Here is a 56,693-nt window from a genome sequence, read left to right on the forward strand (position 1 = left end):
AGGCGTCGATCGCCGCCGGTGTGGTGCCCCAGTCCTCGTGCAGCTTGAAACCGCCCGCGCCGGCCCGCAACTGTTCCCACAGCGCCTCGCTGGAGACGGTGTTGCCCTTGCCGAGCAGCAGCACGTTGACCGGCATGGTGTCCAGTGCCTCGTGCATTCGGGCCAGGTGCCAGGCGTTCGGTGTGACGGTTGTCGCGCGGGTCCCCTCGGCCGGCCCGGTGCCACCGCCGACCATCGTGGTGATGCCACTGGCCAGCGCCTCGGTGACGATCTGCGGGCAGATGAAGTGCACGTGGGTGTCGACAGCTCCGGCGGTGAGGATCCGACCGTTGCCCGCGATTACCTCGGTCGACGGGCCGATGACCAGGTCGGGGTGGACACCGGGCATGGTGTCCGGGTTGCCGGAGCGGCCGAGCGCCACGATGCGCCCGTCGCGCAGCCCCACGTCGGCCTTGACCACACCCCAGTGGTCGAGCACCACGGCGCCGGTGATGACGGTGTCCAGCGCCCCCTCGGCGCGGGTGGCACGGGACTGCCCCATCGACTCGCGGATCACCTTCCCGCCGCCGAAGACCGCCTCGTCGCCGCCCACGCAGTGGTCGGTCTCCACCTCGATAAGCAGGTTGGTGTCGGCCAGTCGGATCCGGTCACCGGTCGTCGGTCCGTACAGGTCGATGTAGCGGTCCCGCCGCACGGCGCTCACCGCGGCGACCCGTCGGCCGTGACCTCGTGCGGCGGCGGATCCAACGGTCCGGCGCTCTCTGCGCGCAGCCCCGGCACGACGCGTGCGCCGCCAAGGGGCACGAGGTCGACGCTGCGGTTGATGCCCGGCTCGAACCGGACCGAGGTGCCGGCCGGAACGGCGAGCCGCTGTCCCCAGGCCGCGCCCCGGTCGAACGACAGCGCCGGGTTGGCCTCGGCGAAGTGGTAGTGCGAGCCGACCTGCACCGGGCGATCGGCGGTGTTGACCACGAGCACCGTGGTCACCGGACGCCCCACGTTGATCTCGACCGGGTCCGCCGCCGGCAGGATCTCCCCGGGGATCACGGGATCGGGTGGTGCACAGTCACGAGCTTGGTGCCGTCCGGGAAGGTCGCCTCCACCTGCACCTCCCTCAGCAGCTCGGGGATGCCGTCCTGGACGTCGTCGCGGCCGAGCACCGCCCGGCCGGCCGACATCAGGTCGACCACCGACCGCCCGTCGCGGGCCCCTTCGAGGAGGAACGCGGTGATCACCGCGACGGCTTCGGGGTAGTTGAGGCGCAGGCCGCGGTCGCGGCGGGCGCGGGCGACATCTGCCGCGACGTGGACGAGCAGGCGGTCCTGCTCGTGCGGGCTGAGGAACACGGGGCTCTCCCGGTGGGTCGGCGTGCCCCGGCTCGCCGTCGGCTCCACACGGAGCCACCCGGGCAACAGGACCCGAGGGGACGAGCTGGGAGTCACACGACCGCCGGGCCACCGCCGACGGGGCGACCCGGGATTCCACCATCCCGGCCCGCACGACGGGCAACCGGCGGTGTCGGGTCGGATGCGGACCGCACCGCCCACCGCTGAGCAGACCGTAGAGGATCACCACCGACCGAGGCAACAGTCCATCAGGGATGCCGGTGCGTATTTCCGCGTGGCACCGGGCAGGGCATGATCGCCGGATGACGGCGACGAGGGGTACCCGCGCACTGCTCGGTGTTCTGTTCCTGGCGGCGGCCACGGTCGGGGTGTGGATCCTCTGGTTGGGCTGGGACACCGAGTACACGGTCGACGCGCAGACCGGCGCGAGCAGCGGCCCGTACGAGGCGTGGCAGGTGATCGGCTGCGTGCTGACGCTCGTGGCGCTGGCCGCGTTCGCCGGGACGCGGCTCAGCCCGTGGCTGGTGGCGCCGGTGATGACAGTGGCGTTCACGGCGGCCTGGTCGTGGCGGGCGGCGTCGACCGACGAGAGCGGGCTGTGGGTGGTCGGGGGGATTCTGGTGCTGGTCGGGATGGCCGCCGGCAGCGCCCTGGTGAGCCTCGTCGGGCGGCGGATCGGCCAGCGGTTCGCCGGCCGATCCGCCTAGGGACACCCCATCGCCCCCGTGGGCGCCGAAATGCTACGAAGGGGAGGTGCCTGACCCGACAAGCTCCCCTGATGCCACCCCCTGGAAACTCCGCGGCTGCTGTTGCGGCGCTGGCGTAGCGATGATCTGGACGGCTTCGCCGCGGTCAACGCGCAGCCCGAGGTGATGCGCTACATCCATGACGGCCGCACCCTGGACCGGGCCGCGTCCGCGGAGCGCCTTGCCCACTATCAGCGGCACTGGGACGAGCACGGCTTCGGCCTGTACGCGGTGGAGATCAGGGAGACCGGTGAGCTGGCCGGTTTCGCCGGGCTGGGGGTTCCGACCTTCCTGCCGGAGATCATGCCGGCCGTGGAGATCGGCTGGCGGCTGGGCCGCGCGTACTGGGGTCGGGGCCTGGCCACCGAGGCGGCCCGGGCCGTTGTCGCCCACACTCGTGCCGAGCTCGGCCTGCGACGGCTGGTCAGCATCCACGTCGTCGGCAACGAGGCGTCCGCGCGGGTCATGGTCAAGCTGGGCATGTCGCTGGAGCGCGAGACCGTGCAGCCGGACACCGGCCGCCAGGTCCGGGTCTACGCGATGGACCTGTGAGCGGCCGTGCCGTCGGCTGCCGCGGGTCGGCCGGTCAGCGGGCCACCACGGGCTGCGGCGCCGGCGCCCGGGTGAAGGGGATGTCGACGTGGTCGGCGGTCCCCGGCTGGCCGTCGGGGTGCTGCCACAGCCCGCGGTCGCGCAGGATCGGCAACACGCCCTCGCCGAACCAGTACGCCTCCTCCAGGTGCGGGTAGCCGGAGAGGATGAACTCGTCGATGCCGAGCGCGTGGTATTCGGCGATCCGGTCGGCTACCTCGGCGTGGCTGCCCACCAGCGCGGTGCCGGCCCCGCCACGGACCAGCCCGACCCCCGCCCACAGGTTGGGCGCGACCTCCAGCCCGTCGCGGGAGCCGCCGTGCAGGTCGAGCATCCGGCGCTGCCCCTCGGACTCGCTGCGGCGCAGCCCCTCCTGCACCGCCCGGATGTCGGCCTCGGCGACCCCGTCGAGCAGGCGCTGGGCCTGCGCCCAGGCCTGCTCGGCGGTGTCGCGCGCGATGACGTGCAGCCGGATGCCGAAGCGCAGCTGCCGTCCGGCGCGGGAGGCCAGCGCCCGGACCCGCTCCAGTTTGTCGGCGACCAGGGCCGGCGGCTCGCCCCAGGTGAGGTAGACGTCGCTGTGCCGCACCGCCACCGGGAGGGCGGCCGCGGAGGACCCACCGAAGTAGACCGGCGGCACCGGGTCGGGCAGCCGGTGCAGCCGCGCCTGTTCGACGCGGACGTGGGTGCCGTCGTGGTCGACTGTCTCGCCGCGCCACAGCGCGCGCACCACGTCCAGGAACTCGTCGGCCCGCGCGTACCGGGCGTCCTTGTCCAGGAAGTCGCCATAGGCCCGTTGTTCCTGCGACTCGCCGCCGGTGACGACGTTGAGCAGCAGCCGGCCCCGGGACAGCCGCTGGAAGGTCGAGGCCATCTGGGCGGCGAGGGTGGGGGCCAGCAGGCCGGGTCGGAAGGCGACCAGGAACTTGAGTCGCTCGGTGGCCTCGGTGAGCATCGCGGTGCTGAGCCAGGCGTCCTCGCACCAGGCGCCGGTGGGGGTGAGCGCGCCGACGAAACCGAGTTGCTCGGCGCTGCGGGCGATCTGCCCGAGGTACGCCACGCTGGCCGGCCGGGCGCCTCCGGCGGCGCCTGTCGGTACGCCGTGGCCGCCGCCGACGATGTCCCGGCTGTCGCCGTTGGTGGGCAGGAACCAGTGGAAGGTGAGGGTCATCGGGGCTCTTTCCGTCGGCGGGGCGGTCGGCGCACGCGGTGACGCGGGCACCTCCTGAGGGGTGGGACGATCCCGTCGACAGCCTACCCATAAAACCTATCGGGTTAGTAGGCTACTACAGGCGCCGACACCCGTCGATGCGTCGCAACCCCGCCTGCCCGACCCGAGGAGTCGCCATGCCCACCCCGCCGACGAGCCGTCCACCGCAACGCCGCCTGCTGACGGCCGCGCTCACCACCGTGGCGGTGCTCGCCACGGTCGCGGTGAGCGCATGCGGCGGGTCCGCCGATGCGGGCGGCACCGATGCCAAACTCCGGATCGGCTACCAGCGCTTCGGCGGGCTGAGCCTGGTCAAGGCGCGCGGCGCCGCACCGGATGTGGAGTGGTCGCTGTTCGAGAGCGGCCCCGCGCTCACCGAGGCGCTCAAGGCCGGCTCGATCGACATCGGACAGGTCGGTGAGGCGCCACCCGTCTTCGCCGCCGCCGGGAGGATTCCGTTCTCCGTCATCGGCACCTCGGCGCCGATTCCGCAGGGTGAGGCCGTGCTGGTCAAGGCCGACCGGGGCTACCGCAGCTTCGCCGACCTCAAGGGCAGAACGGTGGCCCTCAACAAGGGGTCCAACGTGCACTGGCTGCTGGTCCGGCTGCTGGCGGCGAACCACATGACTCTGAAGGACATCCAGGTCAAGTACCTCAAGCCCGCCGAGGGACGGCCCGCTTTCGACGGCGGGCAGATCGACGCTTGGGTGATCTGGGACCCGTACTTCGCGCTGGCCGAGCAACCGGGGGTCCAGGTGCTCGCCGACGCGACCGGTCTGGCCAGCAACCGCGAGTACGTCCTGGCCGCACCCCGGGCGCTCGACAAGCGGACGAACGAGATCCGTGCCTTCCTCCAGCGCTACCGCGAGGTGACCGACTGGGGCATCGCCCACCCCGGGGAGCGAGCCAGCACCCTCGCACCGGAGCTGAAGATCCCGCAGGACGTCACCAGCCGCGCGCTGGCCCGCAGCGCCAAGCCTCTCGCCCCGGTCACCCCGGCCATCGGCGACGAACTTCAGGCGATCACCGACAGCTTCATCGCCCTGGAACTCATCCCCGGGCCGGTCGACCTCCGATCCCGGGTGGACGGCCGGTTCAACGAGGTGTTCCAGTGAGTCGTACCAGCCTCGTCGAGGCGCCCGACGAGGTCACGGCGGCCGCACCGGTCGTACCCCGCCGTCAGCGGCCGGCCCGGCGCTGGCGGCGGGTGGTGAGCCCGGCGGCGCTGGTCCTGGGCTGGGAGTTGGCCGCACGGACCGGGCTGCTGGCGGCCGAGAAGCTGCCCGCGCCCAGCGACGTCCTGGCCACCGGCTGGCGACTGAGCCGGGACGGCACGCTCGGCGTCCACCTGCTGGACTCCCTCACCCGCGCCGGGGCGGGCCTGCTGATCGGCGGTCTCCTGGCCCTGGCCCTGGGCACCGTGGCCGGGCTGCTGTGGCTCGGTGACGACCTGGTCGACCCGCCGGTGCAGATGGCCCGGATGCTGCCGCACCTCGGGCTGGTGCCGCTGCTGATCATCTGGGTCGGCATCGGCGAATCACTGAAGATCAGCCTGGTGGCGCTGGGCGCGTTCTTCCCCATCTATTTCAACACCTACGCCGGCATCCGGGACATCGACGAACGGCTGGTGGAGGCGGCCCGTACCTGTGGTCTGGGCCAGGCCGCCCGACTGCGGCACGTGGTGCTGCCCGGCGCGCTGCCGTCGCTCTTCCTCGGCCTGCGGCTGGCGATCGGGGCGGCCTGGCTCAGCCTGGTCGTCGGCGAGCAGGTCAACGCCCAGACCGGGATCGGCTTTCTGATGATGGAGGCGCGGGAGTTCAGCCAGACCGACGTGGTGGTGCTCGGCCTGCTCGTCTACGCCCTGCTCGGGCTGATATCCGACAGTGCGTTGCGCGTCCTGGAGAGGAGGATGTTGACATGGCGTCGCGGACTGCGGGCCACCTGACCGGCGCGGAGCCGGTGCTGACCGCGCACGCGGTGCGCCGAGCGTTCGGGCCGACGGTCGTGCTGGCCGGGGTCGACCTGAGCATCGCCCGCGGTGAGGTGGTGGCCCTGCTGGGCGGCAGTGGTTCCGGCAAGAGCACGCTGCTGCGGATTCTCGCCGGGTTGGACGGTGAGGCCGGCGGGACGAGCGTCGTGCACGGCACCGCCGCCGTGGTGTTCCAGGAACACCGGTTGTTGCCGTGGAAACGAGTGGCGGAGAACGTGGGGCTCGGGCTGTCCGGCGTGGACGGCCCGGGGCGGATCCGGCGGGCGCTGGCCGAGGTCGGTCTCGCCGAGCGGCACCGCGCCTGGCCGGCCGAGTTGTCCGGCGGGCAGGCGCAGCGGGTGGCAGTGGCGCGGGCTCTGGTCCGCGAACCGGACCTGCTGCTGCTCGACGAGCCGTTCGGCGCGTTGGACGCGCTGACCCGACTGCGGATGCAGATCCTGCTGCGCCGGCTGCGCGCCGAGCACGGCTTCGCCGCCCTGCTGGTCACCCACGACGTGGAGGAGGCGCTGCTGCTCGCCGACCGGATCCTGCTCCTCGGCGACTGCCGCATCGCCGCGGAACTGCCCGTCGACCTCGGCCCCACCCGCACCCCGGACGACCCGGCCTTCGGCGCGCTGCGCCGCCACCTGCTCGACCGACTTGGCGTCCCCACCACCTGACGAGCGGAGCTGTGATGACCCGCTGGACTCCCGATCCCACGTTCTACCCCTCGCCCCGCGAGGCGGTGACCGCACCGGCGGAGAAGCTCGCCTACGTGGCGGCCTTCGACCGGACGGCCAGCCGTCCGGACGCCATAGTGGTGCTGGACACCGACCCCGACTCCGCCGACTACGGCCGGGTCGTCGGCTGGACCGACCTCCCGTACGTCGGTGACGAGCTGCACCACTTCGGCTGGAACGCGTGCAGCAGCGCGCTCTGCCCGACCGCCCCGCACCCGCACGTCGAGCGGCGCTACCTGATCGTTCCCGGCCTGCGGTCGTCACGCATCCACGTGCTCGACACTCAGCCCGATCCGCGCCAGCCGCAGATCGTCAAGGTGATCGGGGCCGAGGAGTTGGCGAAGCGGGCCGGCTACTCCCGGCCGCACACTGTGCACTGTGGGCCGGACGGCATCTACCTGTCCGCTCTCGGCGGCGCGGACGGTGAGGAGGGTCCCGGTGGCATCGCCATCCTCGATCACACCACGTTCGAGGTACGCGGGGCGTGGGAGGCCGACCGGGGGCCGCAGTTCCTGGCGTACGACGTGTGGTGGCACCTGACCCAGGACGTGCTGGTCACCAGCGAGTGGGGCACCCCGTCGATGATCGAGGACGGCATCATCGGTGAGTTGCTGCTGGGCCGTCGTTACGGGCACGCCATCCACTTCTGGGATCTGGCGAAACGCCGGCACGTGCAACGGGTCGATCTCGGCGACCAGTACCAGATGCCGCTGGAGCTGCGGCCGGCGCACGACCCGACGAAGTCGTACGGGTTCGTCGGGGTGGTGATCAGCGTCGAGGACCTGTCCGCCTCGATCTGGTTGTGGCACCGCGACGGGGACGCCTGGGCGGTCACCAAGGTCATCGACATCCCGGCCGAGCCGGCCGACCCGGCGAACCTGCCCGACCTGCTCAAGCCGTTCGGGGCGGTGCCGCCACTGGTGACCGACATCGACCTGTCGGTGGACGACGGGTTCCTCTACGTCTCCTGCTGGGGCACCGGTGAGCTACGCCAGTACGACGTCAGCGACCCCCTGCACCCGGTGCAGACGGGTTCGGTGCACCTCGGCGGGATCGTCCGCCGGACCGCGCACCCGTCCGCGCCGGACGAGGCGTTGGCCGGTGGCCCGCAGATGGTGGAGGTGAGCCGGGACGGCCGGCGGGTCTACGTCAGCAACTCGCTCTACGGCGCGTGGGACGACCAGTTCTACCCCGACGGGGTGGGCGCCTGGCTGGCGAAGCTCGACGTCGACGTGGACGCCGGTGGGCTGACCCCGGATGCGCGGTTCTTCCCGCACGGGGAGGAGTTCCGCGGTCTGCGGGTGCACCAGACCCGGTTGCAGGGCGGCGACGCGTCCTCCGACTCGTACTGCTTTCCATGACCGTCACCACACTGGCGACGCTCGCCGCGCTCGGCGCGTTCCATGGTCTGAACCCGGCGATGGGGTGGCTGTTCGCGGTGGCCCGGGGTCTCCAGGAGCGCAACCGGCTGGCGCTGCTGCGCGCGCTGCCGCCGATCGCGGCGGGGCATCTCGCCTCGGTGGCCATCGTCGCGGCGTTGGTCGCCGCCACCCGGTCGGTGACGGCAAGCACCACTCTCGCGGTGGTCGGCGGTGTGCTGCTGGTCGCCTTCGGGCTGTGGCGGCTGCTCTCCGAGCGGCACTTCCGCTGGGCGGGGATGCGGCTGTCCGCGGCGCAGCTCGCCGGCTGGTCGTTCCTGATGTCGTCGGCGCACGGCGCGGGGCTGATGCTGTTGCCGGTGCTGGTGGCCGAGCCGGTGTCCGGGGGTCACTCCGGGCACCTGGCCGCCGCGCCGGTGGGTGCGCTGTCCGGCCTCGCGGCGGCCGGGGTGCACACGGTGGCCATGCTCGGCGTCGCCCTGGCGGTGGCGCTGCTGGTCTACCAGGTGTTCGGGGTCGGTGTGCTGCGTAGGGCCTGGTTCAACGTGGACCGACTCTGGGCCGGGGTGCTGGTTGCCGCGGGGTTGGTGACGCTGATCCGGGCGTGACCATCCATCGTGGAAACGTGTGATGTGTGATCTCATGTCCTGGTGATCACCCCGACTCCCCTCATGCGTCTGGTGGCCGGCGTGTGGGGGTTCAAGACCCTCGCGGTCGGCGTTGAACTCGGCCTGTTCACCCGGCTGGCCGGCGGGCGGACGATGACCGTCGAGCAGGCCGCCGCCGAGTTCGGGCTGCCGGACCGGCCCGCGGACCTGCTGCTGGCCGCCAGTGCGTCGCTCGGCCTGTTGGAGAAGGCCGGCGACGGTTACCGCAACTCGGAGTTGGCCGAGCAGTTCCTGGTCGAGGGTCGCCCGTACTACTTCGGGGCGCAGGTTCGCTACTCGGACCTGCGCACCTACCTGCCCTGGCACCGCATCGGCGAGGCTTTGCGCACGGATCGGCCGTTGACCTGGGACCCGGAGTCCCAACAGTCGATGTTCGACACCGAGGACCCGCAGATGCTGGCGCAGTTCTGGGACGCGATGTTCTCCACGTCCAGCTTCACCGCCAGCGCGTTGGCCGACGCCTACGACTTCTCCGCACACCGCCGGCTGCTCGACGTGGGCGGCGGGGCGGGCGCGTTCCCGATCGAGTTCTGCCGCCGCCTGCCCGAGCTGCGGGCGACCGTCCTGGATCTGCCGCATGTCTGCGTCCGGGCCCGGGAGCGGATCGCGGAGGCCGGCCTGACCGGGCGGATCGACGCCGTGGCCGGTGACTTCCTCGCCGACCCGGCGCTGCCGGACGGGCACGACGTCATCCTGCTCAGCATGATCCTGCACGACTGGGACGAGCCGACGAACCGGGCGTTGCTGGCCCGGTGCCACGCGGCGTTGCCACCCGGCGGAGTGATCGTCGTCTGTGAACTGTTGCTCAACGACGAGCGCACCGGGCCGCCCGAGGCGGCTCTGATGGGGATGAACATGCTGGTCGAGACCGAGGGCGGCCGGAACTACTCGGGCGCCGAGTACGCGGCCTGGCTCACCGACGCCGGCTTCGTCGACGTGCGTACCGTGCCGTTCGACGCGCCCGGCGCCAACGGCGCTGTGGTGGCCCGCCGGGCCTGACCGACGACGACACCCGGCCCCGGTGCGAACCGTGGGCCGGGTGTCGCGGCGCCTCACGGCGCTGGCGTCCGATCGGCTACCGGTACGGGTCAGGCGCGAGCCTTCGCCGGCTGCTTCATGAAGTCCATGATCGCCTTGTTGACCTCGTCGGCGTGGGTCCACGGGATGCCGTGCGGCGCGCCCTTGAGCGTGACGAGCGTGCCGGTCGGCATCATCGGCCCGAGGCGCTGACCGGTCACCGGGTAGGGCAGCACCCGGTCCTGGTCACCCTGCACGATCAACACCGGAATGTTGATCTTCGGCAGGTCCGGACGGAAGTCCTCCTGCCAGGCGTCCACGCTGTCGTGGGTGGCCTTACCGGAGGCCATCGCGCCGATCTGCCAGTGCGCCCGGTACGCCTCCTCGCTGACCCGCTTGCCCATGTTCTGGTCCGGGTTGAAGAACGCGTCACAGAAGGACGTCAGGTAGGCGAAGCGGTCCTTGATGATGGCGTCCTGGAAACCCTTGAACAGGCTCCGGTCGACACCCTCCGGGTTGTCGCTCGCCTTGGCCAGCATCGGTTGCAACGGGCTGAGCAGCACGGCCCGGCTGACCCGCTGCGAGCCGTAGTTACCGAGGTAGCGGACCACCTCACCGGTGCCCATCGAGTGACCGATCAGGGTCACCTCGTTCAGGTCCAGCTCGGTCATCAACACGTCAAGGTCCGCGGCGAACGTGTTGTAGTCGTACCCGAACGCCGGCTGGGCGGAATTACCGAAACCGCGTCGGTCGATGGTGATCGTCCGGTATCCGGCGTTGAGCAGCGCCGTGGTCTCCTTCTCCCAGGTCGCGCCGTTGAACGGGAAGCCGTGGATCAGCACCACCGGCTTACCGGAACCGTGGTCCTCGTAGTACAGGTCGATGGGCGCGGAGTTTTCCGTACCCACGGTGATGAAAGGCATGTTTTACTCCTGCTCCGGTCTCGGGCTGTCGGACGCCCCGCGCTTTCCCGTCGGGTCGCCGGATATGCGGGCGGGCCGTCGGATCGGCCCGAACGGCAGGCGCAGAGGTTCCACGAGCACCCTCTGCCGTCCTAACCTCGGGAGGTGAACCTTCCGCCCCGGCTGCGGGCCGTCAGCGACCTGCACGTCGGGCACCCGCAGAACCGCGCGTTCGTGCAGGAGCTGCGCCCGGACAACGCCGGGGACTGGCTGCTCGTCGCCGGTGACGTCGCCGACCGGTTCGCCGACATCGAGTGGGCGCTCGGGCTGCTGAGCAGCCGGTTCGCGCGGGTCGTCTGGGCGCCGGGCAACCACGAGCTGTGGACGCCGCCGCGCGACCCGGTCACGTTGCGCGGTGAGGAGCGCTACCGCGAGCTGGTGCGGATGTGCCGGCGGTTGGGGGTGCTCACCCCGGAGGACCCGTACCCGGTGTGGGACGGCGACGGCGGCCCGGCCACCATCGCGCCGCTCTTCGTGCTCTACGACTACACGTTCCGGGTGCCGCAGGCGCGCACCCAGCAGGAGTCGCTGGCCCTGGCGTACAGGGCCGGGGTGGTGTGCACCGACGAGGCGCTGCTGCACCCCGACCCGTACCCGAGCCGGGAGGCGTGGTGCGCGGCCCGGGTCACCGAGACCGAACGCCGGCTGGCCGAACGCGACCCGGCGCTGCCGACGGTGCTGGTCAACCACTACCCGCTGGTGCGCGAACCCACCGACGTCCTGCGGTACCCGCTGTTCGCCCAGTGGTGCGGCACCGTTCGCACCAGCGACTGGCACCTGCGCTTCGACGCGGCCACAGTGGTGTACGGGCACCTGCACATCCCCCGCACCACGTTCCACGACGGGGTCCGGTTCGAGGAGGTTTCCCTCGGCTACCCGCGCGAGTGGCAGCGCCGAGGGCCGGTGCCCGACCCGGTACGCACTATCAACCCGGCCGACGACGTGCGTCGGCGCGCGTCCGTCAGCGGCTGAGACCGAGACCGATCAATCGGTCGACGGACAGGCGCTAGCTCGGCCCGGCTGCGCCGTACCGCACCGCGTCGAGATGGGCGGGCAGGTTGCGCGCAGCCAATGACACGGCCTCCTCCGCTGTGGCGGTCTCGCCGAGTTCCTGTCCCGTGAAGCCCATCGTGACGATGTAGTCCTTGCCTCGCCTGGGATGCAGGCACACCAGGACATCGCGGGAGAGGCTGGGCCGGGTGCTGGTGGAGAATCGCAGAGACCAGTGGCTCGTGAAGGGGTAGAGCCGCCGCAACTTCGGCTCGGCGTACGCGGCCTCGACGAGTGCGTGGTACTCCGGCCAGTCCACCTCCGCTGCCTCCGTACGCAGGTGCCGCCACTCCGATTCGACCAGCCCCGCCGGGTCACGGTCCGGGACCTCGAACCGTCCGGTCAGTTTCACGAACGACGCAGCCTTGGGGATCTCGGTCAGGGGCGCTCCGTCATGCCACGTCTGCGCGACTCGCGCCACCTGAGCGAGGTCCACCGTGTCCCCCTCGATCAGGGCCAGACCCTGGTCACGCTCGCAACCGCGGACGTACCACCGGCGCTCCACGTGGCTGGCGGACACCCTCAACTCCTCTCGGTGCGGGAGGGTGGTCGGAACGACGGCGGCATGCCACGAACCGGACGTTGGAGCCGACGCGGGGATGGAGAGCCCTTCTCGAACGGCGACGGCTCGCAACGCCGCCGCAAGGCTGCCCTCGGCGGCAACCTCCGGATACAGGGCAACCGGATCGGGGTAGGTCGGCACGGCTCACGATTCTGCCCGAAGAGCGGCGGGCAGCGAATCGGCAGCCGTCGGCCATCGAAACCGATCCCTCTGGGCGCGATCGATCAGCGGAGGAGCACCTCGACGGCCTCGGACACCGAGTCCACGATGACGTCCGGCGCAGGCCCGACGAATGTCCACGAGTCGGGCCGATGTTTCGGCTGCAACCAGATCGTGCGCAGCCCCGCCGCATGGCCACCGGCAATGTCGAGGACGAGGTTGTCACCGATCATCCATCCGCTCGGACCACAGCCGCTTCCGCAGCGTTCAGCGGCGAGACGGAAGATCTCAGGGTCCGGCTTCCGAATACCGACGTCATCAGAGATGCACCACGCGTCGACAAGCCTGTCCAACCCGGTGTTGCGGATCTTGCCCAGCTGGTTGTCTGTCATCCCGTTGGTGACGACGCCGATCCGCCAGCCTGCACGACGGAGCCGCTTCAACGCATCGTGGTCGTCCGGGTGACACGACGCCAGCTCAGGCAGCCGGCGGCGGTACTGCCCCCACAACTGCTCCGGCGGCGCGGACAGGTCGAACGTCTGACAGACGGTCGCGAAGAAGCTGTCCATCGGTCCCGAGTGGTGCGCGTCGGCCATGAGCAGGAAGGTCAGCGAGTCCTCATCGAGCCCGTGGGCGACGACGAACTCCTCCGCCCACGCCAGAAATGCCCTGTCGCGATCCACGAGTGTGCCGTCCAGGTCGAACAGGGCCAGCGGCTGCACACCTCGCACGATAGCCATGTGTTCAAACCTACGGATCGCCCCTCGGCGGGTCAGCGAAGGTCGTGGGGATCCCGAGCGGCCAGCGCCTCGGCCTCCGGCAGCCCGAGGCGGCTGGCGACCCGCCGCCGCACCCGGACCTGTGCGCTCGTTCGTGGCCGGAACTTCGGCTCCCGCGAACACCCGCACATCTCGAAACCCTCGTAGCGCAGCCCTGCCCCGAGAACTGCCGCAACCGCGGCCCACCCGGAGTCGTTCCGCCGACGGGGTGCGGCGAAGTCGTGCCCAGCAAGAACCATCGGCTGCCGACAGGACGTACATGTGTGCTTCTTGCCATCCCACGCGTCCTTGCGGCTACGACGGCACGGCACGCACACGTAGTGGACCTTGTAAATGGTCTCGAAGTACCGGCACACGAACGCATGCTAGCGACACCACGGTCGGCTGTGACAACACCAATTCGCGGCAGGCGGGTGACTGAACTCCGAGGGCCGACGCCCGACTCGGTACGCACCAACCCGGCGCTCGTCAGTCAGCGGGTGAGCCGTCAGGATTTCCGCAGTGGCCGGAACGCGGCCCGCACCTCGGCGGAGAAGAGTTCCGGCTCCTCCCAGGCCGCGAAGTGCCCGCCGCGGTCAGCCTCGTTGAAGTACGCGATGCCGGGGTAGACCGCCTCGGCCCAGCTACGCGGAGCGGGCCAGATCTCGCCGGGGAACGTGGTGAAGCCGACCGGCACCGTGACCGGCGGCGGGGCCTGACCGGCCGCCTGGGCCGCCGCCTGAAACCGCCCCTGCTCCCAGTACCACCGGGCGGACGAGGCACCGGTACCCGTCAACCAGTACAGCGTGATGTTGTCGAGGATGCTGTCGCGGGTGAGACCGCCGGCCGGCTCGCCGTCGAGGAACGCCCGGGAGATCTTGTAGTAGCTGTCCGTGTCGTGGTCGAGCATCCAGGCCGCCAACCCGACAGGTGAGTCCAGCAGCGAGTAGCCGATCGTCTGCGGCCGGGTGGACTGCTCCAGGAAGTAGCCGAAGCCGTCCTTGGCGAACAGGTTCAGCGCGTCGAGCGCGGCGCGTTCCTGCTCGGAGTTCGCCGGCAACTTGTCCTTGATGCCGACCGCCCCGGCGAGCAGGTTGACGTGGATGCCGAGCAGCCCTTGGGGTCCCTGGCGTCCCATGGCGTCCGTGACGGCGGCACCGACGTCGCCGCCCTGTGCGACGTAGCGCTGGTACCCGAGCCGGTCCATGAGTTTCGCCCACGCCTGCGCCATCCGCGCCGAATTCCAGCCAGGCTCGGTCGGCTCACCGGAGAAGCCGTAGCCCGGCAACGACGGCAGCACCAGGTGGAACGCGTCCTCGGGCGTGCCGCCGTGCGCCGTCGGGTCGGTCAACGGGCCGACGGCTCCGAGCAGCTCGACAACGGAACCCGGCCAGCCGTGCGTCATGATCAACGGCATCGCGTTCTCATGCTGCGACCGCACGTGGATGAAGTGAATCTCGACGCCGTCGATGGTCGTCGTGTACTGCGGCAACGAATTCAGCTTCGTCTCGCACGGACGCCAGTCGTAATCGGACATCCAGTACCGAGCCAACTCCTGGATCGTCGCCAACTGCACCCCCTGCGAGCGATCGGTGACCAACTCGCTAGTGGGCCAGCGGGTAGCCGCGATCCGGCTACGCAGGTCGGCGACCGTGTCCTCCGGTATGTCCAGCCGGAAGGGACGAATCTCGTTGTCGTTGGGCATCTTCCCACCTCGCCACGTCGAGTCGGACAGTGCCGATGCGCCGACGGAGTCGGCACTCGCCCAGTCTCACAGCGGGCCGGCACCACCCGGGCCGAAACGCGAATCGCCGACGGGTCTCCGCACCACACCCGTGGGATGATCAACCGGTGAACCAACCGGACGAACTCGACGACAACTGGCTAAACGGCGAGGAAATCACCTGTCCGGAGTGCCACGAACGGCTCTACCGCCTCGACCACTCGCCGATGCTGGACTGCCATTTCCTCTACTGCGACGGCTGCCCGATGCGGGTAGATGTCAGTTACTACGACAAGACGTTCAGGAGCATCGCCGACGCGCTCCCTTCCGAGGACAGGACCTACCCCACGCTGATGGCGGCACTTGAGGCACGGCTACGGCGATGCGACTGCGGCGGGCGGTTCCGGGACTCGGCGCCCCGGCGCTGCCACCGGTGCTCCACAGTCCTGACTGCCATCAGCGCGCCCTCCGGTGTCGACGTCTGGCCAGGTTGGTGGACAGACGAGACGGACACCGCCTCGGTGGAAGAGGAGTTCACCGCCAGGTACTTCCGCACCGAGGACCTCTGGGAGCACTAACGCCCGGCCTGCGACCTGTGCCTGCGCTCGTCCGTCAGCGGGTGAGGCCGACCACCGTGGCCAGTCGCGCCACGCCGGCCGGCGTCGGCTGCGCGCGGGCGACATCGGCGATGAGGGTACGCGCCAACGGCCGGCAGCGAACCTCAGCCGGCGCGATGCTGTCCGCGTCGACGAGCGCGCGTGCCGCCCCGCGCAGGTCACCCACCTGGAGGTACGCCCGCGCGGCGTCGACCAGGTACGCGCCCCGATGTTCGGCCGGCAACCGCCGCCACCCCTCCCGCCGCACCACAGTCGAGTGCCGTCGTAGCGCCTCGGCGGCGTCACCCCGCTGTGCCGCCACGAGCACCCGGGCCAGCTCGACGGCGACCGGCCCGAAGCTGCTGCGGTGCGGATCGTCGTACCCCCTCAGGCTGGCGGCGATCCCCGCCGCCCGGTCGGTCAGCTCGTCGGCGCGGCGGTGCTCGCCGCAACCGGCGGCGGCCAGGGCCGCCTGAAGCAGCAACGTCCCGCCCACCGCCCACTCCCGACGGTCGCCCTGAACCCGGTGATCGCCCCGACCCCGGTGATCAAGAGGTTTGAGGCAATTTTGATCTCCAAAAGTCCCGCAAACCTCTTGATCACCATCGTGGGATGAGGGTGGAAGGAGGCGATTGGCGGCGGGGAGCAGTGCGGCCAGGGCCAGGTGGTCTCGGTCTTGCGCGCGGAGCGCTTGGCCTACCGAGATGGCTGCTGTTGCCGCCAGGATCGGGTCGTCGCCGGCGGCGGACATCGCCCGGTCGGCGGCCAGCCACCCGAGGTCGGCCTCGTCGAGCTTCACCAGCAGCGACGAAGCGACCCGGTACGTCTGCACCAGCAACTCCGGTGACCGCACGGCCTGAGCGGCGTCGAGCAGACCCGGCAGGACTCGCACCAACTGCCCGTAGTGCGCGTGCTGGTAGCTCAGCCAGGCATACCCGACCTGCCTTCTCAGCTCTTCCGGTGCCTGCCTTGGAGCCTGTGGTGTGTCGTAGCGGGCGAGGGCGGCCCGGATGTCGTCCACCCCGTCCGGTGTGCCCGCCGGGGTGCTTCGCTGCTGACCGAGCAGCACCTCCGGGTCCACCCGCAGAACGTGGGCCAACTCCTGGATCACCGAATAGCGGTCCAGGGCGCGAACTCCCCGCTCCACCTTGTCCACCCAGCTCTTCGACCTGCGCAACCGGTCCGCGAGCATCTGCTGCGTCATCGACCGCCGCACCCGCCACCGCGCCACCCGCCGACCGATCGGCAGGTCATCGTTGGTCACGCCGCCACCGCCGGTCCGGGACCGCACGGGTCGTGTCCTCCACGGGTACGCGTTCCGCCTCGGCCTGCGCCAGGAGACGCTGCTTGGCGGCCTCCCGCTCGGCCGCCTCGCACTGCTCGCCCCTGCTCGTCGGCTCGCCGCCGTGCATTCCCACCACCTCCGTCAGTCGGCGCGCGACGCTAGGACATCGCCGGCACCCAGGACTCCTGCAATCACCGAAGCCGGTTGCCGATCGACGGACCAGATGGCAAGTAATGCGTGCGATTGCGCTGGTCAGGACGTGGGTTGCGCGGGGTTGCGCAGGTCCCCATAGGACCGCATCAACCCATAGGCTCGTCACTAGTTGTAGTTGACTGACACCTGGAGGCGGAACCATGGCGCGACCGGTGACGAACGCAGCATTCGAAGGGCTGCTGCTTGCCGCCGGCTACGGCAACGCCCACGCCGCCTTCGCTCGGCAGCTCAACCACGCCGGGCGCAACGAGGGCGTTTGGCGCTACGACGCTGCCAGCGTCTACTGGTGGTTACGGGGTCGCCGGCCAGGCGAGCACGTCCAGACGGCCATGGCCGAGACCCTAACCCGCAAGCTCGGTCGGTCCGTCGCCGTCACGGAGCTGGGCTTCGGTGCGGCCGACAGCGTCGGAACGTGCGTCTACCCCGCGTCCGTCGACGGCGCGATCGATACCGCCGAGCAGATCTGGACGAGGCTCGCCAAGCACCTCGACTCACAGGTCACCAGCGGGCCGTTCGACAGCGGCAAAGCCCTACAGGCTGCACTCGCTTGGCGGTATGACCCGAGCGACGTGACAGTCAGCAGGAGCGGCCGACAGCAAGTCACCTCCACCGACGTCCAGTCGCTGTACGCGCTGGCGGACCACTTCACCGATCTCGACCGACGTCACGGCAGCGGGTCTCCGCGCACCCGGGCGCTCATGGCCGACTTCCTCATACGCCAGGTCACACCCATGCTGCACGGCACGTACACCGAAGCCGTGGGACGCGACCTCATGCGCGCAGCAGCGACACTGTGCGGGCAACTCGCCTTCATGTCGTACGACGCGGGCCACCATGCCACTGCCCAACAACACGTGACCGTCGCCTTGCGGCTCGCCAAGGCCGCCGATGACCGCCTGTACGGCGCTCACCTGCTGGCCAACCTTGCAACCCAGGCCGTGCACCTGGGCCACTCCCGGGACGCGGCCCGGCTCGCCGAAGCTGCCATCGACGGGGCAGGGCGTGCGCCCGCCGCTGTGCTCGCTCGGCTGCACGCCACCGCCGCCACCGCGTATGCCCAGTCAGGTGAGCGACGTGCCTGCCAGCTCGCGCTCACCAAAGCCGAGCACGCTCTCGACCGCACAGGCGCAGTTCCCGGCCCACGCTGGGTCACCTACTTCAGCCCGGCCCACCTCGCCGGAGCCGCACTGAGGTGCTTGGGCGACCTACAGCTGTATACGCAGGCCCTTGACCACGTGACCGACGCTCTCACCCTCGCCCGCGAGAACACTCGGACTCGCGCCCTGCACACCGCGCTCGTCGCCGTGACTCATGCCCGCGCTGGGGACACCGACGCCGCCTGCGACTGGGGTCGGAAGTTGGCACAGCACGCCTCGGGCATCCATTCGGCACGTGTGCAACAGCGCGTCCGCGAACTGGCGGCAACGCTCAGCCCTCAGCAGGCGTCGCCCCAGGTCAGCGAAGTTCTGCACAGCCTCGCGACCATGCCGGCAGCCGCGTAGCGCGGGAGCCCCACCTGGACCCGTCCGCTAGCGTCACGAAGGTGACCTGGACGGAGCCTGCCACGTGGTACGCCAACCTGGCTTCCTTCTACGCCGCCGCCGCGGCCTTCATCACCGACCCGGCCGGCAACGTGCTGCTCGTCAAGCCCACGTACCGCGACCACTGGGCCTTCCCCGGCGGCTATGTTGACGAGGGCGAATACCCGCATGATGCCTGCGCTCGTGAGATCCGAGAGGAGTTGGGGATTTCTGTGGCGGTGGGTGACCTTCTCGTAGTGGACTGGGCACCGCCCGCCGGGCAGCGGCCACGCGCGATTGTCAGCTTCACGTTCGACTGCGGGTCGATCGCCGACCTCGACGGTCTCGATCTACCGGGACAGGAGTTGGAGGACGCCGTCCTCTTCTCGCCCCGAGAGGCCGAGCAGCGCCTTCCCGACAACGTGGCCCCACGCGTTCATGCAGCGATAAGCGCTCGTGACCGTCGAGCACCGGTGTACTTCGCTGGCGGCTCGGTCGTCCCACTACCATCCGATGATGGAGCAGAACACGAGGCAGGGACCCCGTCCCAGACTGCGTGAGCCTTAAGCCGGCGTGCAGGCCGCTCGTCCGTCGCTCAGTGCGGCCGGCCACACGTACGAGCGTGGACAGTGGCACGGCTGTGGGCGAATAGCAGCGGTAGAAGGCGAATTCGCCTGTGCGGCGGTTGCGGCGGACCAGGAGCTGGCGGTGTCCGGGGCGGTCGTCGGCAATGGGGGCGATGGCCCAGTCATAGAAGCGGTGGCCCTTCGCTCCGGTCCCGGCCGAGAGCTTCTGCCAGGCTCACTGGGGCGCTTCCCTGGCCAGGGCCGAAGCCGATCTGTTCGGGGATACCAGCCGACGCGCACCGCTGGCGGTCCTCGGTCCAGGAGTGCCGGGACGTACAACTCCCGGTCGATGGCGGCGTGCCCGGCCTTCGCGGAGTCGGCATCGGGGCAGACGGCGGGACAACGGACCCCGCCGCGTGGAACGACTGGCTGGCCTGCGTTCGCTCCGTAGTAGACGGCGCAGAAGACCCGGCCAGCGGCTCGGCCGAATAGAGACCAGTCCAACGAGCATCAACTCCATCAGGAAACGAGCTTCCGACCGGCCCCGACAGCATGATCACGATCTGCGGCTGGAGTACTAGTCTCCGGCGACCACGAAAGTGTGCTGTCCTCGGACGGGCGGCCGCCGCTCCCCCGGCGGCCGCCCACGCCTCGGTCAGCTGGCGTAGACCTCCAGCGTCGACAGTTGTCCTGCCGGCCACCCCGTGTTCCCGGTGACGGTGACTCGCACGTAACGCGTCTGCGCGGCGCTGAACGTGAGCGTCACCTGATTGCCGGTGGCCGGGTTGAAGGTCCGCCCCGCCGACCCAACGAGCGTCCCGAAGCTCCCCCCGTCGGCACTGCCCTGCACGGAGAGGGTCTGCGTCCGACTCCCCCAGGCCGACGACGGCGGCAGCTTCAGCACCACCCGCCCGATCGTGCGCGAGGACCCCAGGTCGACCTGCACCCACTGCGGGAACGCGTTGTTGGCGCTCTCCCAGTAGCTGTTCGCGTCCCCGTCGACCACGTTGCCCGACCCGTAACTCTGGACATGACTGCTCTCGCTGGTGGGTCGACCCCGGGCAAGGTCCGCGTTGGCCGCGGCGTCAGTGGTCACGGTGACCGCGGTGGACGCGCTGGAGGCGTTGCCGGCGGCGTCGCGCGCCACGACCGTGAAGGTGTACGCGGTGGACGCGCTCAGCCCACTCACGGTCGCAGTGGTGCCCGTGACGGTGGCGACGACGTTGCCGCCCTGGCGTACCTGGTAACCCGTCACGCCGGTGTCGTCGGTGGAGGCCGTCCACGCCAGCGACACGCTCGTCGACGTCTTGCCGGTGACAGCGAGGCCGCTCGGGGCGGTCGGCGGGTTGTCCGGGACGGTGCTGCCGGCGTACACCTCGACCTGGGCGAGTTGGGCGGCCGGCCAGCCGGTGTTGCCGCTGATGCTGAGGCGGACGTGGCGGGCCGTGGTGGTGGTCAGCGTGCGGGTGACGCTGTTGCCGGTGGCCGGGTCGAAGGCGAACGCGGAGGCCCCGGCGATGGTGGCGAAGGAGTTGCCGTCGACGCTGCCCTGCACGGTGATGGTCTGGGAGCGCGCTCCCCAGCCGGCGGGCAGCCGGACCACGAGCTTGTTGACCTGGTGGCTGGCGCCGAGGTCGACCTGCCACCAGTGCGGGAACCCACCGCCGCCGCTCTCCCAGTAGCTGCCGGCGTTCGAGTCCACAGCGTTCGACGCCGGGAACCCGCCGCCCTGGCTGCTCGCCGACGTGGGTCTGCCGGCGGCCAGGTTGCCGCTGACCGGCGGCGGGGTGCCGACCATCGGTGGGGTGGGGCGTACGGCGGTGAGCGCGAGTTGCCCCTTGAGCATCCGGCCGCCGTCGGCGGTGATCCGCAGGTAGTAGTCGGAGGAGCAGGCTACGCCGTCCTCGTCCAGGGCCCTGATGTTCGCCCCGGCCGGGGTGGTGGCCTGGGTCTCGGACGTCTTGGCGATCTGGTTGCCCTCGTTGTACTCGTCGAACATGGACACGTACAGGCCCTGGGAACCGAGCCGGACCATGTTGTAGATGTGCCGCCAGTAGAAGTCGCCGTGCTTGCGGTGGCCCCCGGCGAGGTCGCCGGGCATCACGCAGGGCAGGTAGTCGATGCCGCGCGCCGCGCAGTCGGCCATGTCGCCGACGTTGACGTTGTTGTAGTAGGAGTCCAACTCTTCCACCGTCCTGGCCCGGTAGACCATCCACGGTGAGATCGCGTGGAACGCGTGGTAGACGTCGAGGAAGCCGGGGCGGGAGTCCTCGATGCCCTGCCGCCACCAGGTGGGCACGCCGCCGATGACGTAGCAGCCCTGCGCCTTGAACCAGTTGATGACCTCAAGGCACGGCCCGGGGGTGAAGGGGCGGCTGGGCTCGCTGAAGCCGAAGCCCCAGATGCAGACGACCGGTTTGCCGTTCTGTCGGGCGTACGCGGAGGACGCGGTGTGCGCGGCCATCTTCGTCGTCCAGTCGGTCTTGATCTCCGATTGGAAGCTCAGCCAGTCGGTGACGTCGTACATGATGTAGAACTTGCGGCTGTGGCGCTCGGCGGCGGAGCGGACCTTCTGGGTCATCGCGTCGCGGGTCGGGCCCTCGTCGCCCATCGGGTTGAACCGTTGCAGCGCGGCGGTGTCGCAGCCGTTCTCCTGCATCCACCGGAAGTGGGTGTCCACGGTCTGCTGGTCGTACGAGGAGAAGAGGGTGGCCGGCTGGCCGTTGCCCAGGTTGGGGTACGCGGTGGGATAGCTGCGGGTGTACTCGCGCATGTCCGGCCAGGACACGATTGTGGTGTTGGCGGGCGAGGGCGGCTGGAACCGGTCGCGGCCCCAGTGCCACCATCCACCGATCGGCGCGCCGTCGCCGGGGGCGCTGAACCAGCCCTGGTAGCCGACCGTCACCTTGCCGACGACGTCCCCGGGGGGACTGGCGGCGTGCGCGGGGCTGGCCACTGCGGTGAGCAGTTCAGTGGTGGAGGCGGTGGCGAGGGCGGACCCGGCCAGCACCGATGTGACGAACCTGCGGCGGGACACCGCCATGACGACCACTCCTTCGGGACGGAAGGCATTGACGGCCATCGTGGCAGCAGTGGATACCGACCCGCAAGAGTTAGACTGATCGATGAAAATACCGATCAGATGACGGGAATTACGCGCTGAGCCGTCATTGGCTGACGGCGCGCTCCAGCGCCCGCACCGGGGACAGGATCTGGCTGCCGGCCTGGCGGCGACGGGCGTCGCGCACTGTCATCCGGATGCCCTCGGTGAAGCCGATCTTCGGGTACCACCCGAGCAGTTCGCGCGCCTTTCTGGTGTCCAGCGCCATGTTGCGCACCTCGCCCGGCCAGGGCAGCGGCTCGTAGCGGGCCGCGTTGCCGACGCCGGACGCCTCCCGGACCGTGTCGTACACCTCGTTGACGCTCGTCTGCCGACCCGAGGCGATGTTGACAATCCCCACCCCGGGGTGGTGACAGGCGACGGCGATCGCCTCGGCGACGTCGCTGACGTGGATGAAGTCCCGGGTCTGGGTGCCGTCGTCGTAGATCACCACCTGCCGGCCTCCGAGCAACGCGTCGGCCATCAGGGACACCACGCCGCAGTCGCTGCCCTCCTGCCGGGGCCCGTAGACATTGCCGAACACCATCGAGGTGTACGCGAGGCCGTACTGACGCCCGTACCAGTCGAGGTAGTGCACGCCGGCGGCCTTGCTGACGCCGTACGGGCTCACCGGGGCGATCGGATGGTCCTCGCGGACCGGCAGGTCGTGGGCGGCGACGCTGCCAAAGATGGCGCTGCTGGCCGCGTTGATCACCAGCCGTACGCCGCCGCGGGCGCAGGCGTCCAGCACGTTGACGGTGCCGAAGACATTCACGTCGGCGTCGTACAGGGGCGATCGACGGGCCGCGGGAACGCTCGGCTGCGCGGCGAGGTGCACCACCACGTCCGGCTGCCACTGGTGGATGACCTCGACACCCTCGGGCGTACGGATGTCACCCGAGACGACGTCCGCCTCGGTCAGTCCGCCGTACGCGGCGTCGGCCAGGTTCTCGATCCGACCCGTGGAGAAGTTGTCGAGCACCCGGACCTGACTGCCCATGAGCATCAGCCGGGCGACAACGTGGCTGCCGATGAAGCCGGCGCCTCCGGTCACCAGCACGCGCCCGGGAATCAGGTCCGTCGGCGGGTCGACACCGACGGCAACAACTGGCAGGTCCATGTGGAACTCCTTGGAACGACGGGGTTGTCGGCCCTCAGCGGCAACCAGACGACCGGGCACGACCGTAACCCACCAGATACCCACCAAAGGGATGTTTCACGCAACGGTCTGTGCTGATATGCGACGTTCAGAGCAAGATGTCCCGTTTTTACCGTTCCGGGGCTATTGGGGTATTTGTGACTAGTAGCTTACTCCCGGGGTGCTCGCCCGCATGCCCTCGAAGCACCTGACGGAGAAGGAGGTCGGCGCGTTGAGAAAGACCCCGGGACCCGTAACCGCGGACTCAGCTCCGATGCCGGGCAACGACAGCGCGGCCCCGCACGACCTCACCGCGGCACCGTGGTCCGAAGCGCGCCAACGCCCGGAGATCCCGCCGCAGTTGCAGGAGCTGTTCGCCCGCCACGAGCAGGCCACCCGCTCCGACCAGCACAGACGGCGGGCCCGCGTGGTGGTGCTCGAGGCGAACGACGCGGCCACCACACCCGACCGCCTCGACGAGGAGTTCGACGTCGCCGTCCGACTCCCGGTGCCAGCCACTGCCGAGGAGCTCGCCAGGGTGCTGGCCAGCGTCCGCCCCCGACTCCTGCTGCTCAAGCACTCGCTGGAGAGCATCGACGACCGCATCATCACCAGCTGCATGAGCGCCGGCGTCGAGATCATGGTGCTGGCCCGCCCCGTCTACGGTCTGTTGCGGGCGCCCGCGATGGCGCGCTTCGGTGGACTGCCCTGGATTCGGCTGGGGTCGGGCGGCAGCGGCCGACCCCGTGGCGAGCGGCTGAAGCGGTTCTTCGACCTGAGCGTGATCCTGCTCAGTGCCGCCGTGGTGATCCCGCTGATCGCGGTGATCGCCACAGTGGTGTCGTTCACCGGCCCCCCGTTCTACCTTCAGCAACGCGTCGGCACGGGTGGCCGGCTGTTCCGGGTGGTCAAGTTCCGGACCATGCGGGTCGGCGCCGAGCAGGCCACCGGCCCGGTCCTGGCCCTGCCGGACGACGTCCGGATCACCCAACTCGGGCGCTGGCTACGACGGTCCCGGTTGGACGAGCTGCCTCAGCTCTGGAACGTGCTGCGCGGCGAGATGAGCCTCGTCGGGCCTCGTCCGGAACGACCGGAGTTCATCGCCGGCTTCGACCGGCTGCCCGACTACGACCTGCGGCACCTGATCCGCCCGGGGCTGACCGGCATCGCGCAGCTCACCGGCGGATACGCGGCCACCGTCGAGGACAAGCTCCGGTGCGACCTGCTCTACCTCAACTGCCGCTCCATGCGGGTCGACCTCACCCTGCTCCTGCTGACCATTGTCGAGCTGTTCCGGGGGTTTCCCCGTGGCTAGTGCGACCCACGCCGTCGAAACCCGGGTCACCCGCAACACCGCCAGCATGCTGGCCGCGCGGGTGATCATGGCGGTGTCCGGGCTGGTCTCGGTGCCTGTCATCTACCAGCGGCTCGGGCCGCGGGAGTTCGGGATCTGGGTGGTGCTCGCCGGGCTGCTGTCGATGGCCGCCCTGATCGACCTCGGGCTCGGCTCCGCGCTGGTCCGCGAGGTGGCCCGGGCCGCGAGCGCGGCCGACCGGGACCTGGTACGTCGGCTGCTCGGGCTGGGGCTGGGCTGGGCCGTGCTGCTGGGCCTGCTCACCCTCGGGGCGCTCGGTGCCGGCTGGCCGTGGCTCGTCGGGCTGCTGCGCCTCGGTGACCTGGCCGACGAGGCGTGGCAGGCCACCCTCTGGCTTGTCGCCGGCCTGGTTGCCGGCGCCGTGGAGCTGCCGTGGCGGGCAGTGCTCGAAGGCGGCCAACGGTACGGATCACTCGCCGCGATCAGCGCCGGCACGGCGATCCTCGCGGCCGCCCTCGCCATCCTCGTGGTACGCCTCGGCGGCGGCCTGGTGGCGTTGGCCGCCTCGGCCGCCGCGACCGGGGCGATCCGTACCCTCCTGCTCGCCGCGACGACCCATCGCCAGTGCCCGGACCTGTCCCCCCGATGGGGACGGACCAACCTGGCCGACCTGCGCCGGATCGGCGGCTACGGCCTGCGGGTGCAGGTCTCCAGCGGCGCCGGCATGGTCAACGTGGAACTCGACCGCCTCGTCCTCGGTGGCGCCTTCGGCCCCGCCGTGGCCGGCGGCTTCGACCTGGGCAGTCGCCTGCTCAACCTGCTCCGTCTGCCACCGGGTTTCGCCCTCATCGTGCTGTTCCCCGCGGCCGTCGCCCGCACGGTGTCCCGGGGAACCGGCTGGCTGGACCGGTTCTACCTGGCCGCCACCCGGTACCTCGCGCTGTTCCTGGCCCCGGCCACCGCGGCTCTGATGGTCAGCGCCGATCCGCTGGTCCGGCTCTGGCTGGGCCACCAGGTTCCCTGGGCCGCGGCGAACATCATGATCCTCGCGCCCGCGTACGCCCTCAACCTGATCACCGGGGCGGCGACGATCGCCGCCCGCGCCGAGGGCCGGCCCGGTTTGGAGACGCGGTACGTGCTGCTCTCCGTCGTTCTCAACCTGACCCTCACAGTGCCGATGCTGCTGCTGTGCGGGCCGCTCGGCGTACCACTGTCGACAGCGCTGGCGGTGGTGCTCAGCACCGGGTACTTCCTGGTCTACTTCCACAGCGCCACGGCCCGGCCGCTGGCCCCGCTGGCGCGGGCGATCTGGCCGCCGCTCGCCGCGGCCGTCGCGGCCGGATTGGTCACGGCGGCGGCCGGCCAGTTCCTGCCGGACGGACCGGGACGCCTCGACGCCGCCCTCGCGGTGTCCACCCGGGCGGGTCTGACGGTGCTCGTCGCCGGCACGCTGCTGATCGCCGGCGGACACCTGGGTGCCAGCGATCGGGTCCGGCTGCACCGGCTGCTGCGCGCGCCGACAGCCGTGCTGTCGCCGACCACTGGCGGTCCGCGATGAGCGTCGACCACCGCACCGCGCGGTGCGTGCTGTGTGGGCCACGCCAGGCCCACCTGCCCCAACTCGGCGGGCTGCTGCGCCGCTGCGAAGGCTGCGGCTTCAGCTGGACCGCGCAGGAGCAGGCCACCGAGGACGGGCGCTACGACGAGGACTACTTCGCCGAGGGTGGTTACGACGACTACTTCCGGGCCGCCCCACGCCGGTTCGAGGCGAACCGGCGGCTGCGCTGGCTGCTCTCCACCGTCCGTCCCACAGTGCTGCTCGAAGCCGGTCCCGCCGGGGGCTACTTCCTCGAAGCCGCCCACCAGGCCGGGATCACCGCCAGCGGCATCGAAGTCAGCCACGCCGCCGCCAGCTTCGCCCGCGACCACCTCCACATGCCCGTACGCCAGGGCTACTTCGAAACCATCGCACCCACACTCACCGCCGACGTCGTCTGCGCCTTCCACGTCCTCGAACACGTCGAAGACCCCCGCGCCTTCCTGCACGCCGCACACACCGCCCTCACCCCCGGCGGCTGGCTCGCCCTCGAAGTACCAAACATCGCCTCCGCCGCCGCCCACCGACTCGGCACCGACTGGCCGGGCCTGCAACCGCGCTACCACCGCTGGCACTTCACCCCCGACACCCTGGTCCGGTTGGTGACCGACCTCGGCTTCGAGGTGGTCCGGCAGGACACCACCGTCTTCCGCTACTACATGCCGCTCGCCTACCGGCTGCGGCACGCACGACATCTACTCCCCGCCGACGTGCTCGGGCTGCGCTCGCCGCGGCTGACCCACCCACGCCTCGGCGACCTGCTCCGGGTGATCGCCCGGGCGCCACGAACCGGACGGAGCACCTGATGAAACTCGATGGGATCGAGCTGGTCCGCTGCCAACTCTGCGGCCGCGCCGGTGGGCACTCGCCGACCCTCGGCGAGCTGCTGTTGAGCTGCCCGGACTGCGGCTTCGTCTGGACCGCGGGCAGCGCCCCAGCCCCCGAGGAGCTGTACGACGAGGCCTACTACACGACGGACGGGTACCAGGACTACTTCGCGTCCGCCGGTCAGCGCCGGTTCGAGGCGAACCGCCGGCTGCGCTGGCTGCTCTCCACCGTCCGTCCCACAGTGCTGCTCGAAGCCGGTCCCGCCGGGGGCTACTTCCTCGAAGCCGCCCACCAGGCCGGGATCACCGCCAGCGGCATCGAAGTCAGCCACGCCGCCGCCAGCTTCGCCCGCGACCACCTCCACATGCCCGTACGCCAGGGCTACTTCGAAACCATCGCACCCACACTCACCGCCGACGTCGTCTGCGCCTTCCACGTCCTCGAACACGTCGAAGACCCCCGCGCCTTCCTGCACGCCGCACACACCGCCCTCACCCCCGGCGGCTGGCTCGCCCTCGAAGTACCAAACATCGCCTCCGCCGCCGCCCACCGACTCGGCACCGACTGGCCCGCTGTCGCTCCCGCGTACCACCGCTGGCACTTCACCCCCGACACGCTGAGCCGGATGCTTGTGGAGTCCGGGTTCCGGGTGATCTCCCACGACACGGTTTTCTCCCGGTTCTACTGGCAGCCGGCGGCCCGGCTGCGCAACGCCCGCAATCTGCTGGTCGCCGACGTCGCCGCCAGCCGCTCGCCCCGGGTGACACACCCACACCTCGGCGACCTGCTGCGGATCTTCGCCCGCCGCGACGACCGGGCGGTGTCCTGATGGGCACCCCGCTGCTGTCGGTGCTCCTGGTCAGCTGGAACACCCGCGAGCAGACCCGGCAGTGCCTCGAGTCGCTGGCATCGACAGTCGACCCCGACCTGGACTACGAGGTGGTGGCCGTCGACAACGGCTCGTCCGACGGCTCGGCGGACCTGCTCGCCGACCAACCCCGGGTCCGGTTGATCCGCAACAACCACAACACCGGGTTCGCCGCCGCGGTGAACCAGGCGTACCGCCGGGCGAACGGGCAGTTGATCCTGCTGCTCAACAGTGACGTCCGGTTCCACCCGGGCGCGCTGTCGCGGATGGTCGACCACCTGCGGGAGCGGCCGGACGTGGCAGGGGTCAGCCCGCTGTACCTCAACCCGGACGGCACCTTCCAGCAGCACTACGTCCAACAACCCAGCTTCGCCGCCACCATCGCGCTGGTGACCGCGCTGCGCCGGCTGCCCGGGTTCCGCCAGGCGCTGCACCGGTTCCAGATGCGCGGCGAGGACTTCAGCCGTCCCCGGCAACTCGCCTCGGGCAGCTGCATGCTGCTGCGCCGCGCGGTGCTCGGCCAGCAGACCATCTTCGACGAGACGTTCCCCGTCTACTGGAACGACGCGGTCCTCGCGCGGCAGCTCGACCGGGCCGGGCACCAGTTGTGGATGCTCCCGGACGCCGTGGTGACGCACAGCAGGGGCGCTTCCTGCCGGCTGCTCGGGCCGACCATCCGCTTCCGACACCTGCTGGGCAGCCTGGTCGGGTATCTGCGGCTGACCCAACCCCGGTACCGGTTGCCGGTGTTCCGGGCCGCGCTGCTCGCCGACCACCTGGTCAAGCGGCTCTTCGGTCGACCCGTACAGCTGGGTCTGGGCGACCTGCTCGCCGCGCTGCGTGGTGACGTCGGCCCGCTGCCCGACGGTGACACCCGCGACTGGGTGGTGCTGTTCAGCCGGACCCGATGGTCCGTCGACGGGCATTCGACGGTGCTGGGACAGTTGGCTCCCGGGCAACGGTTGCTCTTCGTCGACCCGCCGGGACACCGGCCGCGCTGGCGGTGCGAGGTGACCCCTATCGGTTCGGCGGCCTGGCACGCCGTCGCACCGACCGCGCTGCCCCTGGGCGGTGCGGTGCCACTGGTCAACTGGATCAACCGGCGGGTCGCGGCCGGCGCGCTGCGTGGCTGGCTGGACCGGCACGCCGGCGCCCGGCTGCTGCGACTCGACGACGAGCGCGCGCGCCCGGTGCTCGGCCGCCTCGGCGAGGACGAGGTGCTGCCCACCGAAGCGCCACGTCCGATGGAACGGTCGGGCCGTGGCTGAGCACACCAGCACCCTGCAACCGGCCGCCGCGGCGGTAGTGCCGCAGGCCGACAACGACCGCGACTGGGTGGTCATCTTCAGCGGCACACAGTGGGCGAACGGCGCCCACCGGCAGCACGCGCTGGCCCGCGAGTTGACCGTCGACCACCGGGTGCTCTTCGTCGACCCGGCCGGGCACCTCCCGCGCTGGCGGGTTCAGGTCCGGGAGGTGGGCGACGGTCTGTGGCAGTGCGCCGCGCCGGCGCTGCTGCCGTTCGGCCGGCACCTGCCCCCGGTCAACCGGGTCAACCGCTGGCTCGCCGCGCGGGTGCTGCGCCGCTGGTTCCGGCGGCGAAAGGCATCCGTACGACTGCTCTGGCTGGACGAGGACCTGGCCGCGCCGGTCGCCACCCGGCTGGACGCGTCCGCCGTCGTCTACGACGCCACCGACCTGGACTGGACCTTCACCCGGCCCTGGAACCGTTGGCATCTGCGCCGCGCGCTGCGCTCCGCTGTCGGCGCCGCCGACCTCGTCCTCGCCTCCTCCAGCGCGCTACCCGAGCGGATGCCCGCCTCCGACCCGGCACCGGTGGTGCTGGCCAACGGGTGCGACCCGGACCGCTTCTCGCCGGACGGTCCGGTCGCGCCCTGGTTGCTCAGCCTGCGCCGACCACTGATCGGCTACAGCGGGGCGGTCGACACCCGGGCCTTCGACGCGGACCTGGTCGCCGCGGTGGCGCGCGCGCACCCGGAGTGGACGTTCGTGTTGATCGGTCCGTCCACCCGGGCCGGCCGAGCCCCGCTCGCCGGGCTGTCCAACGTGGAGCTTGTCGACGCCGTGCGCTTCGCTGACGTGCCGGGCATCCTGCGGGCCTGCGACGTCACCATCATCCCCTACCGGGTGGGCGGGCTGATCGACTACGTGCACCCGAAGAAGTGCTACGAATACCTGGCCCTCGGCAAGCCCGTCGTCGCGACGCCGCTGCCGGCGCTGCGGGCACTGGGCGACACCATCGCCCTGGCCGCCGACCCGGCGAGCTTCGCCGCGGCGCTGGCCGACGCGCTGGACCGCGCCGGCGCGCCCGACGACGCCGCCCGACGCCGGGCGGTGGCCACCCGCAACAGCTGGTCCGCACGGGGCGTCCATCTGCGCTCCCTGTTGGCGGGGCTACCGCGATGAGAGTGCCGATCGTCGCGCCCGGTGTGGTGCTCGCCGGCGCCGCACTGGGCGGTGTGGTGACAGTGGTCACCCTGCTACCCGGACCGATCGGCTTGGCCGCCGCCATCGGAGTGCTGTGTTTCGGCGCGTTCCTGCTCTGGCCCTGGGCCGTGCTGCCGGTCGGCATCATCGGCGGCGCCGTGGTCGGCGCCCTGCTCAGCGGCGGCGACGTGCGCGGCTACATCGCGGTGAAGGTGCTGCTGTTGGCCGCCGGCGGCGCCGCGCTGGCCGCCCGCCACTGGCTCGGGGCGGAGCGGGGCAGCCGGCGCACCGTCGCCGACGGGGGGATGCTGGTCCTGGTCGGGCTGACCGTCGTGGCGGCCACCTACGGTCTGGCCGTCGGCAACCTCCCGGCGGAGGTGCTGGTCGCCGCGTACCAGGTGGCCACGATCCCGGTGTACTTCTTCGTCGCCACCCACACCCTCACCACACCCCGTCGGATCCTGGCCGCCGGCATCCTGTACGTGGTGCTGGCGGGGGTCTTCACCGCCATCTCGGTAGCGACACCGGGGCGGCACGGCGGGCTCATCACCCTCATGGCCATCCCCGCGCTGATCTGGATCGCCGGCCGGGTGCGGGGTTGGCGTCGGACCGGCGCCTTCCTGCTCGGCGGGTTCTTCGCCGTCGACGTGCTCCTCGCGTCGTACCGGGGAATCTGGCTCGCCGCGGCACTGACCGGGCTGGTCATGCTGGTTCGCGGCGGCCGCACGGTCCGCACCGGCCTGGCCGCCACCGCCGCCGCGGCGGTCGCTGTGGCAGCGATCCTCGCCCTGCAACCAGGGGTACGGGAGCGGGCCACGGAGATCACCAAGGGGTTCGAGCAGTCCGCCGGTTACCGGGGGGTGGAGTCCGAGGTGGGTCTGGGCGTCTTCGCCGACCAACCGCTGGTCGGGGCCGGCCTCGGACAGACCACGCCGGACATCTACCTGTCCGGCTTCACCTTCACCGACGTCGGGCCGGTGTACCACGCCTTCTACGTCACAGTGCTGGCCAACCTCGGGCTGGTCGGCCTGCTGCTGGTCCTCTGGCCGATCCTGCGCAGCATCCGCGTCGGCCTGCGTGCTCGGGACGGGATCGCGCTGCCGTTCGCGGCGCTGTCCTGCGGTTTCCTGGCCGCCGCCCTCTTCGCGGCGCCGACCGACGGGCACTGGGAGCTGGGCCTGCTGCCGGCGCTGACCCTGCTCACGGCACACCACGAGGGGGCGCGACTGCGGCGACCCGCCCGGTCACCGCTGCTGCGCGGCGCGCTGACCCGAACAGGTGTGGCGGCATGAGCGCGGCCGGCGCCACCGCCGTGGTGGTCACGCACAACTCGGCGGGACAGATCGTCGCCGCGCTGGGCGCGCTGCGGCAGGCGCAGGTGCCGGTGCGGTTGGTGGACAACGCCTCCACCGACGGCACCGTTGACCTCGTCCGCAGCCGCTTCCCGGAGGTGACGCTCCTCGCCAGCCCCACCAACACCGGATTCGCCACCGCCGTGAACCGGGCCGCTTCCGGCGTCGACACCGACGTCGTGCTCCTGGTCAACCCGGACTGCGTGGTCACCCCCGGCGCGGTGGCGGAACTGGTCCGGGTGCTGCGCGACCGACCGTCGGTGGGCATCGCGGGGCCACGGCTCACCGACGCGCACGGCCGGGTCGCGATCAGCGCCCACCGGTTCGAGTCCCTCGGCACGGTGCTGGCCAGCCGGTTCGGTGGGTCGCTGGTGCCGGTCTCGCTGCGGCGGCTGTTCAGCGGTCGGCAGCGCCGGGCCGCGTACGACGCCTGTGTGCGCGGGGCGCAGCCGGTGGCAGTGGACTGGCTCTCCGGAGCCTGCCTGGCGGTGCGCCGCGAACTGTTCGTGGCGATCGGTGGCCTCGACGAGGGCTACTTCCTGTACTACGAGGACGAGGAGCTGTGCCTGCAGGCGGCCCGGCGCGGCGCCGAGGTGCTGTACGTGCCCTCGGTGACCGCCGTGCACACCGGCGGGGCGAGCAGCTCCGACCCGGCCTGGATATGGCCCCACCTGTACCGCAGCATGCTGCGGTTCTTCGCCCGCCACCGCGCCGGCACCCTGCGCGCGGTACGCGGCGTGGTGCTGCTGCGCGCACTGATCGGTATCGGGCTGGCCGGGGCGCGGCTGCCAGTGCAACCCCGGGCCGGTACGGCCCGACTGCGGGCCTGGACCCGCGTCGGCCGAATCGCGGTCACCCGACCTGAAACGAGAGGAGGAGCGTGATGCACGTCCTGACAACTGTCGTCGGCAAGCGCACCGAACACTGGACGGACCTGTTCGACGTCTTGTGCGAACAGCCGGACGTCACCCTCACAGTGCTCGCCGCTGACGTGTCCCCGGCGACCCGACACGAACTGGCCAGGCTGGCCCGTCGACACCACCGGCTGCGGTACCACGTCGTTCCGCACCTGCTCGGCGAGTCGCTGACCGGGCACATGGCCTCGGTGCTGTTCCGGCTGCCCGGCCAGCACGACGTGACGACCGCCCGCCCGGACATCCTGCACGTCATCGGCGAGGCCGCGTACCTCACCACCTGGCAGGCGCTGCGGCTGCGTCAACGCTGCTGGGCCGGGGTGCCCACCACGCTGTACGCCGCGCAGAACGTGGTCACCCGCTTTCCGGTGCCGTTCCCCCGGATCGAGCGGCAGTCCTACCTCTCCGTCGACCATGCCTTCCCGATCACGCCCGCGGCGTTGAACGTGCTGCGGATCAAGGGCTACCGGGGCGCGGCCACCATAGTGCCGCTCGGCGTGGACACCAGGCTGTTCCGGCCACTGCCCACCGATCCGGCCGCGCGCCCGTTCACCGTCGGGTTCGTCGGGCGGTTCGAGCCGCACAAGGGCGTTGTCGACCTGCTGCGCGCCGCCGAGCTGATCGACTGCGACGTGTCGCTGGTCGGGGACGGCAGCCTCGGCGCGGAGGTCGAGCGGGCGGCGGCGCGCCGACCGGGCCGGGTGCACCGGCACGGCTGGGCCGGGCACGCCGAGCTGCCCACGCTGCTGAACGACATGGACGTGTTGGCGATGCCGTCGGTCGAGGTGGTGCAGCGCAACACCCTGCCGTGGATCGGCATCCCGCTGCGCGAGCAGTTCGGCCGGGTGCTGGTCGAGGCGATGGCGTGTGGCGTACCCGTCGTGGGCAGCGACGTCGGCGAGATCCCCTGCGTGGTGGGCGACGCCGGTCTCGTCTTTCCGGCCGGCGACGTCTCCGCGCTCGCCGCCCGCCTCGCGCGGCTGCGCGACGACCCTGCGCTCGCCGGACGGCTGGCCAACCGGGGGTTGGCCCGTGTCGGCGCCGAATTCGGCTGGGACCGGATCGCCGAGACCCTTTGCACGACCTGGCGCGGACTGCGGTCCCCGGCCCGGTCGCTGCGCACATCGCCCGCCGAGACCGGGCACCCAACCAGAGAGGCGATCGCCTGATGAGCGCGTCGATAGATGTCAAAGGTCTGCTCGGTGCCTCCTGGCGCCGGGTGGGCGTACCGCTGCTCGGCCTGTGCGCGGGCCTGGCCGCCGCGCAGGGAGTGACCCAGCTCCTTCCGGCGCGCTACGAGGCGGAGGCCTCCGTGCTGGTCAGCGCCGAGCAGACCGACGAGGACCGGCCGGCGGATCTGGCCCTCGCGCAGAACCTCACGCCCACCATCGCCCGGCTGGTCGGGTCCCGGGAGGTTGCGCTGGAAGCGGCGCGTTCGCTGCAACTGCCCGAGCGGGCGGTGCTCGGTCACGTCAGCGGTGAGTACGAACTCGGTCTCCAGATCATCACCGTGCACGCGAGCGCCGGAACCGGTACGCAGGCCGCCGCGATCGCGAACGCCGCCTCCCGCGCCGTCAGTCAGCAGCTGGGCCGGCTGGACATGGGCGGTTCCACGAGCATCAACGCCCGGGTTCTCGACACCGCCAGCCCACCGGCCCGGCCGGCCTTCCCGAAGCCGCTGCTCAACGGCGTACTCGGGGCCCTGGCCGGGCTGCTGGCCGGTTGGGGCGCGACCATCCTGCGTGAGCGCTTCGACAGCCGCCTGCGCGACATCGGCCAGATCGAGGCCCGCCTGGGCCTTCCGGTGGTCGGGGTGCTGCCGAAGCTGCCGCGCCGCTTCGCCCGCCATCACGCCGCCGCGCTGTACGACCGCACCAACGTCGCCGACGCGGTACGTGCCACGATCTCGACGCTCAGCGTGCTCACCGCTCCCCTGCCCCGTCGGCGGCTGCTGGTCACCAGCGCACACGACGACGACGGCAAGGCGTTGGTGACAGCCCTGCTCGGTCTCGGCATGGCCGATGAGCACTGCCGGGCCACGCTGGTGGACGGGGCGGTGCGGGACCCGGTGCTGTCGGGCCACTTCCCGGAGGCGCCGCACACCTGGCAGCAGGTGCTGGCCCAGAAGTGCCCGCCAACGCGGCTTGTCGACTTCCCCACCCTCACCGTGTTGCCGGCCGAGCCCCGCGAGGGCGCCGACACGGAGGCCCTGCACGAGCTGGGCGGGCTGCTCAACGCGTTGGGCGAGGACGAGGACTGCGTGATCGTCCACGCGCCGCCGATCCTGGCCGGACGGGAGATCTCGGCGTTCGCCCAGCACGCGGACGGTGTGCTGCTTGTCGTTCGCGCCGGCCGGACGAACCTCGACGACAGCACCCGGGCGGCCCGGCTCGTGCAACAGCTCGGGCTTGCGCTGGCCGGTGTCGTGGTGATCGGGGCGGTGCCCCGCACGGACCACCGGCCGAGCAGCGAGCAACCGGCCCTGGCGCCGGGCGGGGCCCAGGACGCCCTGGCGCTGCCGGCGACGAAGGCGGGCGCCCAGGGCGCTGTCATCCGTGAGCTGGTCAGCGCGCTGGTCGAGGACAAGTCCGGACCGCCCGGACGGCACCGCCGACAGAGCTCGGGGGAGGCGACCTCGGCCGGCAGGACCGTTGAGGGTAGGACGGTCGAGGGCACGACGGTCGACCGCAAGCCCGTCGACCGCAATCCGGTCGGAAGTACGACGGCGGAGAACACGACGGCCGAGCGTCAGCCGGTCGAGAACACGACGGCCGGACGCACCTCGTACGGCACCTGGGCGCCCTCGCAGGCGCCGGCCGAGCCGACCCGGATCGAGGATGCCGTCACCCAGCCGAATCCGGTGGTGACGGATGGTCCGGAGCGGCCCGAGCAGGTGCCGACGCCCACCGCCCAGGCCGAGCCCGCGGCTCCGGTCCGGGGCGGCGGTCCCGCCGTGGCAGGCGTTCTCGGCCGACCGTTGGCCCGGCCCGAGACGGTCTGGCGCTCGCCGGTGGCGGAGGCAGCGCTGCCGGAGCCGTCCCCGGACGCTCCGGTGGCCAACCTGACGGACCGCTGGCCGGTCTTCGGGCAGGAGTTGCTGGCCGCCGGGCGGCCGGGCGTGGAACAACCCTGCACAGGGCCCATCGTGCTGCGACGGGCGGTAGCCGTCGGCGACGCCGATCGCCGGGGCTGACGACGGCCGGAGCAACGGTCGGCGGCCCGCCCACGAAAGGCGGCCCGCCCAGCTGGCTACAAACGACACTGACAAGGAGACAGGCCGATGAGTGAAATGTTGATACCCACACAGGCGTCCGAGCCGTCGCTGGACGATCCCCGAGCCCTCTACTGCGATCTGCTCAAGAAGGCGCTGACCCGCTACGTCTTCCGCGAGACGTGGATGCCCTACCAGCCGCGTCAGGGGTCCCTGCACGGTCGGATCCTTCAGCACGGCCGGCACCTGCTGCGACGTAAGGGCCTGGAGTTGGTGCTCCAGTTCCCGTTCGACGCGGAGGCACGGGCCACCGGCCGGGACTGGCCGCCGGAGGCCGAGACCATGATCGGGCTGCGGCGGCTGGACAATCTGGAGCGATGCGTCAAGGACGTGTTGGAGCGGCGCGTGCCCGGTGACCTGATCGAGACCGGTGTGTGGCGGGGCGGAGCGGTCATCTTCATGCGCGGGATGCTGCGTGCCTACGGCGACCGGGACCGGACGGTGTGGGTGGCGGACTCATTCCGCGGCCTACCGAAGCCGGCTCCCCACCGGGTCGAGGACGTCGAGGACGCGCTCTGGCAGGTGCCCTTCCTGGCGGTATCGCTGGAGCAGGTGAAGGCGAACTTCGAGCGGTACGGGCTGCTCGACGGCCAGGTCCGGTTCCTCAAGGGCTGGTTCTCGGACACCCTGCCGACCGCGCCGGTGGAGCAGATCTCGGTGATGCGTCTCGACGGGGACCTCTACGACTCGACGATGGTGGCGCTGCGCTCGCTCTACCCGAAGCTCTCCGTCGGCGGCTACGTGATCATCGACGACTACCACGCGGTACGCGGCTGCAAGCAGGCCGTCGATGACTTCCGCGCCGAGCACGGCATCGTCGACGAGCTGCGCCAGGTGGACTGGACCTGCCGCTACTGGCGGCGGTCGCGCTAGACCCTCGCCGACACAGACGGCGGGTGGGAGGTCCGAGGATCTTCCACCCGCCGTTGTCGTACCAGTGGTCGGCTCAGTTGGCCGGCGGTGTCTGCGGGTTGGCGGCGACCCACTGCGCCACCCGGTCCTCGCGCAGGGCGGCGAAGAGCGCCGGGGCCTGGACCTCGTCCAGCCGCACCGCGGACCCGGCCGGCGTCTGCAGGTTCGCGTCGCTGAACGGGACGGTGACGAACTGGACCGTCTCCGGTTTCACCTTGCGCAGCACGAGGACGAGGTCGGTGAGGTTCAGGTCGCGGTCGACGACAAGCGATTCGGCAGCTGTGGTGAGCACCTGGTCGAGACGGGTCGGGTTGGTGAGCAGACTCGTCGCGGTGACCCGCTCGGCCAGGGCGCGTACCACGAGCTGCTGGTCGTGGATGCGGCCGAAGTCTCCGCCGGGCACGCCGTGCCGCTGCCGCATGAGGTCGTCGGCCGCCTTGCCGTCCAGGTCGTGGCAGCCGGCGGGCCAGGTGACCCCGGTGTCCGAGGACTTGACGGTGTACGGCAGGCACACGTTGATCCCCTCCACCGCGTCCACAAGCTTGCGGACGGCGGCGAAGTTGGCCACCAGCACCCCGTCCAGTGGTAGCCCGGTGAGCTTGGCGACCGTCTCGGCGGCCAGCGCGGCCCCGCCGAACGCGAACGCGGCATTGATCTTGTTGGGACCGCCGGCCCAGGTCTGACCCGCCGCGGGCACGTCGACGTAGCTGTCCCGGGGGATGGAGACGACGGTGGCGGCCTCCCGCGCGGCGTTCACGTGCACCAGCATGATGGTGTCCGACCGCTGCCCGGGGTAGAGAGCCTGGTCCGGCTCGCCGTCGCGGGAGTCCGACCCGAGCAGCAGGAGGTTGAGCGGCCCGGACTCCCACCGGCGGTCGTCGTGGGTGCCCTGGCCGAGGATGTCCTCGCGCTGCACCCGGCTCTCGTACCGGTGCTTCAGGCCGAAGCCGACTGTGACGAGGCCCGCGCCGAGCACGCCGAACATCAGGAGCAGGGCGAGGCCCGCCTTCTTCCAGCCGGCCATCGCCCGCCACCTCGACGGCGCCGGCGTGACAATGCGGCCGGGGGTACCGGTCACCATCTTGACCACCTCTGCACGAAGTCTCGGGACGCTGAACGTGTTGCGGGGCAAGGGATGCGGCCGTTCGGGTCACCTGCCCGCCGTACTCATGAAGCATTTAATCACTCTTTAGGGTCTCTATGCCGTTTTATCCTCTTTGACCGATTTCGCGGTGCCATTCTGGCCTTCGAGTTAGGGAGGGAGTTGGCATGTACGGAGTACCCACCAAGGGGCCACACATCGGAGGTGGCCTTGCCGCCACCGGCGTCGCCGTTCAGTCCTGGTTGCTGGTCGGCGTCGGGCTGGTCGTGCTGGGTCTGGCACTGTGGCTCGTCGCCATGTTGGGCCGCGAGCGATGACAGGTGCCCGACGCGGGTCGTGGCTGCGCGCCAGCGCAGGTGGCCTGATCGGAGTCGCCGCCGCCGTCGCCATGCTCTGGCGGTGGCACGACATCGCCAGCGCGGAGGCGTGGCTGAACGCTCGTCTCGTCAACGCCGTCGGCTTGGCGGACACCAAATCCATCGGCGCGGCCGTGATCTTCCCGCTGGACGAGCGCTGGGTCGGCTTCATGGTCTCCAGCGGTTGCTCCGTCGCGATGTTGCTGATCCCGCCGATCGTGCTCGCGTCGACGCTGGTCGGGTTCCGCCGTATCTCGCTGACGCGTGGACTCAACGCCCTGGCGATGGCAGTCGCGCTGCTGGTCACCGTGAACCAGATCCGGCTCGGCGCGGTGGTGGTCTCGATGCAGACCTGGGGCTTCAAACTGGGCTACGAACGCAGCCACGTGCTGATCGGCTCGGTGATCACGACCGCCGGTCTGATCGCCGTCGCGATCCTCTTCGTGGTCCTGGTCAGCCGAACCAAGCGGATCTCCGGGACGGTCGCCGGTGTCCACTGAGACGCAGTCGCTCGCCCTGCTCAACACCGCGGCGTTCCTGCTGTGCGTCAGCTTCTGCGCGTACGTGCTGAGCATCCTGGTGTTCCACCTGAAGAGCGGACGTAGCCGGGGCGGCAGCCCGGACGGCTTCGACTGGCACATCATCGTGCCGTGCCGCAACGAGGCGTCGGTGATCGGCGACACAGTGCGGCGCCTGCTCTGCGACTTCCCGCAGGCGACCGTCTGGTGCGTCGACGACGCGTCCGACGACGGCACGCTGGCCGAACTGGCAGCATTCACCGACCAGCCGCGGGTGCACGTGGTCAAGCGTCAACTGCCGGACGCGCGGCAGGGCAAGGGCGCGGCGCTCAACGCCGCCTGGCGACGCATCGAGCAGTCGTTGCCCGCCAACGCGGACCGCACCCGGGTGATCGTCGGGGTCCTGGACGCGGACAGCCGACTCGACCCCCAGGGTCCGGTGGCCCTTTCCGGCCGTCAGTACTTCGGCTCGGCGCAGGTCGGCGCGGTACAGGTGGAGGTGCGGATGCTCCAGTGCGCGCCGCGCCGGTACGCGCAGCCGACCGAGGTCGGCGCCTGGGGACGGCTGCTGATCCGGCTACAGGACATGGAGTTCCGCGCCCCGATCGCCGCCATGCAGTCACTGCGGCGACGCACCGGCAGCGTGGCGATGGGCGGCAACGGCCAGTTCACCCGACTGTCCCTACTCAACGAGATCGCCGACCAGCACGGCACACCGTGGCACGGCGCCCTCCTGGAGGACTTCGAGCTGGGCCTGCACATCCTGCTGGCCGGCGGTCGCACCGAGTACTGCTCGGAGAGCTGGGTGGCCCAGGAGGCGCTGACCCGGATCCGCCCGCTGGTGCGGCAGCGCACCCGCTGGGCCCAGGGGTCGATGCAGTGTGGTCGCTACCTCGGCAGGGTGCTGCGCTCACCACGAATCCGCAACTCGGCCACCCTGGAGATCGCCCACTTCCTGGCCGCGCCGTGGACCCAACTGCTCGGCACACCGATCTACATCGCCTGCCTGGTGGTGATGTCCTACTACATCGACAACACCATGGGTGGACTGCGCGGCTGGTGGAGCAGTGGCGGCTGGGGCGTACCCCCGCTGGTGCTCGTCTTCGGCATCGGACCGTTCGCCCTGTGGGGCATCGTCTACCGGATCCGTTGTGAGCCGCAGCTGTCGATTCCCAAGGCCCTGCTGCTCGGCGTCTGCCACTGGCTGTACAGCTACGCCCAGTCGCTGGCGGTCTGGTTGGCCTTCGCCCGCATGGTGACGGCCCGCACGGACTGGCAGAAGACCGCCCGTGCCGCCGATCCGCAGCCCCAACCGGCCCCGGCTCGGGCCGTTGGCCGGGTGGCCGTCGGCCAGACGGCGGTGGGTCGGGCCGCGGTGCCAGCCCAGCCGCGCCGGGCCCAACCGGCACGCCGCTCGGGCCGCAACGACGGGCCACGGTCGATCCGACCGCCCCGACACCTCAGTCACCTCACCCACCTCACCACCCCCACCACAGACCGCCCCGCAATCGCCCACATCAGAAAGTAGACATCTATGCCACGAGTTAGATCCGGTCTCGCCCGCACCGCCGCGGTGCTGGCCGGTGGTCTCGCCATGGTCGTCCTGGCGGCCTCTCCGGCGATGGCCGACACCTCCCAGTCCTCCGCCTCGGCGCTCCAGATCAGCCTGCTCGGTGGTGGCCTCGCCAGCTCCGGCACGGCGTCGGCCACCAACGACGGCACCACCGAGTCGATCTCCGGTAACCAGAATCCCCCGCTGGGCGTACTCGGTGGGCAGACCGTCATCACGGCGGGTGTGCTGAGTCAGAACGTCCGGGCGTTCAACGACGGCACCTCGGCTGCCTGTGCCGGGGTTCTCGGCCCGGGCGGAACGATCACCATCGGCCCCGGGGGCTCCTGCATCGTCACGCCGGGCACCGGGGTGACGCTGAACCTCGGGACCAGCGGCCTCGCCACCATCTCACTGGTCGCCGACGCCATCTACTCGTCGTGCACCGCCACCAGCAGCCCCTCGGCGACAGGCACCGCGAGCCTGCTCAACGCCCGGATCGTCTCGACGGTCCTGGGTGTGGAGACGACCCTGCTGAGCCTGCCGGCCAACCCGGCGCCGAACACCGGACTGAACGTTCCAGGGCTGATCAACCTGACCCTCAACGCCCAGTCCAGCTCGGGCGTCGGCCAGCTCACCGTCACGGCGCTGAACCTGACGGCGCTCGGTGGAGCGTTGGCCGGGGTCACCATCGGCACGTCGAGCTGCGGGGCCAACGCGGTCGCTCCCCCCATTCCGGTGATCCCGCTCGCCGGGGCACCGCTCGCGCTCGGTATCGGCGCTCTCGTGGCCGGCACCACCGGCGGGTTCTCGCTCTACCGGCGTCGCCGCGCGGCTGCCAGGAGCTGACCCCGACATGTGTGCGAGCAACTCGACACCGCGAGAGGTCCTGATCCTCGCCGGCACCAGGCCGGAAGGAGTGAAGACCGCGCCTCTGATCCACCGTCTCCTCGATGATCCGAGGTTCACGGTACGGGTGGCGGATACCGGTCAACAGCCGGGACGCGTCGCCGAGGCACTCGCCCCGTTCGGTCTCCGCCCGGAGGTGAGCCTGCGCCCGCAACGGCGTACCGGCTCGCTTGCCGAACTGGCGGCGGCACTGATCACGGGCATCGACGAGTTGCTCACACACCACCGTCCAGCGGCGGTCGTGGTGCAAGGGGACACCACGACCGCCCTGGCCGGCGGGACGGCAGCCTTCTGGCGGCACGTCCCGGTCGTCCACCTGGAGGCCGGACTACGGACCAACGACCTGGACCGGCCGTTCCCGGAGGAGGCCAACCGGGCCATGCTCGCCCGGATCGCCGCGCTGCACCTGGCGCCGACCGAGGCGGCCAGGTCGAACCTCATCGGTGAGGGCATTCGTTCCAGCGCGATAGTGGTGACTGGCAACACCGTGGTGGATGCCCTGCACGACCTCGTCGAGCGCGGCATGGCCCAGGCACCGGACTGGGTCGATCCGGCCCACAAGCTGGTGGTGGCCACCGTGCACCGACGGGAGAACTGGGGCCACGGGGTCGCTGCCACTGTGGACGGGCTCCGTCGCCTGGCGCGGGCGTGCCCCGACGCCCAGATCGTGATGGTCAGCCACCCGAACCCGCAGCTCAGCGCGGAGGTCACCACTGGCCTCGCGGGCGTCCCCAACGCCCGGGTCACGCCGCCACTGCCCTATCCACAGATGGTCGGGTTGCTGCGGGCGGCCGACCTGGTCGTCACCGACTCGGGAGGACTCCAGGAGGAGGCCGCCACGCTGGGGGTGCCGTTGTTGGTCACCAGGGACACCACAGAACGTCCGGAGGCCCTGACGTCGGGCCGCGGCGAACTGGTGGGCACCGATCCCGAACGGCTCCTGTCGGCCGGGCTCCGCCACCTTGCCGGCGGACGGCAGTCCGTCGTGGGTTCGCCGTTCGGCGACGGACGGGCAAGTGACCGCTCCGTCGTTGCCCTGGCGGGGCTGCTGAACGTACCGGCCCGCCGGGTCGTACAACGTCGCCGCACCGCCGCTGTCATTGGTTGACGGCGGCCAATCAGGACAATCATCCTAATTTCCGGACAAACCTCCTTTACCCGCTGATAATTGGCACATCGATCGGCAGCGCTCCGATCCGTCGGTCCAAACAGTTCAGTGATCAGAGGAGTCGTCAGGTGCAGGCGAAGTTGAACGGGCAGCGTTCCGCGACGCTGCAGGGCAGATACTCCGCCCAGCACAACGCCTTCGGCGTCCTTCGCCTGGCGATGGCGTGTGGCGTGATCATCGCGCACGCCGGCCCGCTCGGCTTCGGCCAGCACAACCTCGGCGCTGCCACCTTCGGCCGGCAGAGCGACCTCGGCACCATGTGCCTGTACGGATTCTTCCTGATCTCCGGATTCCTCATCACCGACAGCGCGCTGCGTTCCACGCTGCGCCAGTACGTCCGCGCCCGCCTGCTGCGGGTGTTCCCCGGACTGTGGGCCTGCCTGCTGGTCACCGCGTTCGTCTTCGCGCCGCTGGCGGCGCTGTACGAGAACGGCAACCTCGACGGGTTCTGGGGGCACCCGGAGGGACCCTTCGACTACGTCACGACGAACTTCCTCGCCTCGATGGAGCAGTTCCCCATCTCCGGGTTGCTGGCCGACACCCCGTACGGCCTGATCGCCGGCGGGCCGAGCGCGTTCGACGGTTCACTGTGGACCCTGCGGTACGACCTGGCCTTCTACGGGATCGTCGGCATCCTGGTGGTGACCTCGGTGCTGCACCGGGCACCTCGCGCGGTGCTCGTCCTCACCGCCGTCTGTTACGCCCTGGTCCTGCGTGACTTCTTCACGGCGCCGACCTGGAGCTCCCGCCCGCCGCAACACGGCGCGATCGGGCCGTTCCCGCTGCTCGGTGCGTTCGCCGCCGACTGGATGCTGATGCTCGGCTTCCTGTTCCTGCTCGGTGCCGCCGCCCGCCTGTACGCGCACCGGATTCCGGTGAACAGAGAGCTGGCCGTACTGGCCGGCGTCGCGTTGGTCGGCTCGCTGTGGCTGGGCGGATTCTTCGCGGTGGGCCTGCCGGCGTTCGCCTACCTTGTGCTCTTCGCGGCCGTCGCGCTGCCGAAGCGGCTGTCCGGGATCAGCCGCCGGCACGACTACACCTACGGCATCTACATCTACGGCTTTCCGGTGCAGCAGATGATCGCCCTGCTCGGCGGGACCCGGTTCGGGATGCTCGGCTACATCGTGCTGAGCCTGCTCGGCGCCCTCCTGTTCGCCGTCCTCTCCTGGCACCTGGTGGAACGGCCCGCCCTCGGGTTCAAGACCGGCAGCGGCCGCGCACGGCATCGGCGCGCGGGCCGCACCGCCGGCCCTCGCGCCGCGCTGATCCCCAACCCGGTGACAGTCAAGGGCGCCGAGGCGCGCGCCGGCCGGCACAAGGCCGGTGCTCGGCACAGCCGGTCGGCCAGGAACGCCCCCGCCACGGCAGCTACCCCGCGCCGCGCCAAGCGGCCCACCGAGACGGCGGCGTCGTTCCTGGCGGTGCCCGTACGAACCAGAAAGGACCTTCCGTTCGACCCGGTGAAGACGCCCACCTCGCACGCCCGATCGGGTCGGTCACACCGCGCGCCGACCACCTCGACGACACCGCCCCGCTGATCACGCTGGGGCCGGAGCCAGCCTGGCTCCGGCCCCAGCACCGTCCGCAGGGCGGCCCGCTGACTCAGGCCGAAAAGTTGCCGAACAGCAGGGACGCCAGGGCGAGCGCCAACGCCAGGTTGAACACTGTGGCACTGGCGAACACCGCCACCGGTCGCCAACCCGCCTCCCGCAGCGACGCGACCCGGACCTCCAGGCCGATGCTGACGAAGGCCAGGATCAGGAACCACACGCGCAGGTCGTTGACGATGGCGATGGTGGCCTTGCCGTCCGCGCCAGCGGCGTCGAGGTACCAGGTGGCGATGACCGAGGCCGCGATGAAGCCGAGCACGAACTTCGGAAACCGCGTCCACAGCTCACCGAGGCCCGGTCGGGCCGCGCCGGGCCGTCGTTCCACCCGCAGTGTGAAGTACGCGGTGAGGGCGACCGCCACCACACCCATCAGGGCATTCTGGGTGACCTTGACGATGCTGGCGATCTGGAGCGCCTCCTCACCGGCCAGCGCTCCGGCCGCGGTGACCGCCGCCGTGGTGTCGATGTTGCCACCGATCCAGGCACCGGCCACCGCGTCGGAAAGCCCGAACACGTCGGCCAACCAGGGCAGGACGAAAATGGACGGCAACGCGAAGACGATGACCAGACTCGCCGTGTAGGCCAACTGCTCGCGGCGCGCTCGCACGGCGCCGGCGGCGGCGATCGCCGCGCTGACTCCGCAGATCGACACGGCCGACGCGAGCAGCGCCCGCAACTTGTCGTCGAGGCCGAACCTGCCGGCCAACCACCAGGTGAACAGGAACACCCCGCTGATCAGCAGAATCGCCTGGGCGATCGCCGGGCCGGCGGCGCTGGCGATGACGGCCAGGTTGATCGACGCCCCGAGCAGCACCAGACCGGTCTTGATGAAGAACTCGGTCCGGAACGCGGCGGCGATCCGGTCCCGCCAACCGAGCAGCGTGACCGCGACGTTGCCGAGCAGGCCGAGCAGGATCGCGTACACCGGGTACTCGATCGCCGCTCCGACGTCCTCGACGGCGGTGCCCTCGGCCCAGGCCGGGACGTTCTGCTCCAGGTAGCGGGTGAGCGCGGCGAGACCGACCACGATCAGCAGGCCGAGCACTGTCCACGCCCAGAACGCCCCGTCACGCGCCACATTGGTCGGCTCGGCGGGATCGGCTGTGGTCGCCGGCGTGTCGCGCTCGCTCCCGGTGGGCGGGTCGTCGGCGGAGGTGCCGGGCTCATTGCCGGTGCGGGTCACGTCGGCGCTCATCAGGGCACCAGCCCGGCGGGGATGGCACCGAGCAGGACCAGGGCGAGCAGGGCCAGGCCGAGGATGGTCGCCGCCCAATCCTCGTTGAACGCGAGCCGGGACTCTCCGGCGGTCTCCGGATTGGGCGGTGACGGATCGTTGGTCATGACGTACCTCCAGGAATGGCCCGATCCGGCCGTGGCGGGATCGGTTGAGGGGCGAGCAGGCAAGACGGGGCCTCGGTGACAGTGCGAAGGCCGCCGGGCCGGTCGGAGCACGGGGCGGCGCGTGATTCGGCAGCGGGGCCGGAGGAAGGGTGCGGGTGGTGCCGGCCGGTCGGTGGTCAGCGACCCGGACAGAGCTCGGAGGCGACCCGCATCAGGTCAACGGCCCGACGCGAGGTGAGGTACGGACCATCCGGCATCGGCCCATTTTCCTATCGACTCGATAGGAATTCAAGACCGTGAGCGAGATTCCCCGCCGGCCGTCGATGGCAGGCGGAGGCGACCCTGCGGCTCAAGCCGTGTCGGAGGTTCGCCTGAGCAGGCGGGATCAAGCCCTGTCCCGCTGCGGACGGAGCCCGTCCATGATGACCGACACGTAGCTCGCGGACAGCGCTCGTGATGCCGAATCCGACCTCGCGATCGCGTAGGTCACCTCACTGATCAACACGGTGACGACGGCGAGGTCGATGTCGGTACGGATCGCACCGCCGTCGCGGGCCCTGGTGATCAGGTCGAGCCCGACCTCGTTCAGGGCGGCTCGTTGCGCCGCCGTGTGCGGAAGCTCCATGCCCCCGAGTCGCTCGCCCGAGATCCAGTGCGCGGACTGGAACGCCATCACCTCGATGAGGAAGCTTCGAAGCGCCTGTTCGGCATCCGGCTCGAGCAGCGCGTCCCGGCCGCACTGAATGAGCGGTTCGAGCAGCTCGGCCACTGCCGCGTCGATGAGCGCGTCCTTGCTGCCGAAGGTGCGCACAACGGTGGCCGCTCCCACGCCCGCCCGCTGCGAGATCGCGTCGACGGTGATGGCGACGCGCCCCTCGGCGAAGAGGGCCTTCGTCGCCGCCAGCACACGTTGGCGATTGCGGACGGCGTCCGCCCTGCGTCGGGTCACGCCATCGGCGGCAGGGGTTGACATCTGAAACGACCATTCCATATCGTGAAGTGGAACGTGTATTTCATTTAGCCTACGAAAACTCCCCGGAACGCGCAAGCGGCGCACGCGCCACTGGCGTGCTCCTCGCTGCGCCAGCAAGGAGACGTCGATGAACCAGCGGATTCTCATCTCCGGGGCCGGCATCGCGGGGCCGACCCTGGCCTTCTGGCTGGCCAGGTATGGCTTTGCGCCCACAGTGGTCGAGCGTGCGCCCGGCCTGCGTGCGGGCGGCAACGGTGTCGACATACGCGGGCGGGCTGTTGACGTCGCCGAGCGGATGGGGATCATGCCGCGGGTTCGGGCGGCGGCAGCGGACGTCATCGGCATGTCCTTCGTGGACACCCGCGGCCGGAGTGTGGCCCGCATCGACATGCGAGCAATCCAGGGCAGGGCCGCCAGCACCGAGGTCGAGATCATGCGCGGCGACCTGGCGGCGATTCTGCACGAGACGACACAGGACGACGTCGAGTACATCTTCGATGATTCGATCCGCACCTTGGACCAGGACGACGATGGCGTGACGGTCACCTTCGCGCACGCTCCGACCCGCCGGTTCGACCTGGTCGTTGGCGCCGACGGCACACACTCCACCGTGCGGGATCTGGCCTTCGGCCCGGAATCGCGGTTCCTCAGACACCTCGGGTACTACTTCGCATCCGCCAACGCGGACCCTGGCCTGGGTGAGCGGCGGTGGGTGACGCTCTACAACCGGCCGGGTCGGGCGGCGGGAATCTATCGCTCGGGCAACCACGCCGCGGCGAAAGTGAACTTCCTGTTCCGCAGCAGGCCCCTGAGGTACGACCACCGGAACGTCGAGCAGCAGAAGCGATTGCTGAGGGAGGCGTTCGCCGACCTGTCATGGCACGTCCCGGACCTGCTGGCGGGCGCACTCACCGACCCCGACTTCTACTTCGACGCACTGAGCCAGGTGCGGATGACGTCGTGGTCGTCAGGGCGCGTGACGCTCGCCGGGGACGCCGCGCACTGTGCCTCACCGGCTGCGGGTGCCGGGGCGACGCTGTCTCTCATCGGCGCCTACCGACTCGCGGGAGAACTCGCATCCGCCGGTGGGGATCATCGGATCGCCTTCCGCCGGTACGAACACGGCCATCGAAGGATGGTCCAGCGGAGTCAGTCGAACCTCTTCATCGGCATGATCGCGCCGAAGAGCCGGGCCGGCATCCGGGCTCGAAACACGATGGCCCGACTCCCCCTGCTCGGAGCCATGGCAGGAGTGGAACGACGCCTACAGCCGAGGCTCCTGCCGCTGCCGCACTATGGGCCGGCCGCCGGGTCTCAGTCGAGCTAGGCGAACCACCCGCAGCCGGCCGGGGCCCCACAAACCAGCCAGAGGGGCCGGAGCCATCGTCGGCTCCGGCCCCGTCGGTACGCCCGGTCCCCGCTACAAGGTCGGGTACTGGGCCAGATAGATCGGAGCGCCGACCTTCGTCATGTCGGCCGCGTCCCCGACGCCGTTGACCACATGGTCGATCGTGCCGGCGCTGAGGTTGACGGTCATGATGTGGTGCAGCCGCACCCCGGGCCGGTTCGGGACCTCGAAGCCGTTCTCGGTGTGGATCGACGGGTTGTTCTGGTTGAACACGTACACCCCGCCGCCGTACAGGGTGTGCTGACGCACCCGGTCACCGACCTTGTACCCGGCCCAGCCCTCGACCGCGCCGTTCATCCAGTCGGCCTGCGTCGGCGGGTCGTACGGCAGCTCGTTTTGGTAGAGGATCGTGGTGCCGTGCTCGCCGTTCCAGACCGTGTTGTAGCGCTGGAAGTGCTCGACGAACAGGCCCGTCGCTGTCACGTGATCGCCGTTGATGACGGCGCCGTAGCGGCCGGTGTTCGTACGCCAGCGGTCGGTGTCACCGTTGACGCCCTCGGTGAAGCCCTCGACGCCGTGATCACCACGCCACACCCAGGTGTGGTCGATGAGCACGTTGTCGCTGTTGACCTCCAGCGCGGTGTTCGTCCGCCCGATGTGCGGGCCGCCGACCCGGAAGTACACATCGGAGAGCGTGGTCGGGTTGTGCGGGCTGCTCGCGTTGCGGCCGTGCTCACGTCCGACCCGCAGCAGGACCGGCGACTCGACGAGGCCGGCGTCGATAGTGACACCGGCGACGATCACTCCGGGAACACCGGCCACGTCCAGCGGGATCGCGCCGTTCACGGCGGTCAGCGTGGCGTGCCCGATCCCTAGCACCACGGTGTTCGGACGCAGAACCTCGATGCTGCGCGCGATGTCGTACGTGCCGGGCGTGAGCAGCAGGTGCTTGCCGCGCGCCAACTGGCTGTTGATGACGCGGACCGGGTCGGACGGCTTGGCGATGAAGAAGTCATCGATCCCGATGGTCCGCCCCGGCGTGATGCCGTCGGCCCAGGAGACGCCCCGGCTGTCGCGTTGCGCGGCAGGCACCCGTACCTGGTAACGACCCTTGCCGTCGACGAAGAGGTAGGGCTTCTCCCGGCTGATCGGGGTGGTCTCGAGGGTGGTGTACGGCGGGTCGGGGAACGCGGCGTCGTCGGGCGCGCCCTCGACGCCCGCGAACACCTGGTTCCACACCGCGTTGGACCAGCTCGCGACCTCGCTGTTGCGGGTCAGCCACTGCTGCTGGGAGCCGTTGGTGGTGGCCGGCAGCCGCGAGTCGGCGATGAACCCGCCGCTGGCGTACTGCGGGCCGGCGGTGCAGTAGTCCATCAGCGACAGACCGCCGCCGCCGATGTTCAGTCGGCGCATCGACACCGCCTGGGAGACCGCCCAGAAGTTCGCCGACGACCGGCAGTCGTCCTGGCCGGCCGCGTTGATGGTGAGCGAGAGGTTGGACAGGGTGCGCCAGAAGTTGACCAGCGCGAGGCAGTTGCCGGTGCCGCCGTCGGCCAGGCAGCGGTTGTAGACCTCCAGCTTGCCGTTGACGGTGACGTCGGTGGGCGAGGCGCCCAGACCGGACACCTCGGTGTAGTAGCCGACCTTGGCCTGCAACGGCTGCGCGGCAGTGCCGTACGTGCCGGGCTTGAACAGGTAGGCGTGCCGCTCGGTGCCCATCTCGTTGTCGACCTGCCGGGCGTGCGCCGCGTCGAGGGTCTGCTGAATGTCGCCGACCGGCATGGACGGGTCGAAGATCGTCACGTTCGGGCCGAAGTCGGGTGCGCCGTGCGTCGGTCGGCCGGCGCTGGCCGCCGTGCTGGTCATCGTGGTGGCGGTGGTCAACACCAGAGCGAGCAGGAGGGTACGACCAGATCTCCGGCGCACGTCTCGGGACACTGTTGTCACGTGGTTCGTCCTCTCCGCTGGCCGGCGTACTTCCGGCGCAGCTGGGGGCGGTGAGAGCGCTCTCTGAGCCCGACGGTCGAGGGTGGGGTCGCACCGAAGGGTTGACATGTTTCTACCCCCTGAGCCGGCCGCGCGCCATGACCACGGAGGCGCGAACTTCAAGCCGAGCGGTGATGCGGGCCGGCCCGTTGTCAGCCAGAAGGCTTATGCAGCGCCGGCCCACCCTCCTGCGGAGGGCGGGCCGGCGCGACGGCGCGAGAGGCGCAACGGTGTGGGAGGCGCGACGGCGCGGGAGGTCAGCGCACCCGGCGGCGGCCGTGGGCACCGGCAACGATCGCCACGCCGACGGCGGCGAAGGCGACCTGCAGGATCAGCTCGATCCAGTCGATCCCGCTGGTCTCGTCGACACCGAGGGCGCCGGCCACGAGCGTGCCGAGGACCAGCCTGATGATGACGGCGGCGAAAAAGCCGGAGATCCCAGGGGAAGCCACGTCCCCACTCGAACCCATGCGATCTTGCACTTTGTGCTGCCGTAATGCGGCTTACGCCACGTATATCACCGCAGAAGGTGCAAGATCGCGGGAGAGTGGGTCTCAACCCTCTACGCCCTCGATCATGGAGTTGTGGTGGTGCACAGAACGGATTTTCGCGGCTAAAGCGGCCACCATAAGTCCATGATCGACGGAGGCGGGGTGGGGTGCGGGGTACGGGGGTGGGAGTGGGGGCGGGGCGGTGGTCCCCGTCCGTCGCGGTGTGCTGTGGGTCGGCGCACCGGCGCTAGGATGACCGCCGTGCAGTTCGGGGTGCTCGGGCCGCTCGCCGTGACCACGGACGCCGGCGAGCCGGTGGTGGTGCCCGGCACCAAGGTACGGGCCTTGCTGGCCGACCTGTTGGCCAACCGCAACCAGGTCGTCTCGGCGGACCGCCTCATCGACGACCTGTGGGGTGACGACGCCCCCGCCAATCCGGGCGGAGCCCTCCAGGTGCGGGTGTCGCAGCTGCGCAAGGCGCTCAACGACGCCGAGCCCGGCGCCCGCGAGCTTGTCGAGTCCCGGCCACCCGGCTACCTGCTGCGGGTCGACACGGTCGACGTCGGCCGCTTCGACGAACTGGCCCGCTGCGCCGATGTCGAACGGCTGACCGAAGCCCTCGCGTTGTGGCGCGGCGAGGCGTACGCCGACGTGGCCGACGCCGAGTTCGTGCGCGCCGAGGCGGCCCGCCTCGCCGAGCAGCGCCTCGTCGTTCAGGAGCGGCTGGCGCAGGCCCGACTGGCCCGGGGCGAGCATGACCTGGTGGCCGCGGACCTGGCCGAGTTGGTCGCCAGGCATCCGCTGCGCGAGGGCCTGCGGGCGGTGCAGCTGCGCGCGTTGTACGCGGCCGGCCGCCAGTCCGAGGCGTTGGAGAGCTACGCCGAGCTGCGGGCCCGCCTCGCCGAGGAGTTGGGCCTCGACCCCGGCCCGGAGCTGGTCGCCCTGCACCGCAGGATCCTCGAACAGGACGCCGGCCTGAACGCCCCGCCGCGGGCGGCGATCATCCGGAACAGTCTGCCGGCCCCGCTCGACGAGTTGATCGGGCGGGACGAGGCGCTGGCCGAGCTACTGGCGCTGCTGCCCCGGCAGCGACTGGTCACGCTGGTCGGGCCAGGTGGCGTCGGCAAGACACGGCTGGCCACCGAGACGGCCCGAGCGGCGTCCTACCCGGACGGTGTCCAACTGGTCGAGCTGGCACCACTCCCGGCCGGCGACGCCCGCGTCGCCGAACAGGTGCTCGGCGCCCTGGGCGCCCACGAGGCCGCCGGAACGACCCAGTCCCCCGCCGACCGGGTGGTCACGGCCCTGCGGCACCGGCAGCTGCTGCTCGTGCTGGACAACTGCGAACACGTCATCGAACCGGTCGCCGAGCTGGTCGCCCGGCTGCTGCGCGACGTGTCCGGGGTGAGCGTGCTGGCCACCAGCAGAGAGCCACTCGGGCTGACCGGTGAGCTGATCTGGGAGGTACCCCCACTGCCGGTGCCGGACGACGGTGACCTGGAGGCGGTCCGGCGCTCGGCGGCGGCCCGGTTGTTCGTCGCCCGCGCCGCGGCGCAGCAGCGCGGTTTCCGCCTCGACGGGCAGACCGCGACAGGGGTGGCCCAGCTCTGCCGCCGCCTCGACGGTCTGCCGCTGGCGTTGGAGCTGGCCGCGACCCGGGTCCGCGCGCTGGGCGTACGCGGGGTGGTGGACCGGCTCGACGACCGGTTCCGGTTGCTCACCACCGCGCAGCGGGACGTGCCACATCGACAGCGGACACTCACCGCGGTGATCGGCTGGAGCTGGGACCTCCTGGACGAGTCCGACCGGGTGGTGCTCGCCCAACTGGCGGTGTTCCCGGACGGCTGCACCCCGGAGGCCGCCGAACAGGTCTGCCGAACCGACCTGGACGTCCTCGCCCGGCTGGTGGACCGGTCGCTTGTGGTGCTCGACGACTCCGGCGCGGCCCCCCGCTACCGGCTGCTCGAATCGGTTGCCGCGTTCTGCCTGGACCGCCTCACCGACGCCGACGAGGTACGCGGGCGGCACGCCACCTACTACACCGAGCTGGCCGAACGGGCCGACCCCGGGCTGCGCGGGGCCGACCAGCAGCGGTGGCTGGCACTTCTCGACACCGAGCTGGCGAACCTGCGGTCGGCGCTGGCGCACGGTGGCGGGCTGCGCCTGGCTGTCGCACTGAGCTGGTACTGGTTCCTGCGCGGCCGGCTCACCGAGGCACGGCGGGCGCTGGCCGTGCCCGGCGACCCGGAGCAGGAGGCCCGCGCGGCACCCTGGCGGGTCGGTTTCGCCCTGTCGCAGGGTGAGGTGATCGCACCGGAGGACGTACGCGCCGCAGTGGCCGCCGACCCGGGCAGCCACGCCGCGTGGTTCGCGGCCAACGCGGTGATCGAACACGGCGACCTGGCCCTGGTGTCGGAGCTGCTGCCCACCGCCGCGACCGATCCGTGGACCGAGGCGGCGGTGCTCACCTCCCTGGCCCACATCGCCCACGCCAACGGTGACCAGGCCACCCTGGAGCGCACCGCGACCCGCAGCGCCGCGCTCTTCGCCGACCTCGGCGACCGGTGGGGTCGGCTCCGGGCGACCGAGTGGGTGGGTGGGCTGGCCGACATGCGCGGCGAGCACGAGCGCGCCGCCGCGCTGCACCGCGACGGGCTGCGCTGGGCCGAGGAGCTGGCGCTGTGGCCGCAGGTCTGCGCCGAGCTGTCCTGGCTGGCCTGGCTCGCCGTGCAGACCCGCGACTACGCGCAAGGTCGGGAACTGGCCGAACGCGCCTACGACCTGGCGGTGGAGCAGGGCTCGCCCGGAGCGTTGATCTTCGCGGAGATGAGCCTCGGGCTGGCCGCCCGCCGCGACGGCAAGCTCGATCTGGCCGTCACCCACCTCAGCCACCTCGCCGACCTGGGCCGCGGCGAGAGCCAATCCGCGCTCTACCTGCCGATGGTGCTGGTCGAGCTGGGCTACGCGGTCGAGCAGGGCGGCGACCCGGACGCCGCGTTGGCCCTGCACATCGAGGCGTTCGAGGCCGCCGAGGCGATGGCGACGATGCGCGACGCGGTCGGCCCGCTGGAGGGGATGGCGGCGGCGGTCCGCTCCCCCGAGGTCGCCGCCCGACTGCTGGGCGCCGCAGCCGCCGCCCGACTCGCCACGCGGTCCCCCGCCGCTCCAGCCGAACGCGACGACACCGACCGGACGACAGCACGACTGCGGGCCGAACTCGGGCCGGAACGCTTCGACGCGCTGCTCGCCGAGGGCGCGCAGCTGAGCCCGGGCGAGGCCCGGGCCCAGCTCTGACCGGTGCTCAGGAGAACACCTTCGGCTGGTACGAGGCGACGATCACGCCGCTCTTGTGCACCCGGGTGTCGACCAGGTCGAACGACGCCTTGACGTCGGCCAGCGGCGTGGTGAGGCTGGGGCCGCCCTCCAGCACCGGGTGGATCCAGAACCGGACCTCGTCCACCAGGCCCGCCCGGAGCAGTTCGGCGGTGACCGAGCCGAAGCCGTACTGGATGATGTTCTTGCCCGGCCGGGCCTTGAGCGCGGTGACCGCCTCGACCAGGTCGCCCTGGAGCACCTCCGTGTTGTTCCAGGTGGGGTTGGTCAGGGTGGTCGAGGCGACGTACTTCTTGACGTTGTTGAAGTACGCGGCGCCAGTGGTCGGGTCGCTCTCGTCCCTGGTCGGCCATGCGGCGGACATGCCGTCGTAGGTGGCCCGGCCCATCAGCATCGCGTCGGCCTCCTCGGTCTGCGCCCCGGCCAGGCTGGCGGCCTCCTCGTCGAAGTACGGCATGGTCCACATCGGGTTTTCGATGACGCCGTCGAGGGTGATGTAGGTCGAGTTGATGAGCTTGCGCATCGGGATCTCCTGGGTGTCTGTCGTGCTCTCCGGTGACACCCAGAACTCTGCCGGAGCCCGCTTACGATTCGCTTCAGGTGCTCTTACCCGCGTCGTCGACGGGGCCCTGCGCCGGGTCGGTCGACGGGATCGGCAGCGCCTGCGGGGTGACAGTGCCGCCGCCGGTCGAGTGGGCCGGGGCGGGGCGGTCACCGCCGCGGCTGTGCAGCCGCCCGCGCCCCGCCGGCCCGGCCCGCCGGGTCACCTCGACGGTCACCATCCGCACCGGCGGTGGCGGCGGCGTGAAACGCCCGACGCCCCACCGCACCCAGATCGGGATCCGGCCGGCGTCCGCCTCCGCGCGCAGCTTCTGCACCGTACGGGCCCGGTCGGTGTGGTCGACCTCCACCACGACGGGTGGGCCGTCCGGACGGGCACACGCCACGTCGAGCACCGAGTGTCGCTGCTCCAGCGGCGGTGGCAACGGCAGCACGCTTGGCGCACGCCGGTAGACCCGCCAGCCCTGGGCCTGCGCCCACCGCACCACCGAGTCGATCACCCGTGCGGTGACCTCGTCGGTGTCCAGGTCGACGAAGGTCACCTCGGCCAGCCAGCGACCCAGGTCCGTGGCCAACCGCTCGTCCTGCGCCGCGACCTCCACCGGCGCAGGATAACGCCTCAGCCGAAGACGCCCGCGGTCGCGGCGAGGTGCCGGGTCAGCCAGCCGGTGGTGGCCGCACGGGCCGCCTCGGCGTTGGTCCGGGACAGGAAGTCGTGCCCCTCCCCGGCGAGCACCAGGTGCCCGTGCGGCACACCGCGGTCGGCGAGGGCCTGGGCGACCTGCGCCGACTCGCCGGCCGGCACGTTCGTGTCGTTGGCGCCGTGGATCAGCAGCACCGGCACGTCCAGCCGGTCGATGTGGGTCAGCGGGGAGAGGTCGCGCAGCAGGTCGGCGTCGCGGTGCGGGTCGCCGTACTTGCTGACGGCGGCGGCGGCGATCCACGGCTCGGTGCCGGCGAAGAAGGTCCGGAAGTCGGAGATGCCGCACTCGGCGACCCCGGCGGCGAACAGCCCGGGGAAGTTCACCAGCACCGCGAGGACCAGGTATCCGCCGTAGGAGCGACCCAGACAGCCGAGCTGGCCGGGCCGGGCGACGCCAGCGTCGACGAGGAAGTCGGCGCAGGCCGCCACGTCGGCGATCGCGCCGAAGCGGCCGGCGAGGTTGTCGGCGGCGACGAACGAGCGGCCGAACCCGGACGACCCACGGACGTTGGGCGCGAAGACCGCGATGCCCTTTGCCACCAGGGCCTGGAACAGCGGGTTGTAGCCGGGACGCTCCTGCGCCTCCGGGCCACCGTGCAGGCTGATCGCGGTCGGCCACGGGCCCGGCCCAGCCGGGCGGTAGAGCCAGCCGGAGAGCGCCAGCCCGTCCCGGGCGCGCAGGTCGAGAAGGTGCGGTGCGACACCGGCATCGTCACAGCGCGGGGCGGTGGCCGGCCGCAGCGGGCGCGGCACCCCGGTTGACGGGTCGACCAGCCACAACTCCCGGGGCTGCACCGGCCCCTGCGCGGTGAGGCAGAGCAGTCCGCCGTCGGCGGCGAAGACGGCGTCGCCGAGCACCTCGCCGGGGGCGGTGACGGCCCGCTGCACACCGCTGGCGAAGTCGAGCAGGCTCAGCTCGCTGCGCCCGCCGTAGGTGTTCCACAGCAACGCGCCGCGCTGCCCGTCCGCGCTGGGCGTGACGTGTTCCAGCTCGGCGTCCGGTCGCCCGGCGAGCCGGGTCGGCGGCTGCTCCGGTCGGGTCAGGTCGACCCGCACCAGCGCGGCGAGTTCGGAGTACGCGTCGGTGCGGGCCAGCACGCTCGTTCCGTCCGGGCCGAACCAGCCCTGGTCGGTGCTGCCCCGCCCGGTGTCCGGGAACAACCGCCGCCGAACGCCGGTGGCCACGTCGAGCACCTCCAGCCAGCGGGCGTTACGGGGACCACGGCGCAGCAGCGCCACAGCAGCGTCCGGGGTCACGTCCAGGAGGGTGAGCAGGTCGCCCTGCGCGAGCACCCGCCGGTGCCCGGTGTCCGCGTCGACCAGCAGGGCCTGCCCGTGCTCGTCGGTCTCGGTGACCGACAGCACCGCGCCGTGCGGCAGCCAGCCAGCCAGCGCGGCGCTGCGGCGACCGAACCCGGCGACCTGGTGACGTCGCGTGCCGTCCGGGCGCAGCACCCACAGCTCGGTGCGGGGCGCGCCACCGGGGGCGACGACACAGGCCAACCACCGGCCGTCCGGGGACCAGCTCAGCGCGAGGACCGGCTCGTCACCGACTGGCACCGCGACGGGCTCACCCGCGTCGACCTGGCAGACCCAGACGCCGGGCGTGCCGGCCCGGTCCGAGAGGAACGCCACCCGGCGGCCGTCGGGGGACGGGGCGGGGGCGAAGTCCTCGCTGATCGGCACCGGCGGCGACACCGGCCGGTGGCTGGCGGGTCGGGGCCGCCGGGTGGTGCGCGGCGGCTCAATCCGTACGCTCATCTAAACCCCGATCCGCTGCAACCAGAGCTCCAGCAGCCCGAGCTGCCAGAGCGCGTTGGAGCCCAGCGTGGTCCGCCGGGCGTTCGGCGCGTCCAGCAACTCCTCCAGGTAGTCCTTGCGGAACAGGCCCCGCTCGCGCGCCGGTCCGGCGGTCAGCGCGTCCCGCACGTCGTCGAGCAGT

54 protein-coding genes and 1 pseudogene (2 of these 55 running past the window's edge) are annotated in these 56,693 nt (G+C 71.1%); 31 read left to right on the forward strand and 24 right to left on the reverse strand.

Annotated elements, in window-relative coordinates:
• The 3 genes in view from AB0B94_RS27000 to AB0B94_RS27010 are tightly spaced (each overlapping or abutting the next) and all read right to left on the reverse strand, a layout consistent with a single transcriptional unit that may run on beyond the window.
• Positions 1-703, reverse strand: partial view of an urease subunit alpha gene (locus AB0B94_RS27000; protein WP_357286258.1) — the beginning only. It extends 1,001 nt beyond the left edge of the window; only the first 703 of its 1,704 coding nucleotides appear in the window; it begins with the start codon at positions 701-703; its stop codon lies beyond the left edge, outside the window.
• Entirely contained in the window at positions 700-1,047 is a 348-nt protein-coding gene (locus tag AB0B94_RS27005) for an urease subunit beta (RefSeq protein ID WP_357286262.1), read from the reverse strand. The genes AB0B94_RS27000 and AB0B94_RS27005 overlap by 4 nt, the downstream gene beginning before the upstream one ends.
• Positions 1,044-1,346, reverse strand: a complete 303-nt coding sequence (locus AB0B94_RS27010) for an urease subunit gamma (RefSeq protein ID WP_357286266.1) — start codon at positions 1,344-1,346, stop codon at positions 1,044-1,046. The genes AB0B94_RS27005 and AB0B94_RS27010 overlap by 4 nt, the downstream gene beginning before the upstream one ends.
• Positions 1,347-1,648: 302 nt before the next feature.
• Between AB0B94_RS27010 and AB0B94_RS27015 the strand changes: the two genes are divergently transcribed.
• Positions 1,649-2,053 (forward strand): hypothetical protein, encoded by a 405-nt coding sequence (locus AB0B94_RS27015; protein ID WP_357286269.1) that lies wholly within the window; start codon positions 1,649-1,651, stop codon positions 2,051-2,053.
• Positions 2,054-2,155: 102 nt separating this feature from the next.
• Complete coding sequence (locus AB0B94_RS27020; protein WP_357286272.1) at positions 2,156-2,644, forward strand: GNAT family N-acetyltransferase; 489 nt, start codon at positions 2,156-2,158, stop codon at positions 2,642-2,644.
• A gap of 34 nt (positions 2,645-2,678) precedes the next feature.
• Here AB0B94_RS27020 and AB0B94_RS27025 read toward each other — a convergent pair whose 3' ends face one another.
• A complete protein-coding gene (locus AB0B94_RS27025; RefSeq protein WP_357286276.1) occupies positions 2,679-3,854 on the reverse strand; it encodes an LLM class flavin-dependent oxidoreductase in 1,176 nt (391 codons plus the stop codon).
• A 176-nt stretch (positions 3,855-4,030) separates the two neighbouring features.
• On the opposite strand from AB0B94_RS27025, the gene AB0B94_RS27030 reads away from it, so the two are divergent.
• From AB0B94_RS27030 to AB0B94_RS27055, 6 genes are read left to right on the forward strand one after another with little or no spacing between them, the layout of a single operon-like run.
• Positions 4,031-5,008 (forward strand): aliphatic sulfonate ABC transporter substrate-binding protein, encoded by a 978-nt coding sequence (locus tag AB0B94_RS27030; protein ID WP_357286280.1) that lies wholly within the window; start codon positions 4,031-4,033, stop codon positions 5,006-5,008.
• The gene (locus AB0B94_RS27035; RefSeq protein WP_357286283.1) at positions 5,005-5,838 is read left to right on the forward strand and encodes an ABC transporter permease subunit; all 834 of its coding nucleotides are present in this window, start codon (positions 5,005-5,007) and stop codon (positions 5,836-5,838) included. The genes AB0B94_RS27030 and AB0B94_RS27035 overlap by 4 nt, the downstream gene beginning before the upstream one ends.
• Positions 5,811-6,542: an ABC transporter ATP-binding protein gene (locus AB0B94_RS27040; RefSeq protein WP_357286286.1), complete on the forward strand. Its 732-nt coding sequence runs from the start codon at positions 5,811-5,813 to the stop codon at positions 6,540-6,542. Before AB0B94_RS27035 ends, AB0B94_RS27040 begins: the two co-directional genes overlap by 28 nt.
• Positions 6,543-6,556: 14 nt before the next feature.
• A complete protein-coding gene (locus AB0B94_RS27045; RefSeq protein ID WP_357286289.1) occupies positions 6,557-7,963 on the forward strand; it encodes a selenium-binding family protein in 1,407 nt (468 codons plus the stop codon).
• A complete protein-coding gene (locus AB0B94_RS27050; RefSeq protein WP_357286292.1) occupies positions 7,960-8,589 on the forward strand; it encodes a hypothetical protein in 630 nt (209 codons plus the stop codon). Before AB0B94_RS27045 ends, AB0B94_RS27050 begins: the two co-directional genes overlap by 4 nt.
• 42 nt (positions 8,590-8,631) lie before the next feature.
• Positions 8,632-9,648 carry a methyltransferase gene (locus tag AB0B94_RS27055; RefSeq protein ID WP_357286295.1) on the forward strand — a complete coding sequence of 339 codons (1,017 nt, stop codon included), beginning with the start codon at positions 8,632-8,634 and terminating at the stop codon, positions 9,646-9,648.
• A gap of 89 nt (positions 9,649-9,737) precedes the next feature.
• Here AB0B94_RS27055 and AB0B94_RS27060 read toward each other — a convergent pair whose 3' ends face one another.
• Positions 9,738-10,589 carry an alpha/beta hydrolase gene (locus AB0B94_RS27060; RefSeq protein WP_357286300.1) on the reverse strand — a complete coding sequence of 284 codons (852 nt, stop codon included), beginning with the start codon at positions 10,587-10,589 and terminating at the stop codon, positions 9,738-9,740.
• A gap of 144 nt (positions 10,590-10,733) precedes the next feature.
• Between AB0B94_RS27060 and AB0B94_RS27065 the strand changes: the two genes are divergently transcribed.
• Entirely contained in the window at positions 10,734-11,600 is an 867-nt protein-coding gene (locus AB0B94_RS27065; RefSeq protein ID WP_357286304.1) for a metallophosphoesterase, read from the forward strand.
• Between the two features lie 34 nt (positions 11,601-11,634).
• Here the strand turns inward: AB0B94_RS27065 and AB0B94_RS27070 are convergent, their stop codons facing one another.
• The 3 genes from AB0B94_RS27070 to AB0B94_RS27080 all read right to left on the reverse strand — a co-directional run bounded on the left by AB0B94_RS27070 (position 11,635) and on the right by AB0B94_RS27080 (position 14,862).
• A complete protein-coding gene (locus AB0B94_RS27070) occupies positions 11,635-12,198 on the reverse strand; it encodes a DUF6193 family natural product biosynthesis protein (RefSeq protein WP_357286307.1) in 564 nt (187 codons plus the stop codon).
• A gap of 266 nt (positions 12,199-12,464) precedes the next feature.
• Complete coding sequence (locus AB0B94_RS27075; protein WP_357286310.1) at positions 12,465-13,121, reverse strand: HAD family hydrolase; 657 nt, start codon at positions 13,119-13,121, stop codon at positions 12,465-12,467.
• Between the two features lie 544 nt (positions 13,122-13,665).
• A complete protein-coding gene (locus AB0B94_RS27080; protein WP_357286313.1) occupies positions 13,666-14,862 on the reverse strand; it encodes an epoxide hydrolase family protein in 1,197 nt (398 codons plus the stop codon).
• 146 nt (positions 14,863-15,008) lie between these two features.
• On the opposite strand from AB0B94_RS27080, the gene AB0B94_RS27085 reads away from it, so the two are divergent.
• Positions 15,009-15,458, forward strand: a complete 450-nt coding sequence (locus tag AB0B94_RS27085; protein ID WP_357286316.1) for a hypothetical protein — start codon at positions 15,009-15,011, stop codon at positions 15,456-15,458.
• 34 nt (positions 15,459-15,492) lie between these two features.
• Here AB0B94_RS27085 and AB0B94_RS27090 read toward each other — a convergent pair whose 3' ends face one another.
• Both AB0B94_RS27090 and AB0B94_RS27095 read right to left on the reverse strand, forming a co-directional pair.
• Entirely contained in the window at positions 15,493-16,740 is a 1,248-nt protein-coding gene (locus tag AB0B94_RS27090) for a helix-turn-helix transcriptional regulator (protein WP_357286321.1), read from the reverse strand.
• Positions 16,727-16,888 (reverse strand): hypothetical protein, encoded by a 162-nt coding sequence (locus tag AB0B94_RS27095; RefSeq protein ID WP_357286324.1) that lies wholly within the window; start codon positions 16,886-16,888, stop codon positions 16,727-16,729. The genes AB0B94_RS27090 and AB0B94_RS27095 overlap by 14 nt, the downstream gene beginning before the upstream one ends.
• Positions 16,889-17,126: 238 nt before the next feature.
• Between AB0B94_RS27095 and AB0B94_RS27100 the strand changes: the two genes are divergently transcribed.
• Both AB0B94_RS27100 and AB0B94_RS27105 read left to right on the forward strand, forming a co-directional pair.
• Positions 17,127-18,476: a hypothetical protein gene (locus AB0B94_RS27100; RefSeq protein ID WP_357286327.1), complete on the forward strand. Its 1,350-nt coding sequence runs from the start codon at positions 17,127-17,129 to the stop codon at positions 18,474-18,476.
• A gap of 41 nt (positions 18,477-18,517) precedes the next feature.
• Complete coding sequence (locus AB0B94_RS27105; RefSeq protein ID WP_357286330.1) at positions 18,518-19,054, forward strand: NUDIX hydrolase; 537 nt, start codon at positions 18,518-18,520, stop codon at positions 19,052-19,054.
• Between the two features lie 43 nt (positions 19,055-19,097).
• Here AB0B94_RS27105 and AB0B94_RS27110 read toward each other — a convergent pair.
• The 3 genes and pseudogenes from AB0B94_RS27110 to AB0B94_RS27120 all read right to left on the reverse strand — a co-directional run.
• Positions 19,098-19,319 (reverse strand): annotated as a pseudogene (locus tag AB0B94_RS27110) (IS701 family transposase); the annotation flags it as partial.
• 396 nt (positions 19,320-19,715) lie between these two features.
• Positions 19,716-22,103 carry a discoidin domain-containing protein gene (locus tag AB0B94_RS27115; RefSeq protein WP_357286333.1) on the reverse strand — a complete coding sequence of 796 codons (2,388 nt, stop codon included), beginning with the start codon at positions 22,101-22,103 and terminating at the stop codon, positions 19,716-19,718.
• Between the two features lie 124 nt (positions 22,104-22,227).
• On the reverse strand, positions 22,228-23,280 hold the full coding sequence (locus tag AB0B94_RS27120; protein WP_357286336.1) for a GDP-mannose 4,6-dehydratase: 1,053 nt from the start codon (positions 23,278-23,280) through the stop codon (positions 22,228-22,230).
• A gap of 292 nt (positions 23,281-23,572) precedes the next feature.
• Between AB0B94_RS27120 and AB0B94_RS27125 the strand changes: the two genes are divergently transcribed.
• From AB0B94_RS27125 to AB0B94_RS27175, 11 genes are all read left to right on the forward strand, one after another.
• On the forward strand, positions 23,573-24,613 hold the full coding sequence (locus AB0B94_RS27125; RefSeq protein ID WP_357286340.1) for a sugar transferase: 1,041 nt from the start codon (positions 23,573-23,575) through the stop codon (positions 24,611-24,613).
• On the forward strand, positions 24,606-26,171 hold the full coding sequence (locus AB0B94_RS27130; protein ID WP_357286343.1) for an oligosaccharide flippase family protein: 1,566 nt from the start codon (positions 24,606-24,608) through the stop codon (positions 26,169-26,171). Before AB0B94_RS27125 ends, AB0B94_RS27130 begins: the two co-directional genes overlap by 8 nt.
• The gene (locus AB0B94_RS27135; protein WP_357286348.1) at positions 26,168-27,016 is read left to right on the forward strand and encodes a class I SAM-dependent methyltransferase; all 849 of its coding nucleotides are present in this window, start codon (positions 26,168-26,170) and stop codon (positions 27,014-27,016) included. The genes AB0B94_RS27130 and AB0B94_RS27135 overlap by 4 nt, the downstream gene beginning before the upstream one ends.
• On the forward strand, positions 27,016-27,867 hold the full coding sequence (locus AB0B94_RS27140; RefSeq protein WP_357286353.1) for a class I SAM-dependent methyltransferase: 852 nt from the start codon (positions 27,016-27,018) through the stop codon (positions 27,865-27,867). The genes AB0B94_RS27135 and AB0B94_RS27140 overlap by 1 nt, the downstream gene beginning before the upstream one ends.
• Positions 27,867-29,174, forward strand: a complete 1,308-nt coding sequence (locus tag AB0B94_RS27145) for a glycosyltransferase family 2 protein (RefSeq protein ID WP_357286357.1) — start codon at positions 27,867-27,869, stop codon at positions 29,172-29,174. The genes AB0B94_RS27140 and AB0B94_RS27145 overlap by 1 nt, the downstream gene beginning before the upstream one ends.
• Positions 29,167-30,333, forward strand: coding sequence for a glycosyltransferase (locus AB0B94_RS27150; protein WP_357286360.1), 1,167 nt, complete (start codon positions 29,167-29,169; stop codon positions 30,331-30,333). Before AB0B94_RS27145 ends, AB0B94_RS27150 begins: the two co-directional genes overlap by 8 nt.
• The gene (locus tag AB0B94_RS27155; protein WP_357286363.1) at positions 30,330-31,646 is read left to right on the forward strand and encodes an O-antigen ligase family protein; all 1,317 of its coding nucleotides are present in this window, start codon (positions 30,330-30,332) and stop codon (positions 31,644-31,646) included. Before AB0B94_RS27150 ends, AB0B94_RS27155 begins: the two co-directional genes overlap by 4 nt.
• Positions 31,643-32,590, forward strand: coding sequence for a glycosyltransferase family 2 protein (locus AB0B94_RS27160; protein WP_357286367.1), 948 nt, complete (start codon positions 31,643-31,645; stop codon positions 32,588-32,590). Before AB0B94_RS27155 ends, AB0B94_RS27160 begins: the two co-directional genes overlap by 4 nt.
• On the forward strand, positions 32,590-33,789 hold the full coding sequence (locus AB0B94_RS27165) for a glycosyltransferase (RefSeq protein WP_357286371.1): 1,200 nt from the start codon (positions 32,590-32,592) through the stop codon (positions 33,787-33,789). The genes AB0B94_RS27160 and AB0B94_RS27165 overlap by 1 nt, the downstream gene beginning before the upstream one ends.
• The gene (locus tag AB0B94_RS27170; protein WP_357286374.1) at positions 33,789-35,813 is read left to right on the forward strand and encodes a hypothetical protein; all 2,025 of its coding nucleotides are present in this window, start codon (positions 33,789-33,791) and stop codon (positions 35,811-35,813) included. Before AB0B94_RS27165 ends, AB0B94_RS27170 begins: the two co-directional genes overlap by 1 nt.
• 87 nt (positions 35,814-35,900) lie before the next feature.
• On the forward strand, positions 35,901-36,764 hold the full coding sequence (locus tag AB0B94_RS27175; protein WP_357286378.1) for a TylF/MycF/NovP-related O-methyltransferase: 864 nt from the start codon (positions 35,901-35,903) through the stop codon (positions 36,762-36,764).
• A gap of 73 nt (positions 36,765-36,837) precedes the next feature.
• Here AB0B94_RS27175 and AB0B94_RS27180 read toward each other — a convergent pair whose 3' ends face one another.
• Entirely contained in the window at positions 36,838-37,884 is a 1,047-nt protein-coding gene (locus AB0B94_RS27180; protein WP_357286383.1) for an LCP family protein, read from the reverse strand.
• 188 nt (positions 37,885-38,072) lie between these two features.
• Here AB0B94_RS27180 and AB0B94_RS27185 point away from each other — a divergent pair, with 188 nt between their 5' ends.
• From AB0B94_RS27185 to AB0B94_RS27210, 6 genes are all read left to right on the forward strand, one after another.
• The gene (locus AB0B94_RS27185) at positions 38,073-38,222 is read left to right on the forward strand and encodes a peptidase (protein ID WP_088989215.1); all 150 of its coding nucleotides are present in this window, start codon (positions 38,073-38,075) and stop codon (positions 38,220-38,222) included.
• A complete protein-coding gene (locus tag AB0B94_RS27190; RefSeq protein ID WP_357286386.1) occupies positions 38,219-38,761 on the forward strand; it encodes a hypothetical protein in 543 nt (180 codons plus the stop codon). Before AB0B94_RS27185 ends, AB0B94_RS27190 begins: the two co-directional genes overlap by 4 nt.
• Positions 38,751-40,307: a glycosyltransferase gene (locus AB0B94_RS27195; protein ID WP_357286389.1), complete on the forward strand. Its 1,557-nt coding sequence runs from the start codon at positions 38,751-38,753 to the stop codon at positions 40,305-40,307. The genes AB0B94_RS27190 and AB0B94_RS27195 overlap by 11 nt, the downstream gene beginning before the upstream one ends.
• 6 nt (positions 40,308-40,313) lie before the next feature.
• A complete protein-coding gene (locus tag AB0B94_RS27200; protein WP_357286391.1) occupies positions 40,314-41,177 on the forward strand; it encodes a choice-of-anchor P family protein in 864 nt (287 codons plus the stop codon).
• Positions 41,178-41,184: 7 nt separating this feature from the next.
• Entirely contained in the window at positions 41,185-42,345 is a 1,161-nt protein-coding gene (gene wecB / locus AB0B94_RS27205) for a UDP-N-acetylglucosamine 2-epimerase (non-hydrolyzing) (protein ID WP_357286394.1), read from the forward strand.
• Positions 42,346-42,473: 128 nt separating this feature from the next.
• Entirely contained in the window at positions 42,474-43,943 is a 1,470-nt protein-coding gene (locus tag AB0B94_RS27210; protein ID WP_357286397.1) for an acyltransferase, read from the forward strand.
• Positions 43,944-44,007: 64 nt separating this feature from the next.
• Here AB0B94_RS27210 and AB0B94_RS27215 read toward each other — a convergent pair whose 3' ends face one another.
• From AB0B94_RS27215 to AB0B94_RS27230, 4 genes are all read right to left on the reverse strand, one after another.
• The gene (locus AB0B94_RS27215; RefSeq protein WP_357286400.1) at positions 44,008-45,210 is read right to left on the reverse strand and encodes a putative sulfate exporter family transporter; all 1,203 of its coding nucleotides are present in this window, start codon (positions 45,208-45,210) and stop codon (positions 44,008-44,010) included.
• On the reverse strand, positions 45,210-45,356 hold the full coding sequence (locus tag AB0B94_RS27220) for a hypothetical protein (protein WP_357286404.1): 147 nt from the start codon (positions 45,354-45,356) through the stop codon (positions 45,210-45,212). Before AB0B94_RS27220 ends, AB0B94_RS27215 begins: the two co-directional genes overlap by 1 nt.
• A gap of 176 nt (positions 45,357-45,532) precedes the next feature.
• Positions 45,533-45,613 (reverse strand): putative leader peptide, encoded by an 81-nt coding sequence (locus AB0B94_RS27225; RefSeq protein WP_357286531.1) that lies wholly within the window; start codon positions 45,611-45,613, stop codon positions 45,533-45,535.
• A 128-nt stretch (positions 45,614-45,741) separates the two neighbouring features.
• Entirely contained in the window at positions 45,742-46,329 is a 588-nt protein-coding gene (locus AB0B94_RS27230) for a TetR/AcrR family transcriptional regulator (protein WP_357286407.1), read from the reverse strand.
• Between the two features lie 127 nt (positions 46,330-46,456).
• Between AB0B94_RS27230 and AB0B94_RS27235 the strand changes: the two genes are divergently transcribed.
• Positions 46,457-47,656: an FAD-dependent monooxygenase gene (locus AB0B94_RS27235; protein WP_357286410.1), complete on the forward strand. Its 1,200-nt coding sequence runs from the start codon at positions 46,457-46,459 to the stop codon at positions 47,654-47,656.
• A 93-nt stretch (positions 47,657-47,749) separates the two neighbouring features.
• Here AB0B94_RS27235 and AB0B94_RS27240 read toward each other — a convergent pair whose 3' ends face one another.
• Both AB0B94_RS27240 and AB0B94_RS27245 read right to left on the reverse strand, forming a co-directional pair.
• Positions 47,750-49,543, reverse strand: a complete 1,794-nt coding sequence (locus AB0B94_RS27240) for an adenylyl cyclase (RefSeq protein WP_357286534.1) — start codon at positions 49,541-49,543, stop codon at positions 47,750-47,752.
• A gap of 377 nt (positions 49,544-49,920) precedes the next feature.
• Positions 49,921-50,115, reverse strand: a complete 195-nt coding sequence (locus tag AB0B94_RS27245; RefSeq protein ID WP_357286413.1) for a hypothetical protein — start codon at positions 50,113-50,115, stop codon at positions 49,921-49,923.
• Between the two features lie 291 nt (positions 50,116-50,406).
• Between AB0B94_RS27245 and AB0B94_RS27250 the strand changes: the two genes are divergently transcribed.
• Positions 50,407-53,448: a BTAD domain-containing putative transcriptional regulator gene (locus AB0B94_RS27250; RefSeq protein ID WP_357286416.1), complete on the forward strand. Its 3,042-nt coding sequence runs from the start codon at positions 50,407-50,409 to the stop codon at positions 53,446-53,448.
• A 7-nt stretch (positions 53,449-53,455) separates the two neighbouring features.
• Here the strand turns inward: AB0B94_RS27250 and AB0B94_RS27255 are convergent, their stop codons facing one another.
• The 4 genes from AB0B94_RS27255 to AB0B94_RS27270 form a co-directional block, all read right to left on the reverse strand.
• Positions 53,456-54,010, reverse strand: coding sequence for a dihydrofolate reductase family protein (locus tag AB0B94_RS27255; protein WP_357286419.1), 555 nt, complete (start codon positions 54,008-54,010; stop codon positions 53,456-53,458).
• Positions 54,011-54,083: 73 nt separating this feature from the next.
• Positions 54,084-54,650, reverse strand: coding sequence for a hypothetical protein (locus AB0B94_RS27260; RefSeq protein ID WP_357286422.1), 567 nt, complete (start codon positions 54,648-54,650; stop codon positions 54,084-54,086).
• A gap of 17 nt (positions 54,651-54,667) precedes the next feature.
• Positions 54,668-56,512 carry a prolyl oligopeptidase family serine peptidase gene (locus AB0B94_RS27265; RefSeq protein WP_357286425.1) on the reverse strand — a complete coding sequence of 615 codons (1,845 nt, stop codon included), beginning with the start codon at positions 56,510-56,512 and terminating at the stop codon, positions 54,668-54,670.
• Positions 56,513-56,693, reverse strand: partial view of an N-acetylglutaminylglutamine amidotransferase gene (locus AB0B94_RS27270; RefSeq protein WP_357286428.1) — the 3' portion only. It continues 1,598 nt past the right edge of the window; the window shows 181 of its 1,779 coding nt (coding positions 1,599-1,779); its start codon lies beyond the right edge, outside the window — the gene reads right to left on this strand; it ends in the stop codon at positions 56,513-56,515.

Source organism: Micromonospora sp. NPDC048986 (assembly GCF_040649335.1).
Classification (GTDB): Bacteria; Actinomycetota; Actinomycetes; order Mycobacteriales; family Micromonosporaceae; genus Micromonospora; species Micromonospora alfalfae.

Bases quoted from the DNA above. Each gene is read 5' to 3' on its own strand.
- AB0B94_RS27015 (WP_357286269.1), top strand. From the start codon at position 1,649: ATGACGGCGACGAGGGGTACCCGCGCACTGCTCGGTGTTCTGTTCCTG.
- AB0B94_RS27025 (WP_357286276.1), bottom strand. From the start codon at position 3,854: ATGACCCTCACCTTCCACTGGTTCCTGCCCACCAACGGCGACAGCCGG.
- AB0B94_RS27030 (WP_357286280.1), top strand. From the start codon at position 4,031: ATGCCCACCCCGCCGACGAGCCGTCCACCGCAACGCCGCCTGCTGACG.
- AB0B94_RS27040 (WP_357286286.1), top strand. From the start codon at position 5,811: ATGGCGTCGCGGACTGCGGGCCACCTGACCGGCGCGGAGCCGGTGCTG.
- AB0B94_RS27045 (WP_357286289.1), top strand. From the start codon at position 6,557: ATGACCCGCTGGACTCCCGATCCCACGTTCTACCCCTCGCCCCGCGAG.
- AB0B94_RS27050 (WP_357286292.1), top strand. From the start codon at position 7,960: ATGACCGTCACCACACTGGCGACGCTCGCCGCGCTCGGCGCGTTCCAT.
- AB0B94_RS27060 (WP_357286300.1), bottom strand. From the start codon at position 10,589: ATGCCTTTCATCACCGTGGGTACGGAAAACTCCGCGCCCATCGACCTG.
- AB0B94_RS27080 (WP_357286313.1), bottom strand. From the start codon at position 14,862: ATGCCCAACGACAACGAGATTCGTCCCTTCCGGCTGGACATACCGGAG.
- AB0B94_RS27095 (WP_357286324.1), bottom strand. From the start codon at position 16,888: ATGCACGGCGGCGAGCCGACGAGCAGGGGCGAGCAGTGCGAGGCGGCC.
- AB0B94_RS27115 (WP_357286333.1), bottom strand. From the start codon at position 22,103: ATGGCGGTGTCCCGCCGCAGGTTCGTCACATCGGTGCTGGCCGGGTCC.
- AB0B94_RS27120 (WP_357286336.1), bottom strand. From the start codon at position 23,280: ATGGACCTGCCAGTTGTTGCCGTCGGTGTCGACCCGCCGACGGACCTG.
- AB0B94_RS27125 (WP_357286340.1), top strand. From the start codon at position 23,573: ATGCCGGGCAACGACAGCGCGGCCCCGCACGACCTCACCGCGGCACCG.
- AB0B94_RS27135 (WP_357286348.1), top strand. From the start codon at position 26,168: ATGAGCGTCGACCACCGCACCGCGCGGTGCGTGCTGTGTGGGCCACGC.
- AB0B94_RS27140 (WP_357286353.1), top strand. From the start codon at position 27,016: ATGAAACTCGATGGGATCGAGCTGGTCCGCTGCCAACTCTGCGGCCGC.
- AB0B94_RS27145 (WP_357286357.1), top strand. From the start codon at position 27,867: ATGGGCACCCCGCTGCTGTCGGTGCTCCTGGTCAGCTGGAACACCCGC.
- AB0B94_RS27155 (WP_357286363.1), top strand. From the start codon at position 30,330: ATGAGAGTGCCGATCGTCGCGCCCGGTGTGGTGCTCGCCGGCGCCGCA.
- AB0B94_RS27160 (WP_357286367.1), top strand. From the start codon at position 31,643: ATGAGCGCGGCCGGCGCCACCGCCGTGGTGGTCACGCACAACTCGGCG.
- AB0B94_RS27165 (WP_357286371.1), top strand. From the start codon at position 32,590: ATGCACGTCCTGACAACTGTCGTCGGCAAGCGCACCGAACACTGGACG.
- AB0B94_RS27170 (WP_357286374.1), top strand. From the start codon at position 33,789: ATGAGCGCGTCGATAGATGTCAAAGGTCTGCTCGGTGCCTCCTGGCGC.
- AB0B94_RS27175 (WP_357286378.1), top strand. From the start codon at position 35,901: ATGAGTGAAATGTTGATACCCACACAGGCGTCCGAGCCGTCGCTGGAC.
- AB0B94_RS27180 (WP_357286383.1), bottom strand. From the start codon at position 37,884: ATGGTGACCGGTACCCCCGGCCGCATTGTCACGCCGGCGCCGTCGAGG.
- AB0B94_RS27185 (WP_088989215.1), top strand. From the start codon at position 38,073: ATGTACGGAGTACCCACCAAGGGGCCACACATCGGAGGTGGCCTTGCC.
- AB0B94_RS27190 (WP_357286386.1), top strand. From the start codon at position 38,219: ATGACAGGTGCCCGACGCGGGTCGTGGCTGCGCGCCAGCGCAGGTGGC.
- AB0B94_RS27200 (WP_357286391.1), top strand. From the start codon at position 40,314: ATGCCACGAGTTAGATCCGGTCTCGCCCGCACCGCCGCGGTGCTGGCC.
- wecB (WP_357286394.1), top strand. From the start codon at position 41,185: ATGTGTGCGAGCAACTCGACACCGCGAGAGGTCCTGATCCTCGCCGGC.
- AB0B94_RS27215 (WP_357286400.1), bottom strand. From the start codon at position 45,210: ATGAGCGCCGACGTGACCCGCACCGGCAATGAGCCCGGCACCTCCGCC.
- AB0B94_RS27220 (WP_357286404.1), bottom strand. From the start codon at position 45,356: ATGACCAACGATCCGTCACCGCCCAATCCGGAGACCGCCGGAGAGTCC.
- AB0B94_RS27225 (WP_357286531.1), bottom strand. From the start codon at position 45,613: ATGCCGGATGGTCCGTACCTCACCTCGCGTCGGGCCGTTGACCTGATG.
- AB0B94_RS27230 (WP_357286407.1), bottom strand. From the start codon at position 46,329: ATGTCAACCCCTGCCGCCGATGGCGTGACCCGACGCAGGGCGGACGCC.
- AB0B94_RS27235 (WP_357286410.1), top strand. From the start codon at position 46,457: ATGAACCAGCGGATTCTCATCTCCGGGGCCGGCATCGCGGGGCCGACC.
- AB0B94_RS27240 (WP_357286534.1), bottom strand. From the start codon at position 49,543: ATGACCAGCACGGCGGCCAGCGCCGGCCGACCGACGCACGGCGCACCC.
- AB0B94_RS27250 (WP_357286416.1), top strand. From the start codon at position 50,407: ATGACCGCCGTGCAGTTCGGGGTGCTCGGGCCGCTCGCCGTGACCACG.
- AB0B94_RS27255 (WP_357286419.1), bottom strand. From the start codon at position 54,010: ATGCGCAAGCTCATCAACTCGACCTACATCACCCTCGACGGCGTCATC.
- AB0B94_RS27265 (WP_357286425.1), bottom strand. From the start codon at position 56,512: ATGAGCGTACGGATTGAGCCGCCGCGCACCACCCGGCGGCCCCGACCC.